62 protein-coding genes and 4 tRNA genes (1 of these 66 cut by a window edge) are annotated in these 56,956 nt (G+C 50.2%); 10 read left to right on the top strand and 56 right to left on the bottom strand.

Annotated elements, in window-relative coordinates; genetic code table 11:
* Window positions 1–1,119, top strand: partial view of a type II secretion system F family protein gene (locus tag IT415_01965; protein MCC7543454.1) — the 3' portion only. The gene continues 93 nt to the left of window position 1, outside the view; only the last 1,119 of its 1,212 coding nucleotides appear in the window; the start codon falls outside the window, past its left edge; it ends in the stop codon at window positions 1,117–1,119.
* Between the two features lie 5 nt (window positions 1,120–1,124).
* On the opposite strand, the gene IT415_01960 is transcribed toward IT415_01965, so the two are convergent.
* The 8 genes from IT415_01960 to ruvA all read right to left on the bottom strand — a co-directional run bounded on the left by IT415_01960 (window position 1,125) and on the right by ruvA (window position 6,529).
* The gene (locus tag IT415_01960; GenBank protein ID MCC7543453.1) at window positions 1,125–1,421 is read right to left on the bottom strand and encodes a hypothetical protein; all 297 of its coding nucleotides are present in this window, start codon (window positions 1,419–1,421) and stop codon (window positions 1,125–1,127) included.
* Between the two features lie 15 nt (window positions 1,422–1,436).
* The gene (gene pilO, locus IT415_01955) at window positions 1,437–1,997 is read right to left on the bottom strand and encodes a type 4a pilus biogenesis protein PilO (GenBank protein MCC7543452.1); all 561 of its coding nucleotides are present in this window, start codon (window positions 1,995–1,997) and stop codon (window positions 1,437–1,439) included.
* Window positions 1,994–2,551 (bottom strand): PilN domain-containing protein, encoded by a 558-nt coding sequence (locus IT415_01950; protein ID MCC7543451.1) that lies wholly within the window; start codon window positions 2,549–2,551, stop codon window positions 1,994–1,996. The genes pilO and IT415_01950 overlap by 4 nt, the downstream gene beginning before the upstream one ends.
* A 3-nt stretch (window positions 2,552–2,554) precedes the next feature.
* On the bottom strand, window positions 2,555–3,628 hold the full coding sequence (gene pilM / locus IT415_01945) for a type IV pilus assembly protein PilM (GenBank protein ID MCC7543450.1): 1,074 nt from the start codon (window positions 3,626–3,628) through the stop codon (window positions 2,555–2,557).
* Window positions 3,629–3,762: 134 nt separating this feature from the next.
* Entirely contained in the window at window positions 3,763–4,179 is a 417-nt protein-coding gene (locus IT415_01940) for a prepilin-type N-terminal cleavage/methylation domain-containing protein (protein MCC7543449.1), read from the bottom strand.
* A 93-nt stretch (window positions 4,180–4,272) separates the two neighbouring features.
* A complete protein-coding gene (locus IT415_01935) occupies window positions 4,273–4,872 on the bottom strand; it encodes a PH domain-containing protein (GenBank protein MCC7543448.1) in 600 nt (199 codons plus the stop codon).
* 23 nt (window positions 4,873–4,895) lie between these two features.
* The gene (gene ruvB / locus IT415_01930) at window positions 4,896–5,969 is read right to left on the bottom strand and encodes a Holliday junction branch migration DNA helicase RuvB (GenBank protein MCC7543447.1); all 1,074 of its coding nucleotides are present in this window, start codon (window positions 5,967–5,969) and stop codon (window positions 4,896–4,898) included.
* Window positions 5,966–6,529 (bottom strand): Holliday junction branch migration protein RuvA, encoded by a 564-nt coding sequence (gene ruvA, locus IT415_01925; GenBank protein ID MCC7543446.1) that lies wholly within the window; start codon window positions 6,527–6,529, stop codon window positions 5,966–5,968. The genes ruvB and ruvA overlap by 4 nt, the downstream gene beginning before the upstream one ends.
* Window positions 6,530–6,645: 116 nt before the next feature.
* Between ruvA and IT415_01920 the strand changes: the two genes are divergently transcribed.
* Complete coding sequence (locus IT415_01920; protein ID MCC7543445.1) at window positions 6,646–6,912, top strand: WhiB family transcriptional regulator; 267 nt, start codon at window positions 6,646–6,648, stop codon at window positions 6,910–6,912.
* A 177-nt stretch (window positions 6,913–7,089) separates the two neighbouring features.
* On the opposite strand, the gene ruvC is transcribed toward IT415_01920, so the two are convergent.
* From ruvC to IT415_01885, 7 genes are all read right to left on the bottom strand, one after another.
* Window positions 7,090–7,548 (bottom strand): crossover junction endodeoxyribonuclease RuvC, encoded by a 459-nt coding sequence (ruvC, locus tag IT415_01915; protein MCC7543444.1) that lies wholly within the window; start codon window positions 7,546–7,548, stop codon window positions 7,090–7,092.
* 855 nt (window positions 7,549–8,403) lie between these two features.
* Window positions 8,404–9,144, bottom strand: coding sequence for a YebC/PmpR family DNA-binding transcriptional regulator (locus tag IT415_01910; protein ID MCC7543443.1), 741 nt, complete (start codon window positions 9,142–9,144; stop codon window positions 8,404–8,406).
* Window positions 9,145–9,203: 59 nt separating this feature from the next.
* Window positions 9,204–10,610, bottom strand: a complete 1,407-nt coding sequence (locus tag IT415_01905) for a ComEC/Rec2 family competence protein (GenBank protein ID MCC7543442.1) — start codon at window positions 10,608–10,610, stop codon at window positions 9,204–9,206.
* A gap of 266 nt (window positions 10,611–10,876) precedes the next feature.
* On the bottom strand, window positions 10,877–12,148 hold the full coding sequence (locus tag IT415_01900; protein MCC7543441.1) for an AAA family ATPase: 1,272 nt from the start codon (window positions 12,146–12,148) through the stop codon (window positions 10,877–10,879).
* Window positions 12,149–12,192: 44 nt separating this feature from the next.
* The gene (locus IT415_01895; protein MCC7543440.1) at window positions 12,193–12,450 is read right to left on the bottom strand and encodes a DUF1905 domain-containing protein; all 258 of its coding nucleotides are present in this window, start codon (window positions 12,448–12,450) and stop codon (window positions 12,193–12,195) included.
* A gap of 14 nt (window positions 12,451–12,464) precedes the next feature.
* Entirely contained in the window at window positions 12,465–13,079 is a 615-nt protein-coding gene (locus IT415_01890) for a class I SAM-dependent methyltransferase (protein MCC7543439.1), read from the bottom strand.
* Between the two features lie 6 nt (window positions 13,080–13,085).
* Window positions 13,086–13,162, bottom strand: a tRNA-Lys gene (locus IT415_01885).
* 255 nt (window positions 13,163–13,417) lie between these two features.
* Between IT415_01885 and IT415_01880 the strand changes: the two genes are divergently transcribed.
* Window positions 13,418–14,053, top strand: a complete 636-nt coding sequence (locus IT415_01880) for a gamma-glutamyl-gamma-aminobutyrate hydrolase family protein (protein MCC7543438.1) — start codon at window positions 13,418–13,420, stop codon at window positions 14,051–14,053.
* 48 nt (window positions 14,054–14,101) lie between these two features.
* Here IT415_01880 and IT415_01875 read toward each other — a convergent pair whose 3' ends face one another.
* From IT415_01875 to IT415_01860, 4 genes are all read right to left on the bottom strand, one after another.
* Window positions 14,102–15,412, bottom strand: coding sequence for a DUF1704 domain-containing protein (locus IT415_01875; GenBank protein ID MCC7543437.1), 1,311 nt, complete (start codon window positions 15,410–15,412; stop codon window positions 14,102–14,104).
* A 110-nt stretch (window positions 15,413–15,522) separates the two neighbouring features.
* Entirely contained in the window at window positions 15,523–16,428 is a 906-nt protein-coding gene (gene rimK, locus IT415_01870; GenBank protein MCC7543436.1) for a 30S ribosomal protein S6--L-glutamate ligase, read from the bottom strand.
* Window positions 16,429–16,444: 16 nt separating this feature from the next.
* The gene (locus tag IT415_01865; protein MCC7543435.1) at window positions 16,445–16,876 is read right to left on the bottom strand and encodes an ATP-dependent zinc protease; all 432 of its coding nucleotides are present in this window, start codon (window positions 16,874–16,876) and stop codon (window positions 16,445–16,447) included.
* Window positions 16,877–16,959: 83 nt separating this feature from the next.
* Complete coding sequence (locus tag IT415_01860; GenBank protein MCC7543434.1) at window positions 16,960–17,487, bottom strand: hypothetical protein; 528 nt, start codon at window positions 17,485–17,487, stop codon at window positions 16,960–16,962.
* 151 nt (window positions 17,488–17,638) lie between these two features.
* Here IT415_01860 and IT415_01855 point away from each other — a divergent pair, with 151 nt between their 5' ends.
* Window positions 17,639–17,854, top strand: a complete 216-nt coding sequence (locus tag IT415_01855; protein MCC7543433.1) for a hypothetical protein — start codon at window positions 17,639–17,641, stop codon at window positions 17,852–17,854.
* Window positions 17,855–17,905: 51 nt separating this feature from the next.
* On the opposite strand, the gene IT415_01850 is transcribed toward IT415_01855, so the two are convergent.
* The 8 genes from IT415_01850 to IT415_01815 all read right to left on the bottom strand — a co-directional run bounded on the left by IT415_01850 (window position 17,906) and on the right by IT415_01815 (window position 24,376).
* On the bottom strand, window positions 17,906–18,820 hold the full coding sequence (locus IT415_01850) for a DnaJ domain-containing protein (GenBank protein ID MCC7543432.1): 915 nt from the start codon (window positions 18,818–18,820) through the stop codon (window positions 17,906–17,908).
* Between the two features lie 3 nt (window positions 18,821–18,823).
* Complete coding sequence (locus IT415_01845) at window positions 18,824–19,654, bottom strand: NYN domain-containing protein (protein MCC7543431.1); 831 nt, start codon at window positions 19,652–19,654, stop codon at window positions 18,824–18,826.
* Window positions 19,651–19,977, bottom strand: coding sequence for a hypothetical protein (locus IT415_01840; GenBank protein MCC7543430.1), 327 nt, complete (start codon window positions 19,975–19,977; stop codon window positions 19,651–19,653). Before IT415_01840 ends, IT415_01845 begins: the two co-directional genes overlap by 4 nt.
* A complete protein-coding gene (locus IT415_01835; GenBank protein ID MCC7543429.1) occupies window positions 19,974–20,447 on the bottom strand; it encodes a hypothetical protein in 474 nt (157 codons plus the stop codon). Before IT415_01835 ends, IT415_01840 begins: the two co-directional genes overlap by 4 nt.
* Window positions 20,448–20,452: 5 nt before the next feature.
* Entirely contained in the window at window positions 20,453–22,369 is a 1,917-nt protein-coding gene (dnaK, locus tag IT415_01830; GenBank protein ID MCC7543428.1) for a molecular chaperone DnaK, read from the bottom strand.
* On the bottom strand, window positions 22,369–22,893 hold the full coding sequence (locus IT415_01825) for a nucleotide exchange factor GrpE (GenBank protein ID MCC7543427.1): 525 nt from the start codon (window positions 22,891–22,893) through the stop codon (window positions 22,369–22,371). Before IT415_01825 ends, dnaK begins: the two co-directional genes overlap by 1 nt.
* On the bottom strand, window positions 22,893–23,588 hold the full coding sequence (locus IT415_01820) for an HTH domain-containing protein (GenBank protein ID MCC7543426.1): 696 nt from the start codon (window positions 23,586–23,588) through the stop codon (window positions 22,893–22,895). Before IT415_01820 ends, IT415_01825 begins: the two co-directional genes overlap by 1 nt.
* Window positions 23,589–23,785: 197 nt before the next feature.
* Entirely contained in the window at window positions 23,786–24,376 is a 591-nt protein-coding gene (locus tag IT415_01815) for a hypothetical protein (GenBank protein MCC7543425.1), read from the bottom strand.
* Between the two features lie 148 nt (window positions 24,377–24,524).
* On the opposite strand from IT415_01815, the gene IT415_01810 reads away from it, so the two are divergent.
* A complete protein-coding gene (locus IT415_01810; GenBank protein MCC7543424.1) occupies window positions 24,525–25,214 on the top strand; it encodes a CHAP domain-containing protein in 690 nt (229 codons plus the stop codon).
* A 214-nt stretch (window positions 25,215–25,428) separates the two neighbouring features.
* Here IT415_01810 and IT415_01805 read toward each other — a convergent pair whose 3' ends face one another.
* From IT415_01805 to IT415_01755, 11 genes are all read right to left on the bottom strand, one after another.
* A complete protein-coding gene (locus tag IT415_01805; protein ID MCC7543423.1) occupies window positions 25,429–26,154 on the bottom strand; it encodes a hypothetical protein in 726 nt (241 codons plus the stop codon).
* A 44-nt stretch (window positions 26,155–26,198) separates the two neighbouring features.
* Window positions 26,199–26,723 (bottom strand): hypothetical protein, encoded by a 525-nt coding sequence (locus IT415_01800; protein ID MCC7543422.1) that lies wholly within the window; start codon window positions 26,721–26,723, stop codon window positions 26,199–26,201.
* A 2-nt stretch (window positions 26,724–26,725) separates the two neighbouring features.
* Complete coding sequence (lepA, locus tag IT415_01795; protein MCC7543421.1) at window positions 26,726–28,504, bottom strand: elongation factor 4; 1,779 nt, start codon at window positions 28,502–28,504, stop codon at window positions 26,726–26,728.
* Between the two features lie 8 nt (window positions 28,505–28,512).
* Window positions 28,513–30,117, bottom strand: coding sequence for a murein biosynthesis integral membrane protein MurJ (gene murJ, locus IT415_01790; GenBank protein ID MCC7543420.1), 1,605 nt, complete (start codon window positions 30,115–30,117; stop codon window positions 28,513–28,515).
* A gap of 197 nt (window positions 30,118–30,314) precedes the next feature.
* A complete protein-coding gene (gene ftsH, locus IT415_01785; GenBank protein ID MCC7543419.1) occupies window positions 30,315–32,171 on the bottom strand; it encodes an ATP-dependent zinc metalloprotease FtsH in 1,857 nt (618 codons plus the stop codon).
* Complete coding sequence (gene tilS / locus IT415_01780) at window positions 32,172–33,494, bottom strand: tRNA lysidine(34) synthetase TilS (protein ID MCC7543418.1); 1,323 nt, start codon at window positions 33,492–33,494, stop codon at window positions 32,172–32,174.
* Between the two features lie 43 nt (window positions 33,495–33,537).
* The gene (locus IT415_01775) at window positions 33,538–35,949 is read right to left on the bottom strand and encodes a hypothetical protein (GenBank protein ID MCC7543417.1); all 2,412 of its coding nucleotides are present in this window, start codon (window positions 35,947–35,949) and stop codon (window positions 33,538–33,540) included.
* Window positions 35,950–36,012: 63 nt separating this feature from the next.
* Entirely contained in the window at window positions 36,013–37,836 is a 1,824-nt protein-coding gene (locus IT415_01770; protein ID MCC7543416.1) for a polysaccharide deacetylase family protein, read from the bottom strand.
* Between the two features lie 371 nt (window positions 37,837–38,207).
* A tRNA-Met gene (locus IT415_01765) sits at window positions 38,208–38,284 on the bottom strand.
* Window positions 38,285–38,562: 278 nt separating this feature from the next.
* Window positions 38,563–38,814, bottom strand: coding sequence for a hypothetical protein (locus IT415_01760; protein ID MCC7543415.1), 252 nt, complete (start codon window positions 38,812–38,814; stop codon window positions 38,563–38,565).
* A gap of 330 nt (window positions 38,815–39,144) precedes the next feature.
* A complete protein-coding gene (locus IT415_01755) occupies window positions 39,145–39,717 on the bottom strand; it encodes a hypothetical protein (GenBank protein MCC7543414.1) in 573 nt (190 codons plus the stop codon).
* A gap of 39 nt (window positions 39,718–39,756) precedes the next feature.
* Between IT415_01755 and IT415_01750 the strand changes: the two genes are divergently transcribed.
* Window positions 39,757–40,005, top strand: a complete 249-nt coding sequence (locus IT415_01750) for a hypothetical protein (protein MCC7543413.1) — start codon at window positions 39,757–39,759, stop codon at window positions 40,003–40,005.
* Window positions 40,006–40,547: 542 nt separating this feature from the next.
* Here IT415_01750 and IT415_01745 read toward each other — a convergent pair.
* From IT415_01745 to IT415_01710, 8 genes are all read right to left on the bottom strand, one after another.
* On the bottom strand, window positions 40,548–41,105 hold the full coding sequence (locus IT415_01745; GenBank protein MCC7543412.1) for a hypothetical protein: 558 nt from the start codon (window positions 41,103–41,105) through the stop codon (window positions 40,548–40,550).
* Window positions 41,102–41,497, bottom strand: coding sequence for a hypothetical protein (locus IT415_01740; protein MCC7543411.1), 396 nt, complete (start codon window positions 41,495–41,497; stop codon window positions 41,102–41,104). The genes IT415_01745 and IT415_01740 overlap by 4 nt, the downstream gene beginning before the upstream one ends.
* An 816-nt stretch (window positions 41,498–42,313) precedes the next feature.
* Window positions 42,314–42,389, bottom strand: a tRNA-Met gene (locus IT415_01735).
* Between the two features lie 51 nt (window positions 42,390–42,440).
* A complete protein-coding gene (locus IT415_01730) occupies window positions 42,441–42,830 on the bottom strand; it encodes a hypothetical protein (protein MCC7543410.1) in 390 nt (129 codons plus the stop codon).
* 35 nt (window positions 42,831–42,865) lie between these two features.
* A complete protein-coding gene (locus tag IT415_01725; protein MCC7543409.1) occupies window positions 42,866–43,603 on the bottom strand; it encodes a hypothetical protein in 738 nt (245 codons plus the stop codon).
* Between the two features lie 104 nt (window positions 43,604–43,707).
* Complete coding sequence (locus IT415_01720) at window positions 43,708–45,360, bottom strand: DUF2207 domain-containing protein (protein ID MCC7543408.1); 1,653 nt, start codon at window positions 45,358–45,360, stop codon at window positions 43,708–43,710.
* Between the two features lie 3 nt (window positions 45,361–45,363).
* Entirely contained in the window at window positions 45,364–46,476 is a 1,113-nt protein-coding gene (locus IT415_01715; GenBank protein MCC7543407.1) for an ABC transporter permease, read from the bottom strand.
* A gap of 1 nt (window position 46,477) precedes the next feature.
* Complete coding sequence (locus IT415_01710) at window positions 46,478–47,230, bottom strand: ABC transporter ATP-binding protein (GenBank protein MCC7543406.1); 753 nt, start codon at window positions 47,228–47,230, stop codon at window positions 46,478–46,480.
* Between the two features lie 216 nt (window positions 47,231–47,446).
* Here IT415_01710 and IT415_01705 point away from each other — a divergent pair.
* Window positions 47,447–47,522: transfer RNA gene (locus IT415_01705), tRNA-Ile, on the top strand.
* Window positions 47,523–47,524: 2 nt separating this feature from the next.
* Here IT415_01705 and IT415_01700 read toward each other — a convergent pair.
* From IT415_01700 to IT415_01685, 4 genes are all read right to left on the bottom strand, one after another.
* Window positions 47,525–48,424, bottom strand: a complete 900-nt coding sequence (locus tag IT415_01700) for an NUDIX domain-containing protein (protein ID MCC7543405.1) — start codon at window positions 48,422–48,424, stop codon at window positions 47,525–47,527.
* A gap of 201 nt (window positions 48,425–48,625) precedes the next feature.
* The gene (locus IT415_01695) at window positions 48,626–48,799 is read right to left on the bottom strand and encodes a hypothetical protein (protein ID MCC7543404.1); all 174 of its coding nucleotides are present in this window, start codon (window positions 48,797–48,799) and stop codon (window positions 48,626–48,628) included.
* A 146-nt stretch (window positions 48,800–48,945) separates the two neighbouring features.
* Window positions 48,946–49,152, bottom strand: coding sequence for a hypothetical protein (locus IT415_01690; GenBank protein ID MCC7543403.1), 207 nt, complete (start codon window positions 49,150–49,152; stop codon window positions 48,946–48,948).
* 112 nt (window positions 49,153–49,264) lie between these two features.
* Entirely contained in the window at window positions 49,265–50,398 is a 1,134-nt protein-coding gene (locus tag IT415_01685) for a polymer-forming cytoskeletal protein (GenBank protein MCC7543402.1), read from the bottom strand.
* A 118-nt stretch (window positions 50,399–50,516) separates the two neighbouring features.
* Between IT415_01685 and lexA the strand changes: the two genes are divergently transcribed.
* Window positions 50,517–51,143, top strand: a complete 627-nt coding sequence (lexA, locus tag IT415_01680; GenBank protein MCC7543401.1) for a transcriptional repressor LexA — start codon at window positions 50,517–50,519, stop codon at window positions 51,141–51,143.
* 181 nt (window positions 51,144–51,324) lie between these two features.
* On the opposite strand, the gene IT415_01675 is transcribed toward lexA, so the two are convergent.
* The 3 genes from IT415_01675 to IT415_01665 all read right to left on the bottom strand — a co-directional run bounded on the left by IT415_01675 (window position 51,325) and on the right by IT415_01665 (window position 53,084).
* Window positions 51,325–52,017, bottom strand: a complete 693-nt coding sequence (locus IT415_01675; protein MCC7543400.1) for a hypothetical protein — start codon at window positions 52,015–52,017, stop codon at window positions 51,325–51,327.
* Between the two features lie 7 nt (window positions 52,018–52,024).
* Window positions 52,025–52,606, bottom strand: coding sequence for a hypothetical protein (locus IT415_01670; GenBank protein ID MCC7543399.1), 582 nt, complete (start codon window positions 52,604–52,606; stop codon window positions 52,025–52,027).
* 61 nt (window positions 52,607–52,667) lie between these two features.
* Window positions 52,668–53,084 carry a DUF2177 family protein gene (locus IT415_01665; protein ID MCC7543398.1) on the bottom strand — a complete coding sequence of 139 codons (417 nt, stop codon included), beginning with the start codon at window positions 53,082–53,084 and terminating at the stop codon, window positions 52,668–52,670.
* 52 nt (window positions 53,085–53,136) lie between these two features.
* Between IT415_01665 and IT415_01660 the strand changes: the two genes are divergently transcribed.
* Both IT415_01660 and IT415_01655 read left to right on the top strand, forming a co-directional pair.
* The gene (locus tag IT415_01660) at window positions 53,137–53,745 is read left to right on the top strand and encodes a DUF1295 domain-containing protein (protein ID MCC7543397.1); all 609 of its coding nucleotides are present in this window, start codon (window positions 53,137–53,139) and stop codon (window positions 53,743–53,745) included.
* Complete coding sequence (locus IT415_01655) at window positions 53,658–53,909, top strand: DUF1295 domain-containing protein (GenBank protein ID MCC7543396.1); 252 nt, start codon at window positions 53,658–53,660, stop codon at window positions 53,907–53,909. The genes IT415_01660 and IT415_01655 overlap by 88 nt, the downstream gene beginning before the upstream one ends.
* Window positions 53,910–53,912: 3 nt before the next feature.
* Here the strand turns inward: IT415_01655 and IT415_01650 are convergent, their stop codons facing one another.
* The 3 genes from IT415_01650 to IT415_01640 form a co-directional block, all read right to left on the bottom strand.
* Window positions 53,913–54,380, bottom strand: coding sequence for a winged helix-turn-helix transcriptional regulator (locus IT415_01650; protein MCC7543395.1), 468 nt, complete (start codon window positions 54,378–54,380; stop codon window positions 53,913–53,915).
* Window positions 54,381–54,515: 135 nt separating this feature from the next.
* A complete protein-coding gene (locus tag IT415_01645) occupies window positions 54,516–55,931 on the bottom strand; it encodes an O-antigen ligase family protein (protein MCC7543394.1) in 1,416 nt (471 codons plus the stop codon).
* A 67-nt stretch (window positions 55,932–55,998) separates the two neighbouring features.
* A complete protein-coding gene (locus IT415_01640; GenBank protein MCC7543393.1) occupies window positions 55,999–56,904 on the bottom strand; it encodes a hypothetical protein in 906 nt (301 codons plus the stop codon).
* Between the last annotated feature and the right edge of the window lie 52 nt (window positions 56,905–56,956).

The raw sequence follows: 56,956 nt of genomic DNA, 5'->3' as shown, positions 1-56,956 counted from the left end.
CTATTTGCAAAGGACTTAACTCCCATCACGATTGAGTCTGCCGGCAAAATTCGTGCCGCAAAAAACTTAGTGAACATCAGGCGCGGAGTGCCAATGCGCGAGCGGGTTCTATTCAGTCGCCAGTTTGCCACGATGATTTCCGCGGGCATTCCGATCGTGCGAGCAATCAATGTTCTTAAAAAACAGACTGAAAACCCGATACTCAAGACAGCACTCACACATATAAGCAAAGACGTCGAGGGCGGTAAGACACTCTCACAAAGTCTTGCGAAATACCCCAAGATTTTTACGCCAATATATGTATCTATGGTGCATGCCGGTGAGATTGGCGGTATCCTTGATCAGGTCCTCGAGCGCCTAGCTGACCAGATGGAAAAAGACGCAGAGCTAATCAGCAAAGTCCGCGGAGCCATGGTCTATCCGGGTCTCATTTTCTGCGTCATGATATTCTCGTTTGCCTTTATTATGACGGTCGTCGTACCGCAGCTAATTACCGTCTTTGATCAAATCAATACAGATCTACCATGGAACACGAAATTGCTGATCGAGATATCAAAGGTTTCGCAGCGATATGGATTCATGATCGCGATAGGTCTCGTTGTGGCTGCTATTGCTGGCTTTCGATACATCAAGGCAAATAGCAAGGCACGCAAGCAAGTCCACGCGCTGGAGCTGAAGATTCCTGTGCTCTCCGCAATATTGACCAAGATAAATCTTGCCCGTTTTGCGCGTACGCTCGGATCATTGCTTGGTTCGGGCATCCCAGTGCTCGAAGCCCTGCAAGTCGTTGGCGACTCAATTACGAATCTAGTCATCCACGATGAGATGCACCGCGTGAGCCGTGGGGTCAAGAACGGATCTACACTCGCCCATGCCCTAAGTACAAGTCACGTCTTTCCTTCGATAGTCCCCGAAATGATTGCAGTCGGTGAAGAGACCGGCGAGCTTGAGAAGATTCTCGAAAAGCTTGCTGACTTCTATGACAAGGAAGTTAGTTCATTGGTAGCGAATTTGTCCAGTGTCATTGAGCCTTTGATGCTCATCATCATGGGCTCACTAGTTGGGTTTATCATCATCTCTGTCATCGGACCGCTCTACCAACTAACCGGATCGTTTTAGCTAGCTTATGGATTAAACGGGTTGGTGCGACCACCCGTTGGCACACTAGGTTGACTACGTGCCGGCAAGAGCTGATCCAGGGATTGAAGGGTCTTCTCATTAAAGCGAATCTGCTTACTGCGCTCACTCGTCGCCTGTTGATTGGCTAGCGTATCGAGATCATCTTTGGCATAGAAGAGATTTACGGCAAAGTAGGTACTATAAGCCAGTACGCCACAGAAGAATATTACCAACATAATATGAAGATGCGCTGCGATCTTTTTAAAGAGAGCGCCAATATTTCCATCGAGTGTGAGCTTCATATTTAGATTCATAGGCTATGGCTTTAAGTATGCATTAAGTGTTAACGACACGTCGAGCTTATTCTTGTCCGCTAAGGTCTTCGTCAGGGAGAGTGTCGAAACGGAATTGTAGCGGCTCAGACGCTCAAGTTTGTCTAGGAAAGTTTGTAGCTGGTCGTATGCACCACTCAACTTCAAGCTCAGTGGCACAACATAGAAGCCCTGAGATGGTGATGCTTGATTGAGCTGCGGATTCGTCAGTTGGGCTGCACCTGTGAATTGGACACTTGGTAGGAGCACGCCCGATTCATTTGCCGCACTCTGGATAGCGAGTAATATCTCGGTCTGCTGTGAGTCGCGCGGTAGGGCGCGATTGATTTCATCAAGCTTGGCTTTCGCTTCGGTATAGCGACGACTCAGCGTGACGAGCTGTTCTGTGCGCTTCTGTTCATCAATTACTTCCAGATGCGTCTTCTCGACTGATTGTTTTTTGTCGAGCAGCGCTTGTCGTGCCCACACATATCCATACCCCCCTGCGAGCAAAATGACACTCAAGAACCCAATCAGCACAAAGAATAGTACTCGTGACGACTTCATTGTAATGCTCCTGGCTTCAACCCAACTTGGAGATTGATGCGATTCGTCGGCTGACCTGTATACGGATCCCGGTCTTGATCAACGCCAGATAGAGCAGCTGCACCGAAGCGCGGCGAGGCTTCGAGCGCCCGCTTGAAGGCCGCCACCGCTTCACTTGTCTGGGCATAAGCTGTTATCTGCATAGTAGGCGGATTTGCGCTATTTACCTGCAGAGAATAGATATATACACCAGCAGGCAACGTATTTGACACTTCTTGTAAAAGCTTTGTGTAATGAGCCTGCTGATTTTGTACCGCCTCGATGCTCGTGAGCCGGTCGGCTAGGGCTTTGGCGTCCTTTTCGATTGATTGGTACACCGCTGATTTTTCTTTTGCTGCCTGAAGGTCACTATTAGCCGTAACAGTTGCCTTATCTAAGAAATACCAGCTCGCTCCAAAGATTCCTACCACTAGAATCACCAAACTGAGAGCAACTTGGATTAATCGCACTAATCGCCGATTTAATGACGCATAATGTTTATGTGTTTTGATAGTCGGCGGCAATAGATCGATCATCGACTACTCCCACCCTCGACAGGCGAGGCCAAATGCTGTGTTGTAAATTGGTCCGAGATTTTTTGGCACACCATCAACACCAGATGTTGGATGGCGGTCCCACCCCGCTGAGATATCAACCGGCAAATTCGTCGTATGCGAGATCAGATGCGCCAACCCAGGCATACGCGAGTTACCTCCGGTCATCATAATCCGCTTGACAGTTGAGCGCGTGGTACCTTTTGTACGCTCCTCATAGTATTTGATAAGCTTCGTGATTTCTTGCAGGATCTTTTTGAGGTGAGTGCTCAACGCTACCCGAATCTTTGGCTGAAGGTCAGATTGCGTGATACCAAATTTGATCTTCATCTCTTCCGCCTCGTGAAACGTAACCCTGAGCTTGGTGGCAATCGCATTTGTAAATGACTCACCGCCTATATTAACCGTAGTCGTTACACGTATTGTATCTGTCACGATTGCCATATCGGTAGCTAGTGCACCGGCGTCGATTATCAATGTCGCTGTCTGTTCCTCGACAGTTGGTCGTAGAGCTCGAATGTTTGCCATTAAGCTCATCTCCATCGACCGCGGCACAAGATGCGCCAAATCACAGAGCTTGAGATAGCTATCCACAATCGAGCGCGGAGCCGCTACCAACAGTACAGCATATTCATGCACTATCCCAGATTCATCTTTTTGCCTCTCGACTATCTGGTGATCAGTATACAGGTCGTTGACTGGCATCGGGATATACTGTTGAGCCTCCCATAATACGGCGTCGGCCAATTTGTCCTCGGCTAGTGCAGGGGTAGTAATGATACGTGAAAAAAGATGCGACTGCGGCAAGCCAATGACAACCGATCGTGCAGTGATCTTGCCGCGAGCTGCCCGATGCAAACTTGCATTTATAACGTGCGCGAGATCTTCTGGTTCAGCAATCACCCCATCGATCACCATACCGTCACTCAATGCTGCAGCTCCCATACCAAGCAAGCGGTGCCCCGATTTAGTACTTTTAACCTGCACAAATTTAGCCTCTTTATACCCGATATCAAGACCAAAAACTGGCTGTCGTTTTTCGATAAGTGGAAACTTCATAACATGAAGATTTTATATAATGCCTATGCTTATCTTTCTATTGTATCAAGCTTTTTCATCTTTTTATGACATATGGCCTCTATTCTAAAAGGCGCCATAAGGCGCCTTTTAGAATTAATCTCTTATTCCAGTACTTACTGGGCGTTAGTGATTTCGTAGGTATCTGTCGTACCCGACTTGATATCCTTGTCGTTTGCGTTCTCGAGTGTCGCCTGCAAGACATAGCTTGAGTAGGTTGGGCCCCCTGATGGTGAGGGGGTGTAGGTATAGTCTGTGCCGGTCTTTGGATCCTTGGCGAGCGACTTCACGTATGGGGTTGAGCCCTGGGTGAGTGTGATGAGATCAGCTGGATAGCTTGAGTTATCGTTGTAGTATTGCTCAAGACCATTCCGGATATCGCGCAAGTCGGTCTTACGCTTGCTATCACGCGCGCGAGCTGGTCCCGAAATAAGATTTGGCAGCACAAGCGCAATGAGGATACCGATAATGACAATGACAATCAAGAGCTCGAGCAATGTGAACCCTTTTTGTCGACGAAGTGAGAGTTGCATGTTGAGAGATTTCTCCTTAATAAATAGTGCATGAATACAAGCCTGATTATAGGCGTAAGCGCTTTAAAGCACAAGCGCTTTTATACGTTCTCTCTACTCTTCTTCTGAACCGTGTGCCGAAAGCGTCCGATCGCGCGTACCGTCCCCTTCATGCCTTTTCTTCTCTACGAATTTCTCAAATAGATTCACCATATACGCCTTCACCTCATAAGGATCAGGTACATAATCGAATTCAAAATTCTCCACCGCTCCTGCAGTCTGGATATGTATAGTGCCATAGCGAAAAATGGTTTGCATGGGGCCCTTTACAATCACAGATATATCTTGGACTCGGCTCAGACGTAGCGTAGAGATATGTTTTTGAAATATGCCGCGCTGATCAACATCGACAACATTCTCATCGGTCAATATCATTTGGTTTTGGCGCCAGACGTATATACTCGCCAACCACAAAAACACCGCCATGGCGACAAATATCATCCCTATCGCAGCATATGGCAGTTGAAAGCTGCTATCTGGCAGACCTTTTAGCACTGTGACAGGAAACTTAATAAGATCGGCAGCGCCAGCATACACCAGGAACAAACCTACAAAAAACAATAACAATGCTACCAATAAAAACGGGAGCACCGAAAAAATATGCTTATAGACTACTCGCTGGACTATTTCGCTATCATCTTGACCTGGAAACATGTGTGACATGGCACTAGTGTACTCTATTCTTCCAGATTGAGCGAGGCCTGTGAAGAAGATTTTGGAGGCGACTTTGGAGTCTTGCCAACATGCTGCCAAGCGCGTTCGCTCGCCATTCTCCCCCGCGTCGTCCGCTTCAAGAGCCCGATCTGAATGAGATATGGTTCTATGACATCTTCGATAGTCTGCTGCTCCTCAGACAGGGCTGCAGCCAGAGCTGCTACGCCCGCTGGTCCACCATCATAGTATTCGATCAATGTGATCAAAAGTCGTCGGTCAGAGCTATCAAGGCCGAGCTCATCGATCTCCAATAGGCTTAAGGCTGCTTCAAGCATCGCACTATCCACCACACCGCGATTGTGCACTTCTGCGTAATCCCGCACCCGCTTGATGAGTCGGTTCGCTATACGCGGAGTTAATCGTGAACGTTCTGCCAGTACCGCCAGTGCATCGTCTTGTATCTGAACACGTAAGAGATCGGACGAGCGCCGCAGGATCTGAGCGACTTCGACCGGTGTATAGAATTCCAGCCGGTGCACAATGCCAAATCGATCACGCAATGGGCTCGACAAAGTCCCATATCGTGTAGTCGCACCAATAATCGTGATGCGGGGCAGGTCAAGGCGCAACGATTGAGCAGCCGGACCTTTGCCAAGCATAATATCGATCGCGAAGTCTTCCATTGCTGGATACAGAATCTCTTCGACCGTCCGACCAAGCCGGTGAATTTCGTCAATAAACAATATGTCACCGGCATTTAGATTCGTCAGCAGGCTTGCCAGATCTCCAGCACGCTCGATGGCTGGCCCTGAGGTAACTTTGAGCTGTGCACCCATTTCATTTGCCACAATGTGCGCCAGGGTGGTCTTCCCGAGTCCTGGGGGCCCATACAACAGTACGTGATCGAGCGCCTCGCCTCGTTGCTTTGCTGCCGCAATCGCTACCTTGAGCGCATCGATAGCTTGTCGCTGACCAACATATTGATCGAAGCTCCGAGGTCTCAATGTCTCCTCAAGACGTTTTTCTTCGACATCACCAACATCAGGTCGAACGTCACGCAGTACGGCCTCGTCTTTTTCGTGCAGCCGTTCGATCATCGCCCCATTCCTTTCAAGGCCTGTCGTATCCTCTCGCCTGTCTCTAATTCACTATCAACTTCCAGCAGTGCCTGCTCAGCCTGCTCGCGCAAGAATCCGAGCTGCAAGAGTGCCAAGAGTGCTGGATCGTTCGCTTCAGCACGCGATGTACTCGTCGTTGTAGTGACGAGCTTACCCCTAAGGTCGAGGAGAATGCGTTGAGCAGTTTTCTTCCCAACCCCGCTCACCATCCCAAGCCGCACCAGATCCTCGCCTTCAATCAGCTCGCGCAAAGTTTCAGCGTCATAATGTGAAAGTATAGCGTGCGCAAGTTTAGCGCCCACGCCCTGTACCCCCACGAGTTTTTTATGCAAACGCTTATCTTCTGCTGTCGTATACCCAAAGAGCTCATATGCATCCTCTCGGATGTTCTCAGCAATATAAAGCGTCACCACCTCACCCTCAACAAGATCACTCAAGACCCGCATCGGTACGCTCACTTCATAGCCCACACCACCAACCATGAGCACGATCTCGTCGCCCTCTCGCAAAACCACCTCACCCTGTAGCAAAGCTAACATCCCTTCTATTATACCGAACGTTTTACATAAACGGCAGTCTTGTCTCACCTGTATTTTTTAGGTAATCTACATATAAGCCCATTGGCGATTTAACCCGCTGTACCTAGGGAGCATGTATGACTGTAATAAAAGATAGCTGGAGACTGGCTAGTAACTGTTCTGGCACCGACCCAGACCTGTTCTTTCCAGAACGAGGTGCCAGCACCGCGGAAGCCAAGAGTATCTGTCGAGGTTGCGCCGTTCGCAAGGATTGCCTGGAGTTTGCCCTCTCATCTGGTGAGAGATCCGGTATATGGGGCGGCATGAGCGAACAAGAACGGCGATGGATTCGCCGACAGAGACGGACGACCCATTCGACAGCCAACCTGTCTAATGTCTCATGATACTGATCTCCAACTCAGCACACACCAGCAAGTGCACCGAGCAGGCACACCGGCAGCTCCTCGAGCGAATTCTCAAGCGACCTCAACGACTACGCGAGGCCTACTTGCTTAGACGCTACTAAAAAATCGCGCCCAATTCTTCTTTAGCCACGTTGATACATCAATTAACGTGGTTTTTTATGCTGCAGCTAGGGCTATAGCTAGTGCGTCAGCAGCATCATCGGGCTTCGGTATTGCATCGAGCCCCAGAAGGCGTTGTACCATCTGCTGCATCTGCGGCTTCTTTGCCCGACCATAACCCGTGGTAGCCTGCTTAATTTGCAATGGCGTAAACTCATGCACTAATACACCTGCCTGTTGTAAGGCAAGCAGCACCACACCGCGTGCCTCACCGACCTTCATGGCCGTCGTCACATTGGTCGAAAAATACAGTTTCTCTACCCCGGCGATACTCGGTGCGTGCTTGTTCAGTAAATGCTGTAAGTCCCGGTACAAAATCTGCAGACGCTTGGCGTGTTCGAGAGACTTGTCAGTCGAAATCACTCCATAATCAATCGCGCGACGCGTGTGTCCATCAACTTCTATCACGCCGAAACCCGTCGTCGCCGTGCCGGGATCGATACCAATAATAACCATGCCCCTAAGTATACTCGTTTCAATTAAAAACGCCCTACCCATTCGGAAAGGCGCAAAGTTTCTGTCCAAAGACCAACCTCTCGCAAGACTATCTCAGCACCGTAGCCGCTATCTGCCAGATATTCATATGCCATAGCTAGGGTCTCTTCTGGATCCCCATCTCCCCGACAGCGATCCCAAAATCCTCTGCATCGATATATCGCCGTAACTTGCGCTTGATCTCTGCAGGCGGCGCAACCATTAGATCTCCTTATTGGCTTAGGCGCGGAATTACGACGTGAGCGCCGACTTGTTCAAGGATGACATCACAGTCAAGCCCCTTATCAACCAGAGTAGCACAGACTGCTCCAAGCGTATCCTCGCCGTCGAGTTCGAAGTCGAGAATTTCTTGGTGCTCCGCAAGCGTGAGATAGCCTCAAACTGAGCTACGATCTCCTCTCTTGTGAGGTCTGGCCATGGCGATTCAAGCATGCTTAATCCCTTTCTAGTTCGTGCGCCCAGACGGGCAGCAAGCCTCTGGAAGCGGCGAAACTTTGCGAACAAAATCCTGATTGATACAGAAAATCTCTCTACTACCGATGTAGAGACACACCGATCCAGGATCAATGCGTTCGCCCGCTACACACAACAGTCGATGCGGTATCTGGTAACCGACAGATGCTTGAGTCTACGCTTGTGTCGTCGATAGGTCATTTCGACCCAGCCACGCTGCTCGTGGAGTGGTTCTTGGGGGACAATCAGGGTAGGCAGAACATCCATGGACTACCTTCGGGGTAGGAGGTGCGGATAGGACGTCCTGGTTATCCCGATTTTTAAGTCAAACTTCAAGCATAAGCACTGTATGAGCAGAGTCAATTAAGCGCTAACGCGCTCCAGAACTTCTTCTGGGATATCAAAGTTGGCCGTTACATTTGCCACATCATCGAGTTCTTCCAGAGCATCCATCAGACGCATGATTGTGCGAGCTTTTTGTTCATCATCAACTGCAACCGTCTGACTGGCAATCTGCTCGACATCAGCTGACTCTACATTATGTTCGCCAACTGCGGTCTTCACGGCCTCCAAGCTTTGAGGAGCCGTATAGACGACCAGCTGATCGCCTGAATCATCAATGTCCGAAGCGCCGGCTTCGATTGCAACCAGGCTCAGCTCGTCCTTGTCAGCAGATTCTTTGCAATAAATCACGCCTTTTGACTCGAACATATATGCAACGCTGCCCTGCCCGCCTAGCGACCCACCATGCTTCGAGAAGGCAGCCTTCACATCTGCGGCTGTGCGATTGCGATTATCTGTCAAAGCCTGCACCATGACAGCAATACCAGCGGGACCATAGCCTTCATACGTCAGCTCTTCTAAAGCTGCTCCACCAGCTGTGCCTGCACCGCGCGCAATAGAGCGCTCTATGTTTGCAGCTGGCATGTTAGCCTGCTTGGCCTTCGTTACAGCCAAACGCAACCGGAAGTTCATTTCTGGATCAGCGCCATCTCGTGCCGCCAGCGCTATCTCGTTGCCAAGCTTCGTAAATATTTTGCCACGCTTCGCGTCAGCTGCACCTTTTTTGTGCTTAATACTGTGCCACTTACTGTGTCCGCTCATGTTTCGTTCCTATTTATCTCCATGTTGACCACTCAAATTACTTGACCATATCAGGTGTATTATACCGTTTTTGAGGCTCTTTTTCTAGAGTGTATGAGCGATATTGCTAAGATGCTGCATAGGCAGACATAGCTTAGTAGCACTCCTGCGAGACTGATTTCGCCAAACGTCAGCTGAGCATATGGCCATTGTGCAAACCATTTGATGAGCCGCAGAACTACATCGAGCAGCATTCGTAGCGGCCAGGAGAGCGTAAATGCCGACAACGGAGCTATTACTCCAATCGACGCCACAATCACACCCCCAAGCATTAAAAGTGGTATCCAGGGCAGGATCACAAGGTTGGTGATGGGAGATATCAACGACATCGTACCAAAGCGATATGCGATCAATGGCGCTGTTGCCAGGTGAGCCGCGCAGGACACGATAAAAAATTCGCCAATCAGCGCTCGCCACCCCACGGCATTCTCGATGCGTGGCACGACTGCCAATACTCCAACAAGCGCCAAAACCGAAAGCTGCCAACTCATATCGCCGAGGAGATAATTTGGCGCATATGCCGTCATCACCCACACCGTCACCACCAGCGCCGACCACAGAGAGACTTGTCTGCGCACATGCGCAGCCACCAAAATCACCGTACCCATAATTGCCGCGCGTACAATCGACGCCGCGAAGCCGGTCATAACAACATAGAAGCCGATTGCCGCCAGCGATGCGATGAGACTGATCGGTGATTTTCGTTTCATGATCAGCATCAAGGCTGCAACTATAATCGTGAGATTATACCCTGAGACGGCAACAATATGCGACAGTCCATCAATCCGCATGTCGCTCTCGAGCGAATCTGAAATGCCAGCGCGACCCCCAAACAACAATCCACGCACAAGTCCAGCCTGCTCACGTGACAGTGCCGCTGCCAGACCCTGAGATAATGTCTGCTTCAGGCGGATGGGATATGGTTGACGCGAATCAATAACGACGACTTTGGCGTACCATATTTGCGCCGGCGCCCGACCCAGCGCCTTCCCGATCTTGCCCTGCACTTCGAGCCACTGACCTTCCTGCACATTACCCACCTGCGACTTAATTTTGAGTAGACCCGGGGTTGCTCGACCATCCACCCGTAAATCAGCGAGATAAAATTCATAGAGTCGGTCATCATTCCATCCTGGCTCGTCGGCCACACGACCAGTTACTGTCGCACGCCGGCCCACCACATCCGAGACGTCATACCATCGCTGATCGGTAAAGTACATCTGTCCTCGCATAATCCCAAGAATCACCCCGAGCAAAATGACAGGCCATACGATGAGCCGATTCGAAAGGATTCTCGACGCCACGACCGCGAAAATCACTACAATCGTTACCTGCCATACTTTCACCTGAGTAATGTAGTTCGCAGCAAACACGATACCGCTCAGCCACGCCAAGACAGCCGCAACCAGGATATGTGTTCGCTTCATGTCTGTATGCTACAGATTGTCAATCTGTGCTCGCAAGCACAACTAATTAGAAAAAGCTGTGTTCTGCCAGAGTCGAGGTATAGCTTCGAAGGGGTTATTCCCCACATCTGCCACACCAAAGTAATGCAAAACCAACCATGCCACCAGATACAGCCAACAAAAAAGTACTGCTACAGAGCACGGCCAGAATATCATCCCAGGTATGCGATGAACTCGCTGCATATCACGCTCATTGTACCATGAGCGTTTTATAAGGCCTGAATAGCTTACGATGCAGCCGAGGAGCTATACTCAGCAACCGCCTGCTCGGACGCCGCACGTAGATCAGTATCGATACGTAATGCATCAGGGCTCACCCGCAGTGCCATATTGTTGATACCTGTAAGGCTTAATGCTCCAAGTGATCGCACACGTGACAGCGCGACATAGCCCATCCCTTCGACAAATGCTCGCTTGAGATTAATCCGTGCGGCATCGAGCGTCATCCCCTGACTCTTGTGGACAGTGATCGCCCACGCCAAACGTAGTGGTATTTGTGCCAGCGATGCACGCAGCTTCTCGCCATCACGGAGCTCCCACGTTTCAGGGCCGATCGTCACCGTCTTGCCGGAGTGCAATTTTACCTCAGGCCAGTGAGTTGCCTTCTCAAACCCCACTACCGTACCAAGCGAGCCATTTACATACTTCTTATCCTGACTATTACGGATACACATTACCAGCGCACCAACCTTGAGCTCAAGCTCATCGCTTGCCAAGCATGATCGACGCAGGGTCTCCAAATACTGCGCCGATCCAGATGGCGTAGCAGTAAAAGTACGCGATTCCGTCTCAAGCTCAGCCAATTTATCAGCATTGATGCGATCGACATCCACATTTACCGTATGTAGCTCGGTCACATCAACACCATAGCCAAGCTCGGCAAACTGGCGCTCCATCAAACTCTCGGCGTGATTTCGCCGCACATCTCCTGCGCGCATCGCATTGAGAATCTCGAGAAACATCCCTTCATTCTGACGGTGCTGCTCATCGAGATAACAAATCACAGGATTAAGTTCCTCCCACACAAAGGCATTGATGACAAATCTCCCTTCGCGCTCGCCCGATCGATTGATCGGTGGTAGCTGGAAGAAATCACCGCACAGAATAACCTGCAAACCGCCAAAAGGTTCGGCGGACTCACGCACCGCCCGACAGACATCATCAACCATATCGAGTCGATAATCATGCAGCATCGAGATCTCATCGATAATCAGTACATCGGCTTTTTGGATGGTGTCACGGCGCGATCTTGACAGCGTCTCGGCAAACTTCGGCGACAAAATGTGATGAATGCCAATCCCGCTCCAGGAGTGAATAGTACTGCCATTGAGGTGCGTAGCAGCCAACCCAGTAGTAGCTGTCACTGCGACACTCTTGCCCTGCTTGCGCACCTGCTTAATGAATTTTTGTAGCACGTATGTCTTGCCCGAACCCGCTGCACCCGTAAGGAGCACCGATTCACCATCAAGCATAATCTTGAGTGCCAAGTCTTGTCTCATAGGCTTACTAGTATAGCGGAAAGATGCGGTATTTGTTCGTACTATTATTGAATATCATCAATAATCAGGCGAAACTCGGCGTTATCACCTACATCAACACCGATCTGCTTGCGCACGTCTTTCTTGATAGGTAGGATATATGCCCCCTCCTTCGAATCGGGAAATATTGACGTCTTCCATGCCACTCCCTGCACTATGACCGTGACCCTTACGGAGCCAAACCCTCGCCTAGCAAAACCGCTTAAGGCGTGCCTTATTTCACGAGAGATATGAGAGGATAGCAGATTAGACGACCCACCCACCTAAATACAATTCGCTATTTATAAAGAACGATCGTGAAATCTTTTTTGGAGTAGTGTTGTCGAAGTATTACCTTTGTTGTGAGCGTAGTGCAGAAGTCTAGAATCTCAAGCGAATCAGCATAATATATTGAGCTCTTTGCAGAATAATTTGGCCTAGGATGCCGCCCTGCCATATTGAATACAACCGCCTCGTTGGCATGCTGCCACATCGTCTGAATTGCTTGCTTACGAAAGCCGATCGGATCATCCATGTTTGAATTGAGCGCTCCGCAACACATCACAATATCATGCATATCAGGCAACGGCTCTAAGAAATAATTCCCTTCGATAAATGTATGCTCAGGATAACGCTGCTTTGCGACCTCAATAAATTCAGGCACCATATCGATACCTACATACGTATAATTACCTGCTTTGCTCGAGATGAATTCAGAGATATCACCAAACCCGCAACCTACATCAAGGATGGTTTTCCCATTAAAATCAATGTCTGCAACAAGCTGTGCATATCGCGCTTCTGCAGATACGCGATCTGTCCATTTCAAAGACTGAGGTGAGCCTTGATGCTCTCGAAATTTCTCTTGGTACTCCTCAATCTTAGATTGAAAAAATGTGTCATTGGTAGTCATAGTAAGTGGAGGGCCATCTGGGGCTCGAACCCAGGACACCCTGCTTAAAAGGCAGGTGCTCTAACCAACTGAGCTAATGGCCCACATGCTGATTATACAGCCATGTAGATGTTTCGTTTTCTAGCCATAAACACCTGCCTTGTGGCAAAGATGGAAGGCGCACTAAAGCACAACAACTAACTTAAGCTAATGGCTCATAAGAACCATATTATTTAACCTGAAAATCAGCCACAAGTCAATCTGTGTCGCCCGAATCGCTCCGATACGTTACTATAAGAACTATGCGCCGACATGTCCTCATTATCGATAACAACCACGTCCGCCCTTGTAAGCACTGTATGGCATTTCGCCCTCGCAAGCTGACTCGCGCAACGGTTGTCCGCCCTACCGAAGAAGAACTGCCTACCGAACTCGATAGCTTCACGCACATCATCCTCACTGGAGGGAATATCGTCTCATCGATGGATGACTTGAAAGTCTACAAGCGCATTCAGAAACTCATTCGCAAAGCCTACAAAGAAAACATTCCGATGCTTGGTATCTGCCTGGGACACGAGCTGATCATCACGAGCCTCCTTGGCTTAAGCGACCTCGAGCGCCATGATCAACAAGAAATCGGCTGGATCGAAATCATGCGCAACGGACCAAGTCGCCTCTTCGAGGGGCTGCCTTCGCGCTTCGTATCATTCGCAAATCACTCGGGCCACATCAAGCGCCTGCCGCACGGCTTCAGGGTCATCGGTAGTAGCAAGCGCTGCACGATTGAGGCCTACGAGCATGAGAGCAAGCCAGTCTTCGGTATGCAATTCCATCCCGAGAAGACTCCGCGCCAAACCCTGCGCACCATTTGGCGACGTGTCAAACAAGAAACGCCCGACCGATTCTTCGTCCACCCATACAGCGCCAAGCGTCTGTATCGACCGTGGGTAAAGTACACGATCTTTCGTAATTTTTACTCACAAAAGCGTGGATAAATAAAAACTGCCGCACTCCCACAAGAAGTGAGAATGCGGCATACGTCACTAGGTCGCGATAAGTCCGAGCTCGGTCAGATCCCGAACATCGTCCGGATTCATTGGGTTGAACTTCCCGACCATGAAGGTCTGCGCCGCTGAAGGATCCTCGATGAGCAGCTGCCAGATACCAAGATTACCCTTGGCATAGACGATATCTTTGCCGTAGTAGGCGCCATTGCCCTTACAATCCGTACCACGGAACGTACGTAGAGTCTGAATCCAAGCCATTTCTTCGGGACTCTCCGTAGACTCTCGCTCACGATCCGGCTCCTCGGCAACGAACTCGTAATACGTGCGCATCAGCCGATGGACCTGCTCGAAAGTCATGAAGCCATTCGTGACGAATCCATTGGCAGCCGCGATCGCGAGGTAGTAGTCCTCACGCGCATGGCGGTTGGCTCGTCCCTTGAGAGCCTGCTCTAGAGCGAGAGTTGTCCCTTCCTCGCCTTCGATGTAACCAGCTGTTCCTGACTGCAGGAAGTAGTAACCGCTCGCAGCACCACGCAGGCCGCGCTCGATATGCAAACGCTCGTGCGCGATGACAGCATAAGCATCTCGACCATGCAGCTTTCGCGTGACGGGGATCTTCGCTAGCTTGTCAGTACGCGAAACCGAGATGCGTTGCTGCTCATCGGTCACTATGACCGACCACCCAGTGGCGCCTGCTGTATCGAGTGATGCCTGCAGTACCCGAGCTAGCTCATATGCATCCCACACCGCATCGAAGTCGACGTCCGTAGGGAGATGGAGGGACTCACACAATGCCAGCATAGCAGGGAAAGCAGCACGCACGTGCTCCTCCGATGGCAACAAGATGTCTGCTTCACTTGCGTTCGGCAGAGTATCGAGGAGCGCATTTGCGAGGGGACGAATTGCTGTGTCATCGAGAGTGGCTTCAGCACGTCGACGAATGTCAGCCACGATCGAGCGGAATAGCTTCCCATCCGGCACGTAGCCCAGCATCTGATTGGTTCGACGAAAAAGTCGCATGTCGCCCTTCTTGGCCGCATCAGCGATGACATTGACGAGAAAGTTCTCGCCCAAGAATCGCTGGTAGATACGTCCTAGCGGCGAATCGTCCTTCCAGTCGGCCAATAACGACTCAAGTTCATCGGTCGTAGGCTTATAGGCAGTTGATTCCAGCTTGGGACACGAAAAATTCGGTACTGGCCGTTCACCAGCCAGGAACAAGCCGCGCTGTTCAGCTTCACTCTCTTTACTCGGCCTGAAGGCAGCAATCAAGCTGCGATTCGTCCGTTTAGCGATCGTCGCGTATTCCGCGTCTTTCCAGACGGGTTCGGTCTTGGTCGTAGGCATGTGCCTGATCTCTTTCTGTAGGGGTACGAATAGAACCTGTTTATATTACCAAAAAATGAGCACTTTGTCAATGCTCATTTTCTTATGCTTACTAGATTTCTATCGAGAGACTAAGCGCCGATCTTGTCCTTCTTGCGCTTACCCATTGCTCGCTTCGCGACGTAGTCGATCATAGCCCCGGCAATGTCTTGCTTCGTCACGAGCTCCGTACCACGCAATGATGGCGAGCTATTCACCTCGAGCACCAACGGTCCGCGCTTCGAGCGAATAATGTCCACACCGGCGATCGACATGCCGAGTGTACGAGCCGATTTAAGCGCGATATTCTGCTCTTTCTTCGTGAGTTCAACTGCGATTGGCTCCCCTCCACGATGCGTATTGCTGCGGAATTCGCCCTCTGCACCCTTGCGCATCATTGCGCCAACGATCTGATCCCCCACTACAATGACACGAATATCAGAGCCATCAGCTTCTTCGATGAATTCCTGGATGATGAAGCTGGCACTAATCGAATTGAACGCCTCAACCACCGACTTAGCAGCTTTCTTAGTCTCTGCCAGCACCACACCCTTACCCTGTGTGCTCTCGAGGAGCTTGACTACAACCGGTGCACCGCCGACGAGATCGATGAGTTCCTGCGCATCTGAACTTGCATAGGCGAAGACCGTCTTCGGAATCCCGACACCGGCACGCGCCAAGAGCTGCATGGAGCGCAACTTATCGCGCGAACGCACGAGCGACAGCGAGCTGACCGACGCATAGGCGCGCATCATTTCAAACTGCCTCACAACAGCCGTCCCGTATGAGGTATAACTAGCAGCTATACGAGGGATAACCGCCCGCACATCATCGATGGCGTGCCCTTCGATATGTACAGTTGGCGCCATGCTTTCGATGCCCATGTAGGCCTTCGTATAGTCAACAATCAGTGGCGTGTGACCGGCCTTGCGAGCGGCGTCAGCGAGTCGTGCGGTCGAGTAGTTATTCCTACCCTTGGATAAGATAGCGATTTTCATATCTTTACTGTATAGGTCATGAATGACGCACGTCAACCAGGAAGCGGTGCTTCAAGAACTTTCGCCCCAAGAGAACAGGGGTTCGCATACGGCTACGATCAGCCAATGTAAAATGGACTTTATACAGCTTCGTGGAGCCTTCGACGCGAATTGCCAGACGGACGAGGTAGCGCATCTGGTACACGCCAAATGAATTCTTGACACGACGCTTACCGAAGCGGTGTACGGTGATCGTACGTTTCTTAAAGCTCGGATGGTCATTATCGAGTACCTTGAAGGTCAAGAATTTCTTACCGTCTTCTTTGTGCAAGACAACGTCGGAGCAGTGAATTGCGTTGTGATACGCGCCGGTGTCAACCTTCGCTGCGACGTTTTTTACACCAAGATCGACCAGCTCGACTTTCGTCTTGCGGCCGATCAAAGGCAATGGATGTGGCTGGATTTGCATACGTAATTAATTATTGTAATTTACAGGTGTACATACTAGTCTTTTGGGTCCAAAAATGCAACCCATAACACTATTCTGAACCCTTATTTCTTCTTGCCTCGCTTACCCTTGCCATCATCGTCATCCTTCGACTTTGGTTTCCAGACATGCAAGATGACGAGCCAGAGCAACAAGCCAGCCAACCACCACGAACGGTTGTCGGTTGCAAGCGCGATGAGGTTATATTCTGTCTCTAATTCTCCAAGCAAGGTATCGGACAAGAAATTACTCACAAATGCGATGACGGTCATCGCCGCAAACACCGCTAACACTATCGAGCGAATTGAGAACCTCCCACCAACCGACGGTGCTTTGCCCAGCGATAGTGGAATAGCAACGATAAGCAGCAGCGCGATTTTTAGCACTGCCTGGTCATCTATGTCCACTTTTGCATTACTCAGCTGTGTCGCCACAAAGTCAGCGAGCTGATCAGCAGCAAACAGCCCAATAAGAGCCCCCGTCACAACACGTTTCAAACGCGCTTCACCAAACAAAATCCCACAGCCCAAAAACAGGCCAAGTACAGCAAATACAAAAAAATTTGCATCCAAGGTAAGAGATCCAAAGTACATGTGCTTATTATACGCTAGACAGCCATAGATACATATTGATTTCTGCCTGATTTTAGGGTAAAATAGTCCCACAAAACACCTAAGGTGGCGTTCTTCCGTACCTGATGACATCATCAAGATCAACGGGCCTGAGGACCTCCTCAAATACAGCATGACGCTCATCGAACACATTGATAGCGCGCCCTGGTTTGACTCAAAACTAGCGGGACCAAACATAGTATTCACCAGCATCATACCGCCGTACCTACCCCATTTCGTCGAGAACACGGTCTGTCAGCACACGATGCTCAACGATGCTGCCACTGGGCTCGTCAAGGCAGTTGGGCAAGAGTTCGAGTTTGTTCCCGAAACTGCCATGAGCATATAGCCCGTATCGTGACTACCGCCACATCCTTCAGTCTCTGTGACGGAAGGCTTTTTAATGAAACAGACCTTTTTTCTTGCTCGCCTTGCGATATTCTTCGAGAGCGGCTCGCTGCTTGGCGCTCAGCTTATGTGGCACTTCGACCGTCACTTCCACGAGATGATCCCCATGACGATTAGTGCCAGGCACCGGCATGCCTTTGCCGCTGAGTTTAAGCACCTTACCTGACTGTGTACCAGCAGGGACCTTGATTGTGACATTTCCTTCAAGCGTCTTAATATCTGCCTCACTTCCGAGAGCGGCGTCAGCGATATCGACTTTGATACGCGAAATGAGATGATGGCCTTGGCGTTCGAAGTCTTTGCTCGGACGGACATGCACTTCGACATACAAGTCACCTCGCTGGCCTTGCGCACCGTATTCACCTTTACCACTCAATCGCACTGACTGACCATCATCAATGCCAGCCGGAATTTTTACTTTTACAGTCTCACTCCTGCGCTCGCCGCTCGCCCGATCCATGACCCGTAACGTCAGCTCACGCGTGGTGCCCTTCACGGCTTCATCAAAATCAATCGCCACGGCGACCTGTACATCACGTGGTCGGCCGCGCATACCACCGAAGATCTCCGAGAAAATATCGCCGAAGCCACCAGCCCCAGAGAAATCAAACTGCACATTGCCAAAATCAAAACCTTGCCCACCAGAGAAGCCGCCAAATGGATTGCCCCCAGGGCCGCCAGCGTTTGCAGCGCCTGCAGCGTGGCCAAACTGATCGTAGGCAGCGCGACGCTTCTCGTCTGACAATACTTCGTAGGCTTCACTAACTTCTTTAAATCTTGCCTCATCACCACCTTCACGGTCCGGATGGTGCTTGAGTGCTGCCTTCTTGAAGGCCAATTTAATCTCATCTTGACTTGCGCCCTTGGAGACGCCTAAAACTTCATAGTAATCACGCTTGTCAGCCATAGATTATGATTCCTTCTTCGGCATGCGAGACCTGCGAACTGCACGCGATCGAGTAACACGCTCCGGAGCTTCTTTCGCTTGCACTTTGCTCGTGGTTGATTGCGGCAACAACATGCTTGCCAAGCGCGAACCAGTCACTGCACCAGATGGCTGTTGATCGCCTGTCTTATGCCTCTGGTACTGCGCATGCTCGGGCTTCTTATCCCGATCTTGGCTCTCGTATTTTTGTGGCTTTGGCCCGAGCGCAGCAGCCGCGTGCTTCGCGAGAATCGTAAACTTGCGCGTCGCCGTGCGCGCCAGCGCCGCATTACTTACCCCACGAAATCCGACGTACCAGAGCTCAGCCCCACGTCGCTTAGATTCTTCGATCGCTGGCACCATGTCACCATCCGAACTCAAGAGAATGATGCGCACATTCTCTCCAGATGCACGAATTACATCTGTGGCGAATCTAAGATCAACACCTTTCTCGACTAGCACTGGCTCAGCATGCCCACACACCTGGCAGGGCTTACCGTCACGGACCAGCAAATGTCCCGCCTGGACGTAGTTGATGTTCTGGCTTATGAGTGCTTTTTCCCAGGCATCTGCATCCTTGGCATAACGCTCAGTACGCTCCTTTAGCTCAGGCGTGCGATCGATAATATGCACTTTAGCAGCATAATATTCAATCTTTGCAGTTTTCACCGAATCATTTTGGATGACGTCGGCGAGCATCTTACGTATATCAACCCGCACCAGCTCATCGCGGTATTTTACTAAGCGGCGCTTGGCGAGCATATCGCGGAGCTGGTAGACGAAATTCTCGCCATCGATGAAGATGATTGTTTTCATGCCTGTTTGTTTCCTTTCCTTTCATCGCGCAGCCCTACCGACAGAGCTAGCACCGTGCCGAGCCATGCTAGAGCGGCGCCGTCATAGGGACGGTAGCTAATGTACGTGGCCGGACCGACACAATCGATGAAGCTTTTGCTGTCATCCCTACTAGGCAGCCACTGCCAGACGAAGTACACATCCCGCTGTACGCTTTGAAACGAATTCATCTCCTCACCACGAGCACAAGACTGGGCTACTTTTTCATTGATCGTCGTGCGCAGTAGCAACACCCCAAGCGCAGCGAGCAGTACGGCGGCAGACAGAGCAACAACCGATCTCATTGGTTGATCAAGCCTCCGCTCACTTCAGATTTATAGATCAGTGCGCCTTGCGGATTGCAAATATTCTCCTGGCCTTGAAAACGATCTAGATCACCTGTCCATATGAAGGCATACGAGTACCCATTCGATGCTGCCAGCTTGCGCTGACCGCGTACCGGCATCGCCGCGTCTGGCTGGCGCAGTGCTTCTTTGAGTGCGGTATAGACATCAGCCGGCTCCTCGCTCGGATCGATGATGGCTCCAAAATACACCATCATCCAAAACGGCTTCTCGCCTTTGCTGATTACTTCCATTCCGCCGAATGGTTCGCCGCCAAACCAGTTATCGTGGTATTTCCAGCCGTCTCGCTCCAGCACGATATCATGCGAGCCATCGGGAAGATGCTTCGTCGGAGGTTGTTCGTTTGCATAACCAGCCTCTCCTACGTAGGCAAGGAAGTCGCGAAATGCTGGTGCAGCTGTGATTGACATGCGGGTTACTTCTTATCGTCGACGATTTCGCCTTCTTCGGCGTCGTCAGTCTTATCATCCTTCTTTTCGCCGTCTTTGTCACTCTTGTCACCCTCACCAGCCGATGCAGCAGCTTCTTCGGCTTTGTACATAGCTTCACCGATCTTCGTGAGCTTATCTGAGAGATCTTGGGTCAGCTTCTTGAGCTCCTCGACATCTGGTTCATTCTCGCCCAGCTTATCCTTCAGTACTTTAGCAGCCCCCTCGACATCTTTCTTCACGGTCTCGTCGACTTTGTCACCAGCGTCTTTCAGACTTTTCTCGGCGGTGTAGATCATGGTGTCAGCGTGGTTCTTAGCTTCGACCTGCTCTTTTTTCTTCTTGTCCTCCTCAGCATGAGCCTCGGCATCTGCCTGCATCTTTTTGATTTCATCATCACTCAAGTTACTCGAGTTCTGGATCGTAATGTGCTGTTCTTTATTGGTTGCTTTATCCTTAGCGGTTACACTGACGATACCATTAGCATCGATGTTGTAGCTGACTTCAATCTGCGGTACGCCACGAGGAGCTGGCGGTATACCATCGAGCTGGAAGCGACCGAGGATCTTGTTATCAGCAGCCATCTCGCGCTCGCCTTGTAGCACAACGATCTCTACGCTCGGCTGGTTGTCACTGGCGGTCGAGAAGACCTGCGTCTTACTAGTCGGGATGGTCGTGTTGCGATCAATGAGCTTGGTCATAACACCGCCCATCGTCTCGATCCCAAGTGAGAGTGGGGTTACATCTAGGAGGAGAACGTCCTTCACTTCACCACCAAGCACACCACCCTGGATCGCAGCACCAATAGCCACAACTTCGTCTGGGTTCACACCCTGGAGTGGCTTCTTGCCGAAAAATTCTTCGACTTTCTTCTGTACGAGCGGCATACGAGTCATGCCGCCGACGAGAATCACTTCATTGATGGCACCCTTATTAAGGCCCGCATCTTTGAGCGCAGCTTCACATGGCTTGAGAGTATCTTCGACAAGCTTACCGACCAGTTCCTCGAGCTTCGCGCGTGAAAGTGTGAGATTCATATGCTTCGGTCCGCTCGCATCGGCCGTGATGAATGGGATGTTAATCTCTGATTCTTGGGTAGTCGAGAGCTCGATCTTTGCTTTCTCAGCAGCTTCCTTCAAGCGCTGCATCGCAGCCTTGTCCTGCTTGAGATCGATACCCTGATCTTTTTGAAATTCTTCAACCAGCCAGTTGATGATCGCGATATCAAAGTCGTCACCGCCGAGGTGCGTGTCGCCGTTGGTGGACTTTACTTCAAAGACACCGTCACCGAGCTCAAGCACCGACACGTCAAAGGTACCGCCACCGAGGTCGTAGACTACGATCTTTTCTTCTTTTTTCTTATCGAGTCCGTACGCTAATGCAGCAGCGGTTGGCTCGTTAATAATGCGCTTCACTTCGAGACCAGCGATCTTACCAGCGTCCTTCGTTGCCTGGCGCTGTGCGTCATTGAAGTACGCTGGGACAGTGATCACAGCCTCAGTCACAGTATCGCCGAGATATTTCTCAGCATCTGCTTTGAGCTTAGCGAGAATCATGGCGCTGACTTCTTCTGGCGTATAATCTTTATCGCCCATCTTCACCTTCACATGGCCATCTGCCTTGACGATCTCGTATGGCATGAGTTCCATGTCGCGCTTGATCTCTGGGTCATCGATCGTGCGGCCGATAAGGCGCTTGACTGAGAAGATCGTGTTGTCTGGGTTAATCACGGCCTGGCGCTTCGCCACTTGTCCGGCGAGGCGCTCGCCATTTTTGTTCACAGCACCGATCGATGGAGTGGTGCGCGCACCTTCAATATTAGTGATGACGGTTGGGTCGCCACCTTCCATCACAGCCATTGCTGAGTTCGTTGTACCGAGGTCAATTCCGATAATCTTTGCCATTATTTTTCTCCTTCTTGCTTAGCTTCTTTTTGCTCATTTTCATTTCCTTGCGATACCTTCACGCTAGCCGGGCGAACGGTCTGTCCCTGTATCTGATAGCCCGGCGTGAGAACTTCAGCGATAGTCTCCGGCGGATGATCCGAAGCTATGCGCTCGAGAGCATCCATCGTCTCATGATTAAATTCCTCACCGATCTGCGGGGTGAATTTCTTGACCCCCATATCATCGAGGATCTGCTCGAGCTGAGTACCGACATAGCTCATCCCCTGTGCCCACGGGTCATTCTGCAAATGGTCTGGTAGGTGTGTAGCCGCTCGATCAAAGTTGTCGAGCGCGGGCAGCAGATCCGTGAGTACCGCAAGCTTCGCACTATTCATGAGCTCTGCGCGCTCACTGGCGACTCGCTTCTTGTAGTTTTCGAAGTCTGCTTGCACGCGCTGGAGATCAGCCGTCAACTCCGCCATCGGGTCTTTCTTCGGGAGTTTCGGTGCCTTTGCTGCAGGCTTGTTCTTATCTGGTTTCATTATTGGAGAACCTCCTCTAGTTTCTTACCGGTCAGTTCGACGAGCGCTGTAACTTTGGCATAGTCCTGGCGAGTAGGCCCGACGATACCGATCGCGCTATGCAAGCTATATGGGCTCTCGAATCGTGCCACCACCATCGCCATCCCACTGGTACGCGCAAATGGATTTTCGCGACCGATGAAGATTGCCAGATCTTCATCCGGACTTTGCTCTAAGAGCCAGGACGAGAGAGAATCAAGATACCGTGCGGCCGATGCTGCTCTCAAGCTATCAGCGAATTCTGGCTGCGAGAAGAGTTGGTGCAAACTATGAAAATAAACGGTGTCGGAGAGCGTTGCAAAAGCAGTGTTACCGGTCATCTCTGAGAGTGTTTCGGTAGCGATCTTCACCGCTCGATCCACATGATCCCGTAAGCTTGCTACGCGCTTCTCTACCGTCAACTCATATCGAGGCTTCGCATCTGGCTCGGCAAGATTGTTTACATAAAAACGATAGCCTTTATCTGTAGGAACTCGTCCAGCCGAAATGTGGGGCTGATAGATGTAGCCATCTCGCTCCAAGGCTGCCATTTCGGAGCGAATCGTCGCGGATGACACATCAAATTTCTTCAGTAGAGCATGCGAACTCACCGGCTCAGCACTCTCTGAATACTGACGAATAATTTCGGTCAAAATTGCTACTTGGCGTGGTGTCATCATAACTTGTGAGTTTGGGCCGAGACTAACCGCGCAAAAACCTACTTGGAGGATGGTTTTAAGCAGTGCACTAGGCCAGTCTCGCGCTTTTCTACCCAAACGCTACACACATATTAGCACTAATTGTAGTCGAGTGCCAACACAATCATTGTAAAAAAGTTAGCACTCCCATGTCAAGAGTGCTAACTTGCAATCTTCTAATTTTGTTTAAATGTAGCTAATATATCACGAAATACCTGTCGATCGGCCTGTTCGTTCTTCGTATTGCCAGCAAAAATAGATGCCCATTTACCTCGATAGCCCTCACCTGGAAGTGAGATGTGCAGGTCTAGCTTGCCATCTTTATAGCCACAGAAGACCCCTTCATCCTGCGACCGGTCGCACACAGTATCCTTCTGTTCTTCAATCAAGAAAATTGTGCCATCTTCGTTGTAGCCATATCTCCACGTCGCATCTGCGATAAAACCCCTGCCGCCAGATTGTATGTCAATCGTGATAAAATCACCAGCTTCCGATTCAAAGCCTGCGTATTCATCGCCGGCAACCCCACTAGGTCTAACCTCTCTCCACCCGAGAGGAATAGAGATACTAAAGTTGTTCTTCGTAATTCTTTGAAAACCATCCTGATTTGAATTAGGCGCCAAAGAGGGTAAAACTGTAGCTTCTAGCTGCTGTTCAAGCTGGGCACTCTGTTTTGGTCGCAGCGCGTAGTACGCCAGCCCGCCGATCACTACGAGGACGATAACGATAATTATTGCTAGATGCGCAAGCCCAGGTGGTTTCCTCATGGTACATACCTATTAATCACTGAAATTATAACATAAGCATCTTCAGCTCATTCTCAACCGCCACCAAAAGTAGCGAATAAACATTGTAAAATACTCAATAAAGTGATACTATAGTCAATTCTGCTTATTTGAGTGGAGTTTATATATAATGCAATCGAACACCGCATCCCAGGAACAGCGCGAGCTGCTCAGGCAATATGAGCTCTCACTGCACCGTCGTCAGGACGGGCCGATTCGCCGTATCCAAAACTTCTTTGCAGAGAATACTCGCATCAAGGCCACCCTTATGATCATGGTGTACTTCGTTGTATTCGCTGTATCATTCCAAACCAGTCGAGCTGACTTTGAGCAAACTACTTCCAAATACCTCGAGGCGAATAACCTCCAGACAAGTCAGTCTGTGCCAAGTACCCGAGTAGTCACCCGATCTGTAACCCCGACTCCGAGCCCGTCCGAATCAAGTACCTACGCCGATGCCCTCACACTCCCCGCCACCGATAAGCCGAGTGAAGACAAACCAAGTACCGGTATGCAATATACTGCCAGCGGATATTCCTACGGCCACTGCACCATGTATGTATCCAAGCGCCGTCCGATCCCACAAAACTGGGGCAATGCTCGCGACTGGCTTCGTAGGGCGCAAGCGGCTGGGTTCACCACCGGAGAGTACGCCCGACCAGGCGCAATCGCTCAGACCACCGTCGGACGCTACGGTCATGTCGCATACGTCGAACAAGTGCAGGAGGGCAAAGTCTACGTCAGTGAAATGAATTATGTCGGCTGGAATCGCTTGAGCTACCGCTGGGCTGACGAGTCTGAATTCAACTACATCTACTAAGGTAGCGTGCCGATTGGTTCGTTATAGCTTGCAAGCGAATTGGCGTACATTTGCTGGAGATTTGATAAGCGTATCATTGCAAGATCAGCTGTATCACGTACATAGGTGTAATACAGTAAGCAAAGCGCAGCCAAAAAGAGCCAGCGAATTTTCATATTCTTTCTATTGTGCGAGCTCAAGCAATTTGCGCGCAAGCATGGAGCAGAATGATGGACTAGTAGCTAAACGACTCGAAAATCTTACGAGCTGTTGCAACATTTGGATCATTCTTGAAGGTGTCATAGCCCATGAACTTACTAGTCGATCCCAGCTTGATAGCGTCCGCTTCAGACAGCGGGTAGCCGCCCGTAGCCATAATGAGTCCCGGCTGATTGTTGTTTAATTTGTTTGTACTATTCTTACCGGGCAGCGTACAAAGGCCGATGCATTCATATATAGTCTGCCCATCGAGATCGGCTCGCATAGCACCGATACCACTTGCGCCCTGAGAGGTACCAAAAATGCTCACGCCTGTCTTCTCTCCAAGAATTGTGGTATACGTAGTTTCAAATGCCTTACAGTCTTCACATGACCCGCCAATCCCCCAGACATTCGTACGCACAGTGACAGCAAACCCGTCCGGCGATGTCAGAGTCACCTTATCGTAACTGCCTATGCTTGGATCAACCGCCGAAGTATCAACGACTTTCCAATCAGCCGGATACTTGAGGCTAAACTTTTCATACTTGAGAGTCATGCTCTTCCAACCGGAGTATGGGCCTGAAGTCGGAGTTGCCATTACGCCAGCCGCCGGATCCGTCGAAGGTGCGGCAGCTTTTGGCTTACCCCAAAAGGCATACCAGACGACCAGGCCAATTATTATTAGTATAAGTACAATGATTATAAGCATTGATGCCTCGCCGTACGGTTTATAGCGATGAGTATTCTTTATTGAAAACATACGTAGATTCCTCTTATGACTATGAGTCTACTCGCTTAGAGAGATTACGCCAATGGCTGCTCGTAAATAATCCGGGTCGCAGCGCCGAAACCCCCTGACTCAACCAGCGCAATGCGATCAAATTCTAAAGCTTTTATCGGTGACGGCGGGAGCTCCGACACACCCAGCATATCTACGCCAATAGTGAGATGAGGCGTACGTTGTGTATATTTGTCGAGATCAGTCTGACCGACCTTCGAAGTTATTGCCTCGTGTACAGTTCTAGTGAATGCCTTCAGCTCATCGGGCCCTTCGATACGAGCCATAATGTAACCGCCATTTGCGCCTTCATTTTCGTATACTATCCCCTCGACTGCGCAATGTACTTCAGGTAAAAATACATCATCGAGCAAGTGCCAAACTTCTTCAGCGCTGGCCGCACCATCAACCTCCCAGGCAACAAGTGTAATGTGCGGCAAATGATCCGCATCAAGACGATAGCCGTCCCCCTTCATCGGAAGTGCTTGCGAATATTGCGTAAGCCGCTCACTTTGTTCGGACTTAGGCAAGAGTGCGATACGTACTTTCATATCTAGTCACCCTTCTTAATAAGTTGCATAAACACATCACTCGGGATCGAAACTTTTCCAATCTGCTTCATGCGTGCCTTACCTTTCTTCTGCTTCTCCAAGAGTTTCTTCTTACGTGATACGTCACCTCCATAGAGCTTGGCGGTCACATCCTTACGCAGCGCCGAGATGTTTTCGCGAGCAATAAACTTCGCACCAATCGCTGCCTGCACCGCCACTTCGAAGTTTTGGCGCGGAATGAGTTCTTTGAGCCGTTCGCATAGTTTGCGACCAAACACCTCTGACTTCGAGCGCGCCACGATTGCACCCAGCGAGTCAACTCGCTCACCGGCAAGCAAGATATCAACGCGCACCAGATCACCCTCATGATATTCGTCCCACTCATAACTTAAGCTCGCAAAACCCGATGTCTGACTCTTCAGGTCATCATAGAAGTCGGTAATAATCTCCGCCAGCGGTGCCGTAAAGCCAACCACAGCACGTGTCGGATCAAGATATTCTAGCTTCGTCTGCCGCCCACGCGCATCGATAACAAGCTGCAGGATGCCGCCAATATACTCTGCTGGCGTCACAACTTCGCCCTTCACCCAAGGCTCAGCGATCGAATCAATAGCGCTCGCATCTGGCAGTGCGCTCGCCTGCTCAATCGTCAGCTCATCCCCATTCGTAAGCTTCACCTTATAGCTCACACTTGGACTCGTCACGATCAAATCAAGATCAAACTCTCGCTCCAGACGCTCCTTGATAATCTCGAGATGTAAGAGTCCGAGAAAACCAATGCGCATACCAAACCCGAGCGCTGCTGAGTTTTCGGTCGTAAACGTCAGCGACGCATCACTCAGTGCCAGCTTTTCAAGCGAATCTTTGAGCTTCGGATATTCTTCTTGGCTCGTTGGGTAGAGACTAGCAAAAATCAGCGGCTGGACTTTTTTGTATCCCGGCAGAGCCTCAGTCTTCGGGGTCAAACCAAGCGTCACCGTATCGCCGACGCGAGCGAACTGCACCGACTTAATATTGGTCGTAATAAACCCTACTTGTCCGGTAGTCAGTGCCGGATCTTCGACGCGAGCCGGAGTGAAGTGCCCAACCTCGAGCGCCAATGACGCGCTTCCGGATTGGATCAAGCGTATTTCTTGGTTCTTCTTAATCTGTCCATTCATGATGCGTACATAGAGAATAACGCCACGATAGCCGTCGTAAAGCGAGTCAAAGACAAGTGCTTGCGTCGGCGCATCTACGTCACCTTTTGGTGCTGGCACTTCATCCACCAGTCGATCGAGCAGCTCGTGAATACCCTCGCCCGTTTTGGCGGAGATCTTACTGACTGTCGACGGCTCAACACCGAGCAACTGTCCAATCTCGGCAGCCACGCGATCTGGCTCGGCAGCAGGTAGATCGATCTTATTTGCAACCGGAATAATCTTGAGCCCAGCTTCGATGGCCATGTATACATTTGCGAGTGTTTGAGCCTGTATCCCCTGCGTTGCATCGACGACCAAGATCGCACCTTCGACAGCCTCAAGCGATCGACTGACCTCATAACTAAAGTCAACGTGCCCAGGCGTATCAATTAGATTGAGCTCATGATCCTTCCACTGCATCCGCGCCGGCTGGAGCTTAATGGTGATACCCTTCTCCTGCTCGAGTTCCATTGTATCGAGCAACTGCGCACGCATGTCTCGACCCGCGACAGTACCCGTCTCTTCAAGCAGGCGGTCAGCCAGGGTCGACTTCCCATGATCAATATGGGCAATTATACAAAAGTTTCTAATATTCTTCATAAGCCCCCTTAGGCACCAATATTCCGACGCAAGCGATTCAAATACCTACGCTGAGTATAGCGCACGACCGTCCGTATTTCATCCAAGCGCAGGAGCCAGCAAACCAATAAGTACGCTCCGAGTCCGACAAGCGAAACGATGAGGAACTTCGGTCCAAGCACTCGCCAGCCACGCTCATCACGGAATAATGGGAAGTAATTCGTGATCAATATGTACATCACCCCCGCCATGGCGATCGACGCCATAACCATACGTACTCCACCCTGAATGATGTTGCGTAAACCAAAGCTACCGATCTTTCGGCGCAGTAAGAGTAGCAAGATGATCAGCTCCAGTGTTGTGACAGTCGACAATGACATGGCGAGCCCAAGCACCCCATACTCAGCAGACAAAATGTAACAAAGAATAATATTGAAGCCAAAGGTTGCCAAGCTCGTATAGAGCGGCGTCTTAGTGTCTTCAAGCGCATAAAAAATACGAGCCACAATAAAGAACACGCTTTGCGATACAATCACCGCGGCTAGCCAGCCCAGCACATCTGCAGTCGTTTGATCACCAAAGCCCAACAACAAGCGAACGATATATCCGCGCATAATGATCGCGATCGCAGCCGACGGCAGCACAAAAAAGAGCACGAAACGAATCGTTTGCACAATTTGCGATGGCAATCGTGATTTATTTTTTGACTTCGCCGCCCGGATCAACGACGGAAAGACCGCCGTGGAGATAGCTCCACCAAACAAGCCGAGGGGCACATTCTTGAGATTATTCGCGTAGTAGTAACTAGTCAGTGACCCTGCCGCAAGCTGTGAACCAATCGCAGTGACGACTATTGTATTGATCTGTTCGAGGCCGAGATCGAGCGACCGAGGTACCATCAGTTTGAATATTCGCATTACTGCTGGGTGCCACAATTTCACGGACAAATGATAACGAAAACCAAGACCTATAATGCCAATGAACTGCATAATGGCTTGCAGCGCCGTGCCCGCAACCACACCATACGCGACGCCATATATTGGAGTCTGAAAAAACTGCTCAAAAAATACAATTCCTATTATGATACCGACGTTATAAAACACGCTCGCCAGCGCGAAAAGAATAAAACGCTGAAACGACTGCTGGATCGCCCCCAGTACAGACGATATCCCAAACAATAAAGGCGTGACCAGCATAATGCGCGTCAGATTGACAGTCAGGTGAAACCGTTCAGGATCAAATCCCGGAGCAATGATACGCACCAGCGGCTCAGTCCAAATGAAGGTCGCTAGACCTAGAATAATGGTGAGGATAATGATGAGATTGAGTACAATACTCGCAACTTCCCAGGCTTCGTCAATTTTCTTGCGCTCGATGTAGCCGACGAAAACCGGAATAAACGACACTGCGAAAGCACCAGACACTAACAAAGTAAATAATAGGTCTGGGATCCTAAACGCAGCCGAATACGCATCTGTCTGAGCAGACAAGCCAAAGTTTGAAGCCAATAATCGATCTCGTACCAGACCGAGTAATCGACTCGTCAGATACGACAGCGAGATAAGCAGCGCCGCCATAGAAATAGAGCGCTGCTTATTGATGCGATTGATGATGGCTTTGACGGAGTTTCTCATAGTTTTTCTTTGGAAGCGCACACAAAGATACCGTGTGAGCATAAGTTTTTTAGCTCATACGAAGATTGGTCGCCCTTTATACGTCACGCACAGTGACTGGCGACCAACCTCTCGCATGAATCTCATGCACTTTCCTTACTATTGTACCTCGATCATCTCGGGTCGGCTAGCGTTTCTCCGAAGAATCTGCGATGATCCTAAACTTCACCCTCCACCGCAGCTACTCCCTTTGGGTCCTTCTTTTTCTTCTCAAGTGACTCAAAGAGTTTCGCGAATTCTGGGCCTTCAATAGTCTCCTCTTTCATTAGTTTCTCGGCAATCAAATCGAGTTTCTTGCGATGCTTGGCAATTGTCTCTTCGGCGCGCTTCGAGGCATCAATGATAATCTTCTGAACTTCGTCGTCAATCTTATCTTGAGTTTGCTCTGAGTAATTCCTCCCCTCGGAGAATGATTTGCCTAAGAACACCGAGCCTTCAGGGTGTCCGAAAACTTGGTTGGTAAGTGTTACGCCCATACCATATTCGGTTATCATGCGGCGAGCTAAGCCGTTCGCGTGCTTGAGGTCAGACTCGGCACCGGTCGTGATGTCACCGAAGATGATCTTCTCAGCCGTGCGACCACCAAGACTCATCGTGATATCGTCTAAGAAGTCAGCCACCGAATGCATATGCTTATCCTCGATTGGCAAGCTCCACGTCACACCACCAGCCATGCCACGTGATACGATTGACACCTTATGTACTGGGTTGCAGTTAGGAAGCAAGTGTGACAACAGTGCATGACCGGCTTCGTGATAGGCGGTGATTTTCTTCTCGGTATCATTGAGCACATGGCTCTTGCGCTCCGGACCAAGGGCAACTTTCTCAACAGCTTCATGGAAGTCAGACTGCTGGATCTTCTTGCGATCCTGGCGAGCCGCAAAAATCGCAGCCTCGTTCGTAATGTTTGCCAAGTCAGCACCCGACACGCCTGGTGTTTTGCGAGCAATCTCCATCAGGTCTACTGAACTATCAAGCGGTTTTTGCTTGGTATGCACTTCGAGAATTTCTGCGCGCTGATTCATGTCCGGCAAGTCAATCGTCACACGGCGGTCAAAACGACCTGGTCGCAAAAGAGCTGGATCTAGTACATCCGGTCGGTTAGTCGCAGCCATCACGATCACGTTTGTACCCTGCTCAAACCCGTCCATCTCTACCAAAATCTGGTTGAGTGTTTGTTCGCGTTCATCATGACCGCCACCCAGGCCGGTACCACGCTGGCGTCCAACCGCATCAATTTCATCAATAAATATAATACACGGTGAGTTTTTCTTAGCCTTCGCAAACAGATCTCGCACACGACTTGCACCAACGCCAACAAACATTTCGACAAACTCCGAGCCGGAAATAGAGAAGAACGGGACGCCAGCCTCACCGGCGACAGCTCGCGCCAGAAGTGTTTTACCAGTACCCGGCGAGCCAAACAACAGCACCCCCTTCGGAATCTTGGCGCCGAGCGCTTCAAACTTCTGTGGCCACTTCAAGAATTCCACGATCTCTGACAGCTCTTGCTTGGCTTCGTTCGCACCAGCCACTTCTGTAAAAGTTACTTTTTCTTTCTCGATACCAGCTACGCGCGCTTTGGATCTGCCGAAGCTCATAGCTGCATTATTCTGACCTTGCGCCTGACGCATGACAAACCAGAAGAACCCAATGATCATCACGACCGGCAAGAAAGTAAAGACAGCATCTAGCCAACGACTTGAGCCATCATCCGGATTTTTGGGCTCGACGGTAACCTTAGAATAATCAACCCCATAATCTTTGAGTGATGCTGAGCTTTCTTTAAAAGCCTCCTGCTTCCCTCCCCCCTTAAGGAAGATCGTTAGCTTATCGCCATTCAACTCAATCTTATCAACTTGTCCTTGATTCACCTGTTCGATAACTTTTGAAATCGAGACGGATTGTGGCTTCGATTGAGTACCGTCACCAACTATTCCCAGCATGACCAGCACGACGAGTGCGATAATGATATACCACGTGTTACGTGGAATGCGCTTCAAGAATTGCATCATTTATACCCCTTTCACTGCTACTGCCAACGTATCTTTGTCCGGCACAACCGCGTATCGTCGATCACGTACAAGACCCGGGATGAGCGCGATATCGTTTGTAGTCGAAACAATCAGCGGCCACACCAATCGATCACTTCGTGGCACTTTATTATCAACAAAAATGTCCTGTACTTTTTTCGAGCCGGCCATGCCTAAAGGCTGTACTCTATCACCAGCTTGCCAACGACGGACATAATATTCACCAGCAGCTAAGTGATAAGCTTCATCATCTGCTCGATGACTTGGCATCATGTGTAGGATGAATCGACCAAATGCGACAGGTTTTTGCGCCATGAGCGGTAAGTGGTCATCGATAAGCTCAATATCAACCGGCGCAGTACTGACAACGAGGTTCACTCTATCATATTCTCGGGTCAGCATCAAGCCAGGCAAAGCCTCCGTAAAGCTGCCGGTCGGGGCAGTACGCACCCATTGCTCAGCCGCTCGAAGATTGCGCTGCGTAAGACCTTTTCCGGCATGTAATCGGCGTGCAACATACGCCAATAGCTCTGTGAGTACTGGTGAAGTAAGTTGCTGTAAGGCAGCTAGTCGAAAACTATAGCCCGTACCATGCTCGCTACCGACCTGATCCAATACCTGGTCAAGCAAGTTATCTACTCGCCGGTTGACTGCCTCAAGATGATTCAGCCAGTTCGTAAGATTATGATGATAATAAGGATCCCACTGCGGCACTTGACCCAACAGCTCGTGACGGATCAGATTGCGCGTGTATGCAGTGTCGGCATTAGATGGATCTTCTCGCCACTGTAAGTCGCGCTGATGCGCATAAAGCAGGATGTCTCCTCTGCGAAATGCCATAATTGGTCGAATGATGTCGGTATGTCTTGCTCGCAAGCTGGTCAATCCATGCCGACCACTTCCACGAATCGCATGCCAAATCGCCGTCTCGAGCCGATCATTGGCATGATGCGCCGTAACAATCGCTAGGGCATCATGTGCCTTCTGCATTTCGCGAAGCCAGGCATAACGCCTATCACGCATGGCGCTTTCACTCAAGGCAGCCGCACGCAGTCGATTGGTCACAAATTTATGTCCATATTGATCGGCCGTAGCCCCGACATACATCGCTACCTGATCTGATCCTGGTCGCTGCGCATGATCTAGGTGGGCCACAATGAGCATCCACCCCCAGTTTGGCGCCAAACGCGATAAAAGATCAAGCAAGACCATCGAATCTACCCCGCCAGAAACGGCGACGATATATGTTTTGTGCGCGGGCAGCAAATCACGCTCCTCTAGCTGTTGTACAAAACGCTCAAGCATACTAGCTACTATTGTACGGCCTGAAGGTTACTTGGTGCAAAGCCTAGCTAGCTATCGGCGCCGAGTCTCGTCGTTCTACCACGATCGAAAACCGATATTTCATAATTGGTAGCGTTACGACGCGCAGATGATGCCAGAAAGTATAGTGAATGTGTGGGTTTTCTGCGACTAGCGGTTTCTTGTGACGCATGTAGTCGTAGTAGGCATAGATCAAGGTCACGAGTATCGCTAAGCCGACCGGCAAGAGGACGTGGGGTGCGCCAACGGTTGGCAAGGTAGCGTTTGCATTATTGGTAGCCAGACCAACTGGATCATGAATTAGCCCATTGAGCCCTCCATCATCATCAAACGCACTGCCGTCCTGGATACTATATGTGAGCTTCAGGACATTTTGACCACCGAGTTGCGCCTGCTGCAAGGTAGCATTTGGCAAATCAACGTACTCTTCAGTACCGGTCAAGAGCTTGCGTGGATGGAGTGAGTCAACACCCTGATCAGTAAAATAATAGATTGTCACATTTGCAGTATCACCCTTCGAACAGCGCAAAGTGAAATCAGTCAGGCCAAAGGGATAGTTATGGTTTGCATCTTGCTTAGGAAAGGCGTTTGGCCCCAGTGAAGAAACGGAGCTATTTTCGCTACAACCAGATGTCATCACTGTTTGCCAGGTGCTGTCGTCGCCCGACTTAAAGGCTGTTATGGCTGGCTGCAAGCGATCTGCAATCGAATCGTCATTCGTGTCGCCGCTATTTGGTGCAGCATCTTCGACACTATTAATAATTCCATCAGCATCAGTATCCTCCGCACTACCTATGGAAATATTTCTCGCGAATTCGGATGTAGAGCCGAATCCAGTGCTCGTGGTATTATCAATCGCTGTCGTAGTAGCCGATAGTGACTTGAAGCTATAATTACCAGACACATTCAATACAACTGGCTGATTGCTGCCAGGGCTTATGACTTGGCTACCAATAAATTCTTGTCCCGGTCCAGCGCCAAAAACAGATGCCTCATCGTTAGCAAAGAACTCGATACGATAACTATTTGACGGGCTATCACTAGCATCTAAATCGAGCGTGATAGTAATTGTGTTATTAACCTGCTGAGCGGTGCGAAGCGTGGGCGAGTTAATGTAGTCGTTAGCCCCTGTGTCTGTGTCATTAATGTCATTACCTGTAACCCCTTGGGCCGAGAATGAATATGGATTGACACTTGTTAGCCTAAACAGATCAATACCTTGGTTGATAGACGTAAAATCGCTAAAGTATTCATTAACCTTAATGTCATAAATAGAGTTTCCTAGAATTGCGTTTTTATTTGGAGCCGGATCATTCATCTCCTGTACTGCAATACCTATCCCCTTTACGGCTCGTATCGTATTCCCCTCACCTTGGTTGTCTCCACCAATTAGATTATCGACTAGTGATCCACCAGCCCCAACCAAGGCAATGCCTGCGCCACTATCTATGCTAGGCTTGATTTCACCCCCTGCTCCAGGACCTACATAATTTCCTTGCACCACATTGCCAGAAACGGTTCCTGAGCTAATGAGCAAGATTTGAGCAGAATGAGCTCCTGAAACAATATTCTGCTCCCCATTACTTGACCCGCCAATCTGGCTGTTACTTCCGAGAAGTATGATTCCATAATACCCGCCCAAATCAGTACTACCATCTTTTCCAAGGCCTACAATATTCCCTTGTATTATTGCTTCTGAGCCTGGTAATACCATGATGCCTGCCGCTGTAGCAGAGTAGTCTTGGTGGTTATTGATCACAACATTTCTATCGGCTGGATTAATCCCACCGATTTCTACACCCGTAGCATTTACGACCCCGATACCAGCCTTGTTATCACCAGCACCATATGCATTTCCACTAGCATCGGCACCGATGTAGCAGCCCTTGATCTGCACATTGTTTGCCGATATCAGTAAATTACCATGCTGACCATCACTTGCATCAAAGCCCGATATCGAAAGGCCCTTAATGACAGAATTCGCACCACCCACCCGAAGACCAAGTTTGTTCTGGCCAAGTGTACTCCCATTAATTGCGATAGTAATAACACTATTAATCGCCAAAGGCGCCTGTGCAGTATTCTCACTTGCTCCAGTCTGTGTATATCCATCGATCACTATCTGCTCAGTGATTGCGGGTAATTCATCTGTAAGACCTATTGTTTTCACGCCGCCGCCCGAAATGTTGAATTCAATCGTATCGGTGCCCGTATTAGCATTTGACTCAGTAATAGCGGCCCGCAAGGTGCATTCGCCCGGCGTAGACGTCTCACAGATGCCGTCGCCAGCATTCGCATCGTCGCCATCATTGATTGAGCTGACTGTCAGTGTCGTACCGACAGCTCGAGCTTTATTGAGCGGGAGGTGTGTAAAGATAAAAAGCACAGCATTCACGAAACAAAAGAAAATGAGCGCCTGCTTTGTTATCTTACTCATGCTATTAGTATATACCAAACTACACCTCACTAAAGGGTGTATTTATTCTATTAGAATGAGTGGTTACTGCCCCAGCGATTCGTTGAGGGCTGCCTGCGTAGTCGTTACATGAATGCCGCTGTCTTTTACGAGCTGCAGCTGACGCAGAAGCTTGGACTGACTCACGCTATACAGCTTCGAGGGGTCATCTCCAGCAACTTCGTGCCAGACAAGAATCAGCCAGCCATTGGTAGCCTTAGCATTATTGAGTGCTTGCACGATCTCTGTATCGGTTGTTGTACTGAGAATGATAAAGCTATGCAAGTTCCAACGATCAAACGACGCCTTATAGTTGGTGTAGCTGTCACAGTTTCGTACGCTCTGATAGAGCGCCCGAGCAACACTCACCACCTGAGCGCTTGATTCGCAATAAGGCGACACATAGAGGCTGGTTGGCTCGCCAAGGAGGCTATCGAGATATGACTTACTTTGAGTCAGCTGCGCAACTATTTGATCATAGGACAAAGTCGGTATGTGGCTATGGTCGAGACTATGACTGCCGATATCACCGCGAGCATTCCAGTCTTTGACCTGTGCCGCGGTCATGTATGCACCACCATAGTTGTCGTTATTCAAAACAGTATTGGTGATGATGTATTGTGTCGGCTTCCAGCCGAAGCTCTCGACCGCCGGCAGACCATACTGATATGCACTCGCCCAACCATCATCAAATTCGATCGATACCAGTGGACGCGAGAATGGTGCATGTCCAGGATCAGGAGGCGGAGTAGGTGGAGTTGTGGCCGTAGAGTCGACTAGGCTATAGGTATCGGTTTCAAGCCAGCCGTTTTTGTTGATGACGTGGAAGAAGCGGACTGACTTTACATTTGCAGGCGCTTGGTAATGTGCTGTAAATTTCGTCCAAGTCGATTGTGCAGGCGTGTCACCAAGCCAGCCATACTGCACGCTCCCATCATTGAACGTTACTTCAACGTCAACAGCCGTAGAGACGTTGGCTCGATAGTAGCTGGAGAATGTATAGGTTTTGCCAGCAGTCACAGTAATTGCCGGTGTGAGCCATTTCGCATCACCGCTAGTATAGTTAATAACATCAACTCGCGCATAGCGCGATCCAGATTGCGCACCTTGCGTCGGAGTGGTGAATTGCGCAGTCAGTGAGCCCCAATACCCTGCCAGCCAACCATTAATCACATTGGCCGCACCCTCATCGACTGATGCATTTGGTATGAGATTAGTCGATGGTGCTGGTGGCTGCACAGTGGTAGTCGGAGGCACAACCGTCGGAGAGGGTGGGGTAGTGGTAGGTGGTGTGACCGTGGTAGTTGGAGGCGTAACGGTCGTCGTTGGCGACGGCGCATCTTGAGCGATCAATGAGTAATTGTCGGTCTGCAGCCATCCGGTCGAGTACAAAATATGTATAATCGAAACCTTTTTTGCATTCACGGGAGCTGTAAATGTCAGCGCATTTTGCTTCCAGGCCGAGCTGGCCGGCACGGTTGCGAGCCAAAGATACTGCGTCGAACCATCTTGCATAATGACTTCCGCATCCAGCTCTGTCACAGCATTGGACTTATACCAATTACTAAATGTATACGTTTTGCCCGAAGTGACTACGACTGGTTTAAAACGCCACTTGGCATCGCCGTTCGTGTAGCTCGAGATCGTAACGCGCCCAGACCGCGTACCAGACTGTGAGCCAGACGTCATGATTCTGGCGGTGGATGTGTTTGTACCCCACGTCCCTATAGTCCAGTTTGGAGCACTATTGCCCGAGGCAGTCTCAAACGAATTATTGGCAATCAAATTTGCACTCGCCTCAGTCGAGACAGGCGCAAGCACGCCAACAGCTAGCGCTATGACTGCGGCCAAACCCAAAACTTTTTTCATGATGCCCCCCTTCGTATACCTGTTTCGCATTCTAACCTCTCTCAATATATTAATCCTAGATGACAAAAGACGAACATTAACTTATGGCGGACGGGCTCTGTTTGCTTATGGTTAGTAAGTCGTCAACACCCGAAGTTAATGTATCACTCTACTACTTATATATTATTTTGTCAATATACTGTAAGCATAAAAAACATCCTCGTACCCCCCAGGTTGGGAACGCGAGAAAAGATGAGCTACACAGAATGAACTGTATAGCTCGAGCGGTCGATCAGCCCATAACCATCACGCCGACCTCGCCGACGAACTGGTTCGAGAACTCAAGAACCCCGACCAATGTTCCATTGACCGGGGTTCTAAAGCTGTCTCGTTGGTGGCTGCGGGTGGATTTGAACCACCGACCTCTGGCTTATGAGTCCATTGCTCTAACCAACTGAGCTACGCAGCCATACGACTATCTTAGTGTAAAGTACTTGTCGGCACGACTAAAGGAGAAGCACTATTTCCCCTCTTGCACGTTATGTAGTTATACCAGATTGGACGATACAAATCTAGCCCTATCGCGTGTCTTGTCGCTCGATCACAAATGAGATCTTGTAGCGCAAGATTGGGAAGGTTACGACCCTGAGGTGATGTCAAAATGTGTAATGTATACGTGGGTTTTCGGCGACAAGTGGTCGTTTGTGACGGAGATAATCAAAATATGTGTGCGTCAATCGCATCTGCTCATGCCGTATCGGTGCAACCGGAGCTAACAAACGTCATGCGAGTACCTGTTCCAGGTGTCTGCAACAAGAATGACATGACCGATGATTGATTCTTGTCGGGCACCCCATCGGTGTTAGCATCTCCAGTATTTACATCCTCAATATTACTCATACTGTTTACGATGTGCCCAGCAAGAGTATTATCAAATGCCTGATCGACAAAGTCATCTGCACGAGCGCGCAATCCGATAGATGCAGCTAAGCCGACCACATCTCAATCGCAAAAGAGACACACACTTTGCGCAAAGGGTCTCAAGGATAGACAAAGAAAAACGCCCCAACCAATCTTTACTCCTTTCGGAGCTTGCCTGGACGGCAAGCGTTGGTTGGGGCGTATCTCTCAACTTCGTCTTATCTCTTCAGATCAGACCCGGGTTCGAGAGAAACCGGACGGTTCTGTGCCATACTCCACCTTGCATTGGAACGTACACTTTAGCTCGCCTACCGCGATGAGCTTCCCCTCACAAAACCTTGAGGCTTCATGCTTGCAGTTACCTGCAAGATTTTTTACCTTGTTGGGTTCAAGGATAGTTATAGTCGTTTACCGGTTCGGACCGAATCTGTCCTGGAGGCGTTGCAAGGCGTCCTCCATGTCAACAGGCTCGGTGGCGGATGCCGACTCCTCCGAGGCGTGAGTCGCGACAGGCGAGCTGTCGGTCGTCTCGCGCCAGCGGAGGTTGACGTTCCAGTAGCCCCACTTGTAGTAAGCGAGGGCCACCAGTTCGCCGTCGGCAGCCGGAACGGCGTACACAACTTGAGCATCGCGGCCTTCGCAGTGTTCGTCGAACGGTTCGGCGTGGTTGACCCACGAGTCACCATCTCCGACCGAGACCCCGTTGACGCTCACAAGCGCCTGGTAGTCCCAGCCGTCCTCCGGGCGGAGCGACTCCGGCAGACTGACCATGGCTGCATCGATTGCCGCGATACGGCGCTCGATGCGCTTGCCGAGCTCCCCTTGCTCGATGCCTGCGATCGGTTGCTTGGCGAGGTCACCGGCGGCTTCTCGCCACTCGTGCCATTCGCGTCCGATGCGGCTGGAGCGATTCGAGCCGGCCACACCGCCTCGGGTCAGGCACTCGCTGCGGCGCTGGTCACCACGATCCTCCAGGCGCACATGGGATACGACACGCTCCGCGAGGCGGCGGAATCTCTCGTGCAGGACCCTGGCGAAGTCGCTTCAGACATGTTCCGGGCGGCCCTCATCACGAGTTGTATTCCTCCGGTACTCGGCACGTTCTGGCCGAATCGCGGGGATGCAGTGCCCGATGCCTACAACCGCCACGCATCGCTCCACCATGTCTGCGATACGCAGTACACCAAGGTCAACGCGCTAGTTGCGATCATGCTTGTTGTCGCACTGCTTCGGGAGATGCACGATCTAGAGCGCCGCGGACTGATCTGAAAATGACTGACGCCAAGATTCCGTCCCCGCCGAGATCGCCTGGCGGCGTCCTGCTCCCCAGGGTCTGCCCTGCCGTAATTGGAAGTGTGAGTCCGACGAGTGCGTCATGCACTCGTCGGACCCTCTGCTAGGCCTGTCGTGCGTCGATCTCCTCCAGCCGATCCCGAAACGAGTCGACTGGAGACTGGCTGATGCCAAACGCCCGGTGGGCCAAATCCCACAGTTCGCTCGTGAGAGTCTCAACCTCCATTTGAGGTGATTCTCCGGATCGAACTCGGTGGAGCATTCTCTCAAGGGGGACTGCGACCTCCCGTCGAGACTGCTCGGCTTGCGACGAGCCTGCCATGGCCGGTCACCTTCTGCCGCGGAACTACTCGAAAGCACACAGATGTGCTTCCGGTCTCGATTTCGTGATCGAGCGCGGCTCCGGCAGATCCGCATTACAAATGCCGCCGCAGCCGCCCTCGAAACATAGTTCTATAGTGTACCACAGCCGCGGAGAATGTCAATCGAACAGCTGGCTTGACCCGGGAGCAGGCTCGTCATCCTGCTTTGACCCAATACAGTGCTCCAGACATCTCCTCGAGGCGCAGCACTTTGGCGTCCTCTGAATCGACTTCGCCTACTGCCCAAGGCGGCGCGTCACAGAGTCGGAAGCCAAGTTCGCTGAGAGTGCGATCGAGAAGCTCCTTATTGCTGCGGAACTTCGGCATGATGTCGCCCAGTTGGACCTCGATCTCATGATTGGGCCGACGCCCTTCAAGGAAGCTCTCAATCAGCGCCTCAAGCGTCGGCGCGAGTTCCTTGCCGTAGTATGCTTCGCGAAGGTCGATGGTTGGGGTTTCCATGTTCAGGGCTTCATGTCGTTCCCAGTCGAGTCGCAATCGTGCCGCCTGGTCACAGGCGCCGCTCAATGGATCAACTGCGTAGATCCAAACTTCGGAACAGAACTGCATCCGAATGGCCCTAATTATGCGGTCGAGGTAGTCGCTATCAATCTGAGCCATCGACTTGAGCGAGTAACGAATCTGGTATTCGATAGCACGCAGGCGAGTCGTGGTCGCGGACGCAGTGACGGCGTACGTCATGGTAGCGGTCATGATGCGGATCCCTCCAGGGAAAGGTAGCTCTGATAGATGTAGGAATTGCGATACGAATCACCAATTGAGATCAATTGCTCTAGTGACAATCCCGAGGCAAAGTCGTCGTACTCTCCGAGACGCACATTCGCAAGGACCGTCGGGAAGTCGTTGGCGTCGATCTCAGCGCCCAGCACAAGGGTCAGGTGATGGCTCGCGATATCGGCTAGGAAGCTGATTGGCTGATCGGAAAAGTGTTTGGTGAGCTCGGTTAGATCGTCGGCCGGAAGCGAAGGGAAGAGGCCGCTCGCGATCAGTGCCCGTTCCCCTGGGTCGGGGTTCCAGTAGAACGAGCGCATGCGTCCGGAACGTGTCAAGGGAGCGTAGAGCTTGCTCAAGTCGTTCGCCGTCACAAATTCAAGGCCGAGGGGTGCGTTTGCGTTCGCCGCCGTCGCGTTCGTGCTGCTCGTCGCCGGCCTGTCGTTCGTACTTACGGACGGCGGAGAGCAGAACGTGAGGGACCGGGCTACCGGCGCGGTACCTCCGGTCTCGCGTCCGACGACGTCTCGGGGAGCAGTCGTCGCTGGGCCGACGAGCGCCCCCGGTCCCTCAACGACGCAGGCCGTGCCGTCGACTTCGCTCGGCGAGACGCAATCCACCAAGCCAACCTCAGTCGCCCCACCGCGACCGCCACCATCCCCGACGACATCGAACTCCGGAGGACCGCCTGCGTCTACCAACCCACCGCCCACGGTGGTGTCACCGACCACAAGTGCCGCACCGTCTCCGCCGGGCACGTTCGCCGAGACCACCGGTGGAGATGCAGCGACCTGGACCGACTATCTCACCGCCGGCGGGACACAGGGGCCCAGCATCCCGGCGTACACGACCGTGCAGATCAGGTGTCGGGTCGAGGGGTTCCGCGTCCAGGACGGCAACACATGGTGGTATCGAATCGCATCGAGCCCGTGGAACGACACCTTCTACGTGTCTGCAGACGCGTTTTACAACAATGGGCAGACCTCCGGATCGCTGGTGGGAACACCGTTCGTCGACCCTGCGGTGAGCGTGTGCTGATCGGGCTGTGAGCGCAATGTGCCTCTCGGCGCAGCCCTGCGCATCAGATCGTTCGGTTCTTGTTCGAGAGAAGTCTCAACAGCTCCACCAGAAATGTACTTTTTCGGAAAAAGCCGCCCATACGGGCGACGATTTCCGAAAAAGTACATTTCTGGTAGCGGGGGCTGGACTCGAACCAGCGACCTTCAGGTTATGAGCCTGACGAGCTGCCAACTGCTCCACCCCGCGGCGCAACGTATATTCTATCCTGTTATAGAGAAATGGTCAAGAAATCGAAAGCTACTCAGCTTCGCCAAACAAAAATGTCATCCATTCATCCACGTGCGATGTCTCCGGCAGAAGTGCCGTTTCATTCTTCCTATTCGCTTCTGCGCCAAGTTCGCTGTCGCCTCGACCAACAATCACAACCTGCTCGCCTGGAGCTTGTAAACCGAGCTTCTCGCGCACTAATCGCTCCTGAAACTCATCTGTCTTGAAGTATGTAATTTGCGCCTGCAAGATCTCGATCTCAGTCTCTAGCCTCACCGTATCCTCTTCGAGCTGATCAGCTCGTTCGCGCAGAGTAGTATTACGTGCACTTATATCAATCAGTGCCACACACACATACATAGTCGCAATCAGCCCTACCCAAAAGGCTAAGCGCGTATAATCAAAAATCCGATGTTTCATACTCGGCTGCACGACTAGATTGTATCACGCTTGAGCTACGTAGCAGGTGCCAGCAATGCACCAACCACCTGATCGATTGCGGACTTAGCACTCGAGTCACCAGGTGCCTCGAGACTCTGCACCTGGATGATCCGCCAATCATCACGCGCAACTTCCGACAAGATTATTATCAGATACTGAGAATTAGTCTCTATCGTACCAATATGCCAAAGCTGATAGCTCAATGGCATGTCTGTATACGCACTGAATGATTGGTCTTGAAAAGTCGGTTTCTCGATCATACGACTCTCTACAAGCAAGGGTGTGCCCGTCATGGCTGCCCGATACATAGGCAATGTGACTTCAGGCGCATTACTGACTTGGTTTGCAAAATACGCCCTTGCCGCAGTGAAGTTACTCGCTTGAACTGTAGTTATGAAGCTCTGTGCAGTTGCTTCAGCTGGCTTCGTTGGCGCAAGACTAGACTGCTGGATTTGCATACTCACCACCAGACCTGTAAGCATAAGAAGCGTATAAAAGACTTGCAGAGCGAGTGCAGCATAGGTCAGGCCATGTGTCTTCGTGCCTGCACGATGATGATTGCGCACTGCAAATGCAGCCATCGCCGCTCCAACGTATCCCACAAGCGGTAGAAAACTCAGAAAGAATGCAATTTTTTCTGAGGCAGTCGGCTCATCGATCACCTGCTCATCTACAATATCGAGCGTGACGTGCAACGTATCCAAGCGCGAATCACCGCTTGTCTGACTTTGCGAAGAGTTTACTTGCGCCATTGCGAGCCGGCAACCCTATATTGATTTACGTGCATAGCTGTATTCTACACAGTTTGTCCGGACAAGCATAAGCAGTATACCCCGGGTCGCCAGCGTTTTATCAGCTACCAGCTTCCGCCACCGCCACCGCCACCACCGCCACCAGAGAAGCCACCGCCACTTGAGCCGCCACTTGAGCTAGGTGAAGAAAACCCACTCGAAACAGCTGTGGAGAAACTGCCACTCAGATTATTCACGAGCAGTACGCTATTGAATCTCGTGCTCGATGGATCACTGTACCAACTAAGATTCTGCGCTACATCCATACCAGCAAATTGTGCCGCCCATTCTTTCTCGACTCCAAGCGCTATCGCATATGGTAGGAGCCTACTAAATTGTTCGGGGTTCTTTGCTGGTGCGTCCGTAAACTTCAATCGATCTCTTTCCGTCACGCTCAAGAATAGCTTGAAGCCCTCAACTCGCGCCCACGCCTTATATCCATCTGGCGTCACATTGTCCGGATCATTCAGCCACTTGAGTTTTTGCGCGAAGTATCCGCGTTGTTGTAGCTCCTGCTTCAGCTGCTTAGCAATCGCCGCAACGGCAGTCGACATAGACATGCGATCTATCTTGCGAAGATTAATCTGCTTATGACCACCAAACATTGCCAAGAGAAGCTGCTGTTCGTACCCCTGTAGTTCTTTATCGCTCGTAGACTTCAAGAGATCAAACTGGTAATCAATAGTCTTGATGAAGCTACCTTTCGTGACATTTGTAATCTTGATGAATCCTCGTACCGCAAGGTCAATAAGGGTCGCGGTTATTTCGGTCATGCCAGCTACACTATCTTGAAGGAGTCCGAGTTGTGCTGGCGTCAGGTTGTCAGGCGCCTCATATTGAGCGATGACGGTTTGTTGTTTTTGGCGTTGTTTTGTTTGCACTCGATTACGCAAATACACCACAGCTATGACCACAAAGATCAATGGCACAGCCAGAAATGGCAAGATCGTAAAGATGAATATTGCAAGTATACCCGGTAATCCAGCGTCGGTGAGCGACTCACCTTTCGGGGCATCTGACTCCTCGAGATACTGCTGAAAACTATTTGCTTCAGTCAGAATATTTACCGTCGCGCCCTCATTGGCACTCAGTGCTCCGATCGACGCCGTAATGGTCTGCCCGGATTTCGTCAGTTCGCAACCACCCATATCTGTACTCCCCTGCGCGCCGGCATAACAGCGCATCGAGTCCAAGACTGGCGCCTCATCTGGAAATGTAATGATGGCACGAGAACTACGAATCGGGACTGGCCAGGAAGTACCAATCACATCCCAGTTGAAATAATCGCCAGCCTCATCCTTCTGCATAACACGTGACGCAGTATAGATGATCACATATCGATGGGCGCCAGCAATGGTTTTATTTGCACTCCCAATCTTGATCTCATTATAGGTGCCTTGTTTTTTCTCGGTGAATGGTTCTGTCATGCCATCGCGCTGCACAGATTCGGTCTTGAATTCGTAATTAAAGTATTTACCATTTGGTAGCTTGGCGGATAGCGGAATTGCTCGAATGATTCCATGCCGATCTTCACTGCCAAAATCATAGTTCAAGGTTTCTTCGATCAGGGCCGAACCGTCACTCCTGACGGTTATATTGGTTTGATAACTCTGAATTGACTCCCCAGCATTTGCCTCGACCGGCGGAGCTGATAGTGCACTGAAAGCCAGCAACCCACCAATGATACCCAACCAAAGACCGATCTTTCTCTTTCGCATGTGTTACTCCCAACGAAATATAAAGACCGATATCGCGAACACCACTACTCCCCAAACCAATAGTCCAATCACATCATGTCCGACGGTAAGTAGCGTCGCACCTTCGGTGGCAATCTTGCGTAAACCATCGACGAGGTATGTTAGTGGCAAATAGTCGGTGACCTTAAGTAGCCACTCTGGCAAACCGTCACGCGGGAAGAATACGCCAGAGAGGAAGAGCATTGGGAATTGAATCAGCTGCGCGAGTGGCGTTGCTTGGTTTTCATCTCGCGCCCAACCGGCTATAGCGAACCCAAAAGCAAGAAACACTGCCGCTCCAAGCGCTGCCATAAGCATAAAATCAACAATGCTGCCGATCATCTTGGCTTGAAATGCCCAGATACCTAAGCCCAACAGGAGACCCACCTGCGCCACCGCAACCAGCTCCCGAGTAATTGCCTGTGCGATTACGAAATACACCGGATGCGTTGGAGTAGCCTGGATGCGTCGCAGCTGTCCTGCTGTCTTGTAAGTCACGAAGACAAATGCGACCGAGAAGATACCAAGCTGCATAATTGACATCGCAATCACGCCCGGCAAAAAGAAATCAATTTGCCCAAGATTATTTGTCTTAACGCCTTCTGCCCGTACGGTATACACTTGCGGCGCCTTGGTGATTCCAGCGTTAAAGCTAGAAACGATTTGACCGACGATAAGATTGGTAGTCTGTCCATTGCGCGGATTTGATTCATTGTAGTATGTCTGCACCGATACTGGCTTGAGACTCTTGGTAGTCGGATCCGGCTGTCCGAAGCTCTCTGGGACAATAATTTGTAAATCTATTTTGCCTCGGCCTAACTTGTCGGCGGCCGATGCCTCATCAGTCTCTTCAATACGAAACGCCTCGACTTTTTTGAGACTATCGACGAACTGCTTGGACACCTCAGTATCACTATAGTTTGTCAGTGCAATATCGGTTTTGAAATTATTGTTCTTAAAGAGAAATCCAAAGACAGCAATTAGCACCACAGGAATGAATAGCGTGAAGAAGAGTCCCGTCACGTTGCGAACGTACATCTTGATACTCGCTATCGTTAGGGCGCGCAGACGCGTGAAGGCTCGGGAGACCTTTTGCATGCTAGTCCCTTAAATCCTTACCAGTGAGATCAATAAATACGTCTTCGAGATTTGCAGCCACAACTTCCTTACGAGGCTTGAAGCCGCGCTTCAAAAGTGACTTAATGAGATTCTTGGGCGTATCCAGTGCAATGATTTTACCTTCGTCCATAATCGCGATGCGATCACACAGCTCCTCTGCCTCGTCCATATAGTGCGTCGTAATAATGACGGTCTTGCCCGATTCCTGAACTTGCTTGACGAGCTCCCAAAGGTTGCGTCTTGCTTGTGGGTCAAGGCCGGTCGTCGGTTCGTCCAGAAAGAGTACTACTGGATCATTCACCAATGCTGCCGCGATCGAGAATCGTTGCTTCTGACCACCCGAGAGCTCCTTGACAAAGCTTTTGGCTTTTTCTGAAAGACCCACTTCTTCGAGTAAGACCTTCGGGTCTTTATTCTGGGCGTAGAGATTTGAGAAGAGATGCAACACCTCGACAAGGCTCAGCTTGTCAAAGAACGCTGAGCTCTGGAGCTGCACACCAATCATTTCTTTGACATCATACGGCTTCTCGGCGACATCGACACCATTAATTATGATCGTGCCGCTCGTAATCGGTCGAAGGCCTTCCATCATTTCGAGTGTCGTCGTCTTGCCTGCACCATTCGGGCCTAAGATACCAAAAACTTCCCCTTTTTTAACCTGAAAATTCACGCCCTTGACGGCTTCGAGGTCACCATATGATTTTTTGATATCTTTTACTGAGATGAGTGCCATACCAAATTAGTATACGCGTGTTTGATAAATTATGACTAGTGTTATGGCGGTATAAGCGGGATACAAAATCGATTTTGATCTATAATAAAGTAGGTTCGTTTTATGCAGGCTCGTGGTTTAAGGGGTTGTTCGCCGCAAGATGGACTTATAAATTCCTGCCCTAACCCTTATTATTGAGCTACGAACATTTTTGTACCGAATGGATTTTTTATATCAGGGCCCGTAGCTCAGGGGTTAGAGCAGTCGGCTCATAACCGATTGGTCGTTGGTTCGAACCCAACCGGGCCCACCATTTTATTCAGCAAGAAGTAATGTATGCTTGGCATTTGGCTCAAGATCAAGCGAACTCAGCGCATCCTCGCGTCGCGCCCAGACATAGTCCTCGGCCTCATCATCTAGCACTACCCGCTGCGAGTTCACCTCGACTATATAGTCGGCAAAGATATGATTTACGCCAGCCTTGTGAAATCCGGACTGCTTGATTTGATCGAATGTCACAATGTGACGACCGAGCTTAGCTTGCAATCCCGTCTCTTCTTTTATGCCGCGCAGAATCGCCTCATCGAGCCGCTCTCCACGCTGTACCTTCTCTCCTACAATCGAGTAACGTCCTCCCCACTTGTGCGTTTTCACGAAAAGATATTCATCAGAAGGCCCGTGGTGGATGATCGCACCGCCAGCCACAACTGAGCCTGGCACCACAAGTCGCTGCCACAAAGCATGAATAAACCGCTCATTTGGCTGTATGTTCGGCGCAGGCAACGACTCATGCTCGAAGATGTAGTCTCGCAAAGCGTGTGGGCCCATGACAGACTCATGAGAATAAAATGCAGGATGATCGGCTGGGTGTTCTAAGAAAAAGCATCGAACACCAATCAGCTGTGCGATACCAAGCTCGAATGATGTTGTACGCCCAATATACCCACGAGGATCGACAAAATAGCTAAACCCTAGACCCCCCAATCGCTTGAGGTGCTGCAAATAACGTGCTTCGATATGCCGCGGATCCATGTCACGTTCACCATCGAGCACTGCGAAGCCATCGGTCATAGAGATTATCTCTCGAGCTTCGGGTGCAAGCACAGTAAACCCCGCGCTCTCAAAAACTTCGATCGTCTCGAGAATTTGGTCAAAATGCTGACGGAAACTTCCGTGCACAACAATCCGTATATCACTAGGATTAAAGCCCATCATACCCCCGTTACTGATATAAGTATGACACACCATATGGCGCGCGCACAAAAAGTAGTCATTACCACACACCCGAAATCACTGAGTAATAATGCTGTTCATCCTTGTTCTGTATCTGAAATTTTTATCTCGATGGATCTAAAACTAAGAAACGCGACAGGCCTGATGCTTGTCGCGTTTCTTAGTTTTACTGCGCTTAAATACTTAAGCGGCAGGAGCTTCTTCAGCTGGGGCTTCGGGAGCTGCTTCAGCTGGAGCACCTTCTACAGCTGGAGCTGGATCAGTTGCTGGAGCTTCTGGAGCCACTGGAGCTGGAGCGTCAGCTGCTGGAGCAGTTACGTCTCCTGGCTGTGCTGCCGGGGTTGTAGTTTCTTCCATAATTCACCTTCTCCTTTATATTTCATCTAATACCACTTTAGTATCTCAGATATAGCCAGAAGATACAATTCTCGCGCCAGATCGTTCGCCATGCAAAAACCCGCTCTTTTTTGAAGCGGGCTTTGCAATTGTATGTCTGTATCAGCTTACTTGTCAGATTTCTTGAGAATCGGAAGGCCGGTGCGAGTGTTTTCTACAACCATGTAGCCCTCTGGCAATGCGTCAATAGCACCGTCCTTAGCTTCGCGAGCGAAGAAGTAAATGCGCTGCTGGCGGCCACCCTTGAGGGTTACGTCGCGCTGGTGCAGGATGTAGGTCTGACCTTTTGAGTTAGTGTGCTGATAATGTGCCATATCTATTCTCACTCCTTTAGTTACTATGTCTCCAGGTTAGGTCAGGAGCGCGAACCTGTCAACACCTGTGAGGCAAGTTTTTGTGTGCTTCCAGATATGAACAGATAAAAACTTATGCTTTACTACCCTGAACAGGGTACGTAGCAATAATAACCCCAACTCCCACCAGATAGACAAACAACGTAAAGACCGGCCCGAGCAATGGCACAAACCCAACTATCGAGATAATGAGAAGCCCCAATACGGTAGCCTGCAGCTTCGCCCCATAGGCCGGCTGCCTACTGCTCTCATGCGGCGGCTGAATTAGCTGTAATCCTACTACGAGACCGGCTGCAGTCGGCGCAACCATGAGCACAACAGCGTATAGCAAGCCCAGGATAATCCCTAGAGGTAATCCGATCAGCGTGATCATAACCAGCAGACACACCACAGGCACTAAGATAGTAAAGAACACACCGCGACCGAAAGTTCGAATTGGTAACTGACGAAAGAGCTGCGCCCGTTCGACCAGGGTATCGCCCCACAGCGCAAGCACAGCCACAGCCGTCACCACGCTCATAATCAATCCTATCAAGGAGTCTACTACACGCTGACTCCAATTTTCTGTGCGCTGATCTTCGGGTGGCATTTCGCGGATAACCTTTCCGCTGATGGCCTTGTCGTTAGGGATCACCGCATCAAGCCGGGACGTATACCGTAAGTCATCGCCAACTGTCGCCGAATTACTGAGCACCACTTCACTCGCCGCCAAGCGAGCACCACTACCGATCTGCCCGCGAAGCTCCATTCGTGACGCTCCGGCAAATAGCTGTCCGGCTAGCTTACCATGAATCATCACATCACTTCCGGCTAGTCCAGTCGTCCTCCCTATCTGTACTCCTTCCTCAGTAGCGACCAAACTACCTGCAGCATAGACGCTACCGGCAATGCTTCGATCGAGTCGCACTTCTGATCCGAGGGCATGCACACTACCCATTACATTGCCCCGTATGATCACTCGACTGCCGACAGCATAGACATTACCTCGTACTTCACCAGTGATATCTATCTGACTAGCTGCCACCCAAAGATCTCCATTGACGGTACCTTCGATAGTTATTCGTTCGGCAGATTTGGCAAGCACACCATCATGAACTTGGTCTTTTGCTAATACATAAGAATCATCAGCTCGCGCAACACGAAAGACCAGCAGCGAGAGTATGAATGCGGCAGCAATAAAGCCACTAACCTTCATTAGAAACTTCATATTCATAGATCTTACCCTATCCTACGCCCAAAGAAACTACAAAAACAAGCTTGACTGTTCGCTTCGCGTTCGATATTATAAAAGGCGAACATAATTTTTTGGAGGGTGCAATCTAATTATGAAGAAGCCACTGACAAAGAAGCAAAAGCGTACACTTGATTACGTTTCATCATTCATTGAGCAGCACGGATATTCCCCAAGCTATCGCGAAATTGCCAATGGCTTGAAGCTCAATTCTGTCGCCACCGTAGCACAGCACATCGATTCCCTGGTAGCAAAAGGGCTCCTCACTAAGGGCAACAACTCTGCTCGCTCGCTCATGCCAGTCAGCGAAGTTGAATCCGCCGTCTTTGACGAAAAAGCTGTCCGTCTCCCGATCATGGGTTTGATTGCGGCCGGAAGCCCGATCGAGACTATTTCCGGTCACCCAGAGACTCTCGAAGTCCCACCAGTTATGGTTGGCAAGCGCAGTAGCTACGTCCTGCAGGTCAAAGGCAATTCGATGATTAATGATGGCATTCACTCCGGTGATTACGTTGTAGTTCAAGAAAAAGAAATCCCATCAAACGGTGAAGTAGTTGTCGCCCTGATCGATGGACAGGAAGCAACGCTCAAACGCTATTACAAAGAAGCTGGACGCGTACGCTTGCAGCCAGCAAACGATGCTATGGAGCCAATTTATGTTACGCCAGATATGGGATTGCAGATTCAGGGTGTTGTGATCGGCCTAATCCGCAAGTATTAATCTCACCCAAGATGACATTCATCTACTCAAATAAACCGCTCGACACCGCGAGTAATGTGAAAGCACCTGGATGCAGCTTCGCCCTATTCATCCTCGTACTTCTGGTTTTTGCCGCAATCCTCGTAGCGCTGGCCACCGTAGTTCGAGGTACCTAGACTAGTCTCTTATCGGCTGAGTAAACTTATAAAATGCCGTCTGCATGACGAAATATGAGTACCGTCGTGATAATAAGATGTGAGTTGGCCATTGCACCAAATATCGCAATAGCGAATTGTACGAATGCAATCATTGATCCAGAGCCTATATGGTATAAGCCAGAGGCAAAAAGATCATTCCATACCGGTATGCCGTAGCGCATCGTCAAGATAATCGCTACCGCAGTTGCGATGAGCATCACGAGCTTAATAAGTGGCACCCGTATTTTTTCCCAAAAATGTCCTCGATTAGAAAAAGCTGTCTCCACGATGAGTTCGTTGCGAGCGGCGGTGAAAAATGCCATGCCAAGCCAAAAAACTGTATATGCCGCAAGCCCAATCGTACCCCAAAACAGCACAATCGTTAGCCACGACACAATTTGATTGTCTGTATAGGCAGAAATGTAATTTGGCAGAGACTGCAAAAACGGCTGACTATCAACTACATTCTGATTAATTGCATTTATTATATTCTTCCAGTTTGTCGCTACCAACATCGCAACAGCAATGACAAAATAGGTCATGATTCGCACAATGCTCGGGAAGGTTATGTCTCGCAGGCGACGCATCTCAAGCTCACGGACAGAACGCTCCATCTCGCGCTGCGCCTCTGACTCAGTCGCTTGCTGCGCGATGGCAACTGAGGTCTGAGGCGTAACTAAGTATGTTTCTTGCTGCATAGAGGTATTATTGCGCCGCCGGCGAAGGAGTTGTTTTCACTACTGCAATAGTGATAGAAGTCTTCCCCTCACCTTCCTTAGGATTATTGTTGCCGATGATTGTCACCGAGAGTCTCCGATCGTCCTTGACAGCCAGTCCTATTCCTCCGCCAAGAGGAAAGTAGCCCTGCTCACTATCGGCTTGCCAACCATTGCCTGGAAGCTGATCTTTGTAATACTGAATAACTTTCTCGAGATCATCCTGACTCCAAAACTGAACGTTCACCAGATGGTTTTCGCCAGCAAACGACGCCAATACAGTCGCCCCTGGGTATACCGGTACATCCGAAGGCCAATTACCGGGTAGCTCTTTCTTATTACTGAAGCTTACTTTACCATCGTCAGTCTTGACTTCAACCGTGCCGTTTTGATTTACCTGCACTTTGTTTTGACCGAAGATACCACTGAAGAATGACCCCGCTACAAACCCGGCTGCAATCGTGCCAACTATACCCAATACAAACAAAATAGCTGCCACGATGAGAACTATCTTGATAGCTGGTGGTAAGCTGTTTTTCGATGCTGGTTGCTTGGCCGATCCCTCTGGCATATCTTTGATCCCCTTGTGCTTATTTCTCGCCCCTATTGTATCACTGTATGCTTCGTAGCCTCTAGCGGAATGTGGTAAGATCGAGACGCTGCATGATGATCAAAGTAATTGCAGTGACCGCCGTGGTGAGTACAATTCCCCAAATAATGTCGATAACTGTAATGGCCACTGGCCAACCATTAATTACCGCGAGATTGGTCAGGTCATACGTCGCATAGCATATTCCCCCAAAAACGGCGGCGCGAATTAAGGCTTGCGTGAAGTTATGATCCTTATATACCGGCTGAATCACGAAGTACAGCAATGCTGCGATATAGAGTCCATAAAAGATAAAGGCAGTGCCGAGGTTTGGATTGGCGCTCAAGAGCGGTCCAAGTGATCGCTTATACAAATCCTTGGCTGCAATTTGCAGCCAAAACATATCAATAATCAAAAATGTCACGAGTGCAATAGGGTATGTATAGATTGTTGTAAGCATATCAAATATCCTATCACTTTTAAGCTAAGAGAATAAAGAGTGCGATACAGGTATGCTTACCCTCACGTCAGTCTATATCACGGTAGTTATGGTAATTCTGGTGTATATGACTGCCCGCTTCGTCTTGGCCCTGCACTTGAAAAACAACTCCATAGCCGACATCGGCTGGGGTGCCGGCTTCGTCATCGCCACGTGGGCTGCCTGGCTACAGTCGGACCATGACATCATACCAACACTGGCTCTCATCATGGCCATTCTCTGGGGGCTCAGTCTGCATATTCTCCAGCGTAATGCCGGCAAAGCCGAGGATTGGCGTTATGAGAAGTGGCGCCGAGAATGGGGCCAATGGTTCGTACTTCGCAGCTACCTGCAAGTTTTTGTACTCCAAGGTATCTTGCTCTGTATCATTGCTTCTCCTGCAATATGGCTACAAACCGCCGATATGACTCGTTTATCATGGCTTAGCGTACTTGGAATAAGTCTTTGGCTAACTGGCTTTGGGTTCGAAGCTGTAGCCGACTATCAGCTCAAGACTTTCTTGACGGCTAAGCGCATAATGACCAAGTATGTGACATGGGCCTATGGAAATACAGTCGGCACCCAAACTACTTCGGCGAAGCCCTCCTCTGGTGGGGGCTGCATATCTTTGCAGTATCCTTGAGAACGCCATTCTGGTTGATTGTTATCCCGCTCACGATCACCATACTGGTGCGATTCGTCTCCGGCATGCCCCTTCTCGAGCAGAAGATGCTCAAAAATGCCACTTACAAAGCCTATGCTAAGCACACAAGCATCTTTATTCCAATGCCACCCCTAATTAGATAAGCGCTACGAGCTACGTTCACCTTCGTAGCATTGCGCCAGCTTTGCGAGCGATTGATAGATCGCGTGCTGTTCCTGCTCGTCTAGATCACCATAGCGTGCTGCGAACACTTCTTCGATCGCCCCTACCGAGCGCATGTAAAGGCGCTTACCCTTAGTGGTGAGTACAAGAAACTCAAATCGTCGATCGTGATCATGCTCGAGTTTCTTGATCCATCCCCGAGCCACCATCATACTCACTTGGCGCGAAATTGCCGCCGGCGTCACTCCGAGCTCACTTGCCAGTTCTCGCTGACATTGTTGACCGCCGTCCAGCTGCATCAGCATCAAAAACTGCGACAAGCTCACACCCACAGAATCTTGCAAGGCTCGATCGACTGCCTTATCCATCAAGCACGTCGTACGGTGAAGCAACTTCGCTGTCGAGCGTGCAAATATCTTGGTTGTCGTTGGTTGAACAATCGCACGACTCATGACTTCACCAGGCTAAACAGTATAAAACTAAGATTGACTGCCCAGAGTGCGATCCATCGATACTGCTTCCAAGTCATATGCATGATTGTATCGTACGCGGAGAATAGTTAACGCGTCAACTTTTTTATATACAGATTATTTTTTCTTCGAACGCTTCCGCGTGTGCGCTCGCTTCTTTGGCTTATTCTTCTTAGCCTTCGTGGTGACGGTACGAGCAGCAATGGGGTCCGCGACTACTTTTGAGCCTGTCGTTGTGGCTTGCAGGCTTGGGGTGGTAAGCGCCAATGCGATACCAACCAGCACCCAAAGATGAATAACATACAAAGTTGAAAATGTCTGGTACTGAATCGCCATGGTCACAAAGAAGCCTGCAATGACAGCGGGCCATATGTGATCTGGTCCTACATTATGCCATGACATCCGTAGGATCCGAACCCATAGCAGGGCAAAGAATCCAAGCAGCAGGCTGAAGTTTATAATTCCTCCTTCAGCAAGCAACTCGGCTGGTTCGTTATTCGCAATAATATAGCCAGTCCAACTTCTGTATAGTTCGACATTCCGCTTAGAGTATTCGCTAAAGTTCCCAGGCCCAATACCCAGAAATGGTTGCTCCATAAATGCCCTTATCGCTAGCTCGCGATTTCTTACCCGATCATCTTGGGGTACATAATTCGTCGCCTGCTCTACAACGCGCACAGCACTTGGATTACTTTGGCTTTGGCTAGTCGAGGACTGTGGTAACTTAAAATTACTAATATTCAACGCAAGAGCTACCCCTACCAAAACGAGCCCCAATAATCCCAGCGTCTGCGTATATCGAATTTTGCGTGCCACAATAATAAGCAGCAAGATAAACCCTGCCGCTCCAGCTAGCAAAGCGCCCCGCGATACAGTTAGCACCAGTTGTGTTGCGATAAGCGCGATCAAAAAAGGTCGCTCTTCGTCTCCATGCAAGAATTTGACCGAGAAGTACATCAATGGAATTGTCAGGTAGTTTGCATAATAGAGTGGCTCAAGCCCAGTTGACTGAATGCGCGGGAAGCCCAAAACAGACTTAGAGTATATATCGCGTAGGCCGGTCCAGCTCGCCGACAAACCAAGTAAGTCACCAAAATACTGATAGAATCCAAACGCCAATACTATCCACGTAGATATATAGATCGCCCGATTTATCCATTCTCTCTTCGTATCACGATAGATAAAAGCTAGTGCGACTGCGGTAAAGCATGTAAAGGCCGTAAATACCCAAACAGCTACTGCACGCTTCAAGTCAGCACTCAACAGTACGGACAAAAAGTACATAAACATAAACCCAAAGAGCAGATAAAAAGCTGGGTCCTTAAGCTTGGCACGCTCACGCCAAATACGCGGGACAGCCACCAACATGAGCGCACTACAGAAGAACAAACTTAAGCGAAACGTTATATTCATACCAAATAACGGCGCGTCGATTGATGGTATACGCTCGAATGGCAAGGCAAATATTACAGCCGCCACCAATGCTGGTAGGATTGTATTTTTTGTTAAGACTTTTTGCAGCTGTTGAAGCAAGACGTTCCCCTCTCGTTGTTTACTCTAGCTTACCTGCGATCAGCAGCAGCATCAAGCATAACGACACTCAGTCTCGCCAATATATATTCACCCAGGTTTGGTCCGGATTCTGACATGACCACAGCGCATCATTTCGCCGAACAAGAGAGCGCACAATAGCCACAGGCTTGTCCGCACTCTCCGCAGCTACTTTTTCGCGCATAGCAAAGTAGCGATTACCCCAATCGTTATACCAAATCGAGTCGATACCACCAGCCTGAACAACACTAGAGTACGTGCGTGCCCTCATAAAGCTTTCTTCTTGGCACCACTGCGCTCTTTCTGGGCTACCAGTGATATAGCCGGTCGAGCGCCACCAAGTAAGTGGCCCAAACACAAGATTTGCATTGAATGAGATAAAACTCGTCGCGAGGTAACTCAGAACAATCAAGGCGCCGATCAGACCCGTAAGTAGTTGCGTAGGATTTTTGCGCAACCAGCTAGCTAGTTGTACTCCAGCCCATATACTCACACCGACAAAAATCGGCAAGATGTAGCGCGCATCTTTATTGCGTAATAGCGTGAAGCACAGCAACCCCCCTAAACTACTACTCAACAAGACTAGCGTCTCGAGTGAAAGATTCTGAGAACGCGTCTTCAGGGCATGCGCGAAAGCAGCCGCAACTGGTGCGAGCCACGGCAGCCAGAGGTAGTCCCTAAGGATTGCTCGCGGATACCATAGCAAGCCCGCGAGGGATCGAATAGCGGGATCTCCTTCATTCACACCTGCAGCTGTCCCATTTGCTCGGAAGTCACCACGAACTGCATCTATATTTCGCACATACCATGGCTGCGCAATAACAGCGCCGACGGTCAGGCTCGAGATGATATTCTGTAGCACCACACGACGATCACGTTCTGTACTTAGACCCGCTAACATCACTATCAATGCAGGCAGTACGACAAATGCCGGATATGTCCACTTCGTGAGCATACCAAGCCCAAAGCATACGCCGCAGAATAATGACCAATTATAGCTCGCGAAT

The sequence above is a fragment of the bacterium genome (assembly GCA_020854115.1).
GTDB lineage: Bacteria > Patescibacteriota > Saccharimonadia > CAILAD01.
Note: the sequence above shows the minus strand (reverse complement) of the source record. Positions and strands in the feature narration are given on the sequence as shown.

Bases quoted from the DNA above. Each gene is read 5' to 3' on its own strand.
- IT415_01960 (MCC7543453.1), bottom strand. From the start codon at position 1,421: ATGAAGCTCACACTCGATGGAAATATTGGCGCTCTCTTTAAAAAGATC.
- pilO (MCC7543452.1), bottom strand. From the start codon at position 1,997: ATGAAGTCGTCACGAGTACTATTCTTTGTGCTGATTGGGTTCTTGAGT.
- IT415_01950 (MCC7543451.1), bottom strand. From the start codon at position 2,551: ATGATCGATCTATTGCCGCCGACTATCAAAACACATAAACATTATGCG.
- pilM (MCC7543450.1), bottom strand. From the start codon at position 3,628: ATGAAGTTTCCACTTATCGAAAAACGACAGCCAGTTTTTGGTCTTGAT.
- IT415_01940 (MCC7543449.1), bottom strand. From the start codon at position 4,179: ATGCAACTCTCACTTCGTCGACAAAAAGGGTTCACATTGCTCGAGCTC.
- IT415_01935 (MCC7543448.1), bottom strand. From the start codon at position 4,872: ATGTTTCCAGGTCAAGATGATAGCGAAATAGTCCAGCGAGTAGTCTAT.
- ruvB (MCC7543447.1), bottom strand. From the start codon at position 5,969: ATGATCGAACGGCTGCACGAAAAAGACGAGGCCGTACTGCGTGACGTT.
- ruvA (MCC7543446.1), bottom strand. From the start codon at position 6,529: ATGTTAGCTTTGCTACAGGGTGAGGTGGTTTTGCGAGAGGGCGACGAG.
- IT415_01920 (MCC7543445.1), top strand. From the start codon at position 6,646: ATGACTGTAATAAAAGATAGCTGGAGACTGGCTAGTAACTGTTCTGGC.
- ruvC (MCC7543444.1), bottom strand. From the start codon at position 7,548: ATGGTTATTATTGGTATCGATCCCGGCACGGCGACGACGGGTTTCGGC.
- IT415_01910 (MCC7543443.1), bottom strand. From the start codon at position 9,144: ATGAGCGGACACAGTAAGTGGCACAGTATTAAGCACAAAAAAGGTGCA.
- IT415_01905 (MCC7543442.1), bottom strand. From the start codon at position 10,610: ATGAAGCGAACACATATCCTGGTTGCGGCTGTCTTGGCGTGGCTGAGC.
- IT415_01900 (MCC7543441.1), bottom strand. From the start codon at position 12,148: ATGAGACAAGACTTGGCACTCAAGATTATGCTTGATGGTGAATCGGTG.
- IT415_01890 (MCC7543439.1), bottom strand. From the start codon at position 13,079: ATGACTACCAATGACACATTTTTTCAATCTAAGATTGAGGAGTACCAA.
- IT415_01880 (MCC7543438.1), top strand. From the start codon at position 13,418: ATGGCATTTCGCCCTCGCAAGCTGACTCGCGCAACGGTTGTCCGCCCT.
- IT415_01875 (MCC7543437.1), bottom strand. From the start codon at position 15,412: ATGCCTACGACCAAGACCGAACCCGTCTGGAAAGACGCGGAATACGCG.
- rimK (MCC7543436.1), bottom strand. From the start codon at position 16,428: ATGAAAATCGCTATCTTATCCAAGGGTAGGAATAACTACTCGACCGCA.
- IT415_01865 (MCC7543435.1), bottom strand. From the start codon at position 16,876: ATGCAAATCCAGCCACATCCATTGCCTTTGATCGGCCGCAAGACGAAA.
- IT415_01860 (MCC7543434.1), bottom strand. From the start codon at position 17,487: ATGTACTTTGGATCTCTTACCTTGGATGCAAATTTTTTTGTATTTGCT.
- IT415_01855 (MCC7543433.1), top strand. From the start codon at position 17,639: ATGACGCTCATCGAACACATTGATAGCGCGCCCTGGTTTGACTCAAAA.
- IT415_01850 (MCC7543432.1), bottom strand. From the start codon at position 18,820: ATGGCTGACAAGCGTGATTACTATGAAGTTTTAGGCGTCTCCAAGGGC.
- IT415_01845 (MCC7543431.1), bottom strand. From the start codon at position 19,654: ATGAAAACAATCATCTTCATCGATGGCGAGAATTTCGTCTACCAGCTC.
- IT415_01840 (MCC7543430.1), bottom strand. From the start codon at position 19,977: ATGAGATCGGTTGTTGCTCTGTCTGCCGCCGTACTGCTCGCTGCGCTT.
- IT415_01835 (MCC7543429.1), bottom strand. From the start codon at position 20,447: ATGTCAATCACAGCTGCACCAGCATTTCGCGACTTCCTTGCCTACGTA.
- dnaK (MCC7543428.1), bottom strand. From the start codon at position 22,369: ATGGCAAAGATTATCGGAATTGACCTCGGTACAACGAACTCAGCAATG.
- IT415_01825 (MCC7543427.1), bottom strand. From the start codon at position 22,893: ATGAAACCAGATAAGAACAAGCCTGCAGCAAAGGCACCGAAACTCCCG.
- IT415_01820 (MCC7543426.1), bottom strand. From the start codon at position 23,588: ATGACACCACGCCAAGTAGCAATTTTGACCGAAATTATTCGTCAGTAT.
- IT415_01815 (MCC7543425.1), bottom strand. From the start codon at position 24,376: ATGAGGAAACCACCTGGGCTTGCGCATCTAGCAATAATTATCGTTATC.
- IT415_01810 (MCC7543424.1), top strand. From the start codon at position 24,525: ATGCAATCGAACACCGCATCCCAGGAACAGCGCGAGCTGCTCAGGCAA.
- IT415_01805 (MCC7543423.1), bottom strand. From the start codon at position 26,154: ATGTTTTCAATAAAGAATACTCATCGCTATAAACCGTACGGCGAGGCA.
- IT415_01800 (MCC7543422.1), bottom strand. From the start codon at position 26,723: ATGAAAGTACGTATCGCACTCTTGCCTAAGTCCGAACAAAGTGAGCGG.
- lepA (MCC7543421.1), bottom strand. From the start codon at position 28,504: ATGAAGAATATTAGAAACTTTTGTATAATTGCCCATATTGATCATGGG.
- murJ (MCC7543420.1), bottom strand. From the start codon at position 30,117: ATGAGAAACTCCGTCAAAGCCATCATCAATCGCATCAATAAGCAGCGC.
- ftsH (MCC7543419.1), bottom strand. From the start codon at position 32,171: ATGATGCAATTCTTGAAGCGCATTCCACGTAACACGTGGTATATCATT.
- tilS (MCC7543418.1), bottom strand. From the start codon at position 33,494: ATGCTTGAGCGTTTTGTACAACAGCTAGAGGAGCGTGATTTGCTGCCC.
- IT415_01775 (MCC7543417.1), bottom strand. From the start codon at position 35,949: ATGAGTAAGATAACAAAGCAGGCGCTCATTTTCTTTTGTTTCGTGAAT.
- IT415_01770 (MCC7543416.1), bottom strand. From the start codon at position 37,836: ATGAAAAAAGTTTTGGGTTTGGCCGCAGTCATAGCGCTAGCTGTTGGC.
- IT415_01745 (MCC7543412.1), bottom strand. From the start codon at position 41,105: ATGACCGCTACCATGACGTACGCCGTCACTGCGTCCGCGACCACGACT.
- IT415_01730 (MCC7543410.1), bottom strand. From the start codon at position 42,830: ATGAAACATCGGATTTTTGATTATACGCGCTTAGCCTTTTGGGTAGGG.
- IT415_01725 (MCC7543409.1), bottom strand. From the start codon at position 43,603: ATGGCGCAAGTAAACTCTTCGCAAAGTCAGACAAGCGGTGATTCGCGC.
- IT415_01720 (MCC7543408.1), bottom strand. From the start codon at position 45,360: ATGCGAAAGAGAAAGATCGGTCTTTGGTTGGGTATCATTGGTGGGTTG.
- IT415_01715 (MCC7543407.1), bottom strand. From the start codon at position 46,476: ATGCAAAAGGTCTCCCGAGCCTTCACGCGTCTGCGCGCCCTAACGATA.
- IT415_01710 (MCC7543406.1), bottom strand. From the start codon at position 47,230: ATGGCACTCATCTCAGTAAAAGATATCAAAAAATCATATGGTGACCTC.
- IT415_01700 (MCC7543405.1), bottom strand. From the start codon at position 48,424: ATGATGGGCTTTAATCCTAGTGATATACGGATTGTTGTGCACGGAAGT.
- IT415_01695 (MCC7543404.1), bottom strand. From the start codon at position 48,799: ATGGAAGAAACTACAACCCCGGCAGCACAGCCAGGAGACGTAACTGCT.
- IT415_01690 (MCC7543403.1), bottom strand. From the start codon at position 49,152: ATGGCACATTATCAGCACACTAACTCAAAAGGTCAGACCTACATCCTG.
- IT415_01685 (MCC7543402.1), bottom strand. From the start codon at position 50,398: ATGAAGTTTCTAATGAAGGTTAGTGGCTTTATTGCTGCCGCATTCATA.
- lexA (MCC7543401.1), top strand. From the start codon at position 50,517: ATGAAGAAGCCACTGACAAAGAAGCAAAAGCGTACACTTGATTACGTT.
- IT415_01675 (MCC7543400.1), bottom strand. From the start codon at position 52,017: ATGCAGCAAGAAACATACTTAGTTACGCCTCAGACCTCAGTTGCCATC.
- IT415_01670 (MCC7543399.1), bottom strand. From the start codon at position 52,606: ATGCCAGAGGGATCGGCCAAGCAACCAGCATCGAAAAACAGCTTACCA.
- IT415_01665 (MCC7543398.1), bottom strand. From the start codon at position 53,084: ATGCTTACAACAATCTATACATACCCTATTGCACTCGTGACATTTTTG.
- IT415_01660 (MCC7543397.1), top strand. From the start codon at position 53,137: ATGCTTACCCTCACGTCAGTCTATATCACGGTAGTTATGGTAATTCTG.
- IT415_01655 (MCC7543396.1), top strand. From the start codon at position 53,658: ATGGGCCTATGGAAATACAGTCGGCACCCAAACTACTTCGGCGAAGCC.
- IT415_01650 (MCC7543395.1), bottom strand. From the start codon at position 54,380: ATGAGTCGTGCGATTGTTCAACCAACGACAACCAAGATATTTGCACGC.
- IT415_01640 (MCC7543393.1), bottom strand. From the start codon at position 56,904: ATGCTCACGAAGTGGACATATCCGGCATTTGTCGTACTGCCTGCATTG.